The sequence below is a fragment of the Bacillus pinisoli genome (assembly GCF_023036475.1).
Lineage (GTDB): Bacteria > Bacillota > Bacilli > Bacillales > SA4 > Bacillus_BS > Bacillus_BS pinisoli.
On record NZ_JAJQKI010000001.1, the window covers coordinates 230,687 to 288,357 of the forward strand.

Genomic DNA, 57,671 nt, shown 5'->3' on the forward strand with positions numbered 1-57,671 from the left:
TTAATTATTAGAGAGTTCATGATCAAATCTTTTAATCAAAGCGCTGCTATTATATTTATGGATGGAATCGTTGATTCTCAGATGATTGAAGAAATTTTGTTAAAACCTCTGATGCAACATGAAAAAGAAGTGAATCAAAATGATATTTTACAATATATTAAAGATTATGTTTCTACAAGAAACATAAAATTCGCCAAGAACTTACATGAGTGCAGAGATCGAATTATTAATGGAGACACCATTTTATTAGTAGATGGCGTGGTCGAAGCCCTCATCTTTGACACACCCAAAATGGAGCACCGTAGTGTTGATAGACCTCAAAATGAATTGGTACTAAAGGGACCTAACGAGGGTTTCATTGAATCACTTGCCGTTAATAAAGCACTAATAAGAAAACAACTCCGTGAAGAAAAATTAGTAACAGAAAATATTAGACTAGATGATCGAGCCTTTAACCCTATTTCACTTATGTATATTTCTAACTTAGCAAATGAAGAAATTATCGCAGAGGTAAAAAAGAGGTTACATACTATTAGCCGTGATAGTATACAAAACATTGGAATTCTAGAGCAATTACTAGAAGATCGTCCATACTCATTAGTCCCTTCCATTTTATATACGGAAAGACCTGACCGGGCTGTATCTTTTTTATTAGAAGGACATGTTGTCTTACTAATGGATAATTCCCCCGCGTGTTTGATTGTACCCGTTACGTTTTGGTCCTTTTTTCACACCCAAGAGGATACGACACTTCGTCTCTGGTATGGAAATCTTATTCGGTTGATTCGTATATTTGCGTTTTTCGTCTCAATTATTATTCCATCATTTTATGTAGCTGCTACAACGTTTCATACAGAGATGATTCCGACTGATTTAGCTTTAGCTATAGCTGCCAAGAGGGAAACAAAAAATTCCATTAAGATGGGGACCATCCAAGTTGCCGTGAAAGTAGTAGGAAAAAATAAGTATTAAAAGGGTATATCAGTAGAAATATTTGATTCAAAAGCAACAAAGTGTTAGGAAAGAGGCAAACTTGTCAAATATGCACGTCATTTTAGATTCAACAACATCCCCCTATCAATACTACTCTGGTATGTTTTCCGGTTATACAGAAGGATTCTATTCTATTGATCAAATTAGAGTGGATGTACGGAAATTCATTCACCAACCTTCAGTCCAGTTTATTGATGAGAAGGTTATTAAGATCCATGCCAAAGAGAAATTTCTTATCTGTTCTAATGGACAAAGGATTCATTTTGATGTCATCTCATTTGATATTGGATCTCTAGGTGAAGAACTACCTCTTCCTAAAAATGGAGTATACGCAATTAGACAGAGCCCTATTTTGTGGCAAAATCTACTTAATATATGAACAAGAAGCCTTTACTAATTTTTCAACCACAAAAGAGATTTCTATCCCTTATAGCAACCGGTCAACATCAAGCCTTATTGTTGTACGGCTGTTTTCATTTTCACCATAGACTATCATGGAAAATAAGAAATTGGATTGACTGTCACTTTTTAAATCAGTAAAAATAATTGTTCATTATGATCCACAATATTGTAAGGTAACTTACTGTATTATAACTTTGTTTACTTTACACTAACCTTATCTTTCATCTTGAGGTGTCACAGTTGTTTATCATAAATCTATTCTTCTATAGTCTATGTATCATAATTGCAGTAAGGCTTGTCAATCACTATCAATTACAAAAGTTATTTATTTCAATTCCGTATTTAACAGTTTTGATAACTTTACCCATTACCTTTATTGTTTTTAAGCTCTTCCAGATAGAGTTAACTTTACCCGTTGTCATACAACGGTTTGCTATTACGATATTCTTATTTTCAATTGGAGTTCAAATTGCAACCATTCTTAATAAAAGATATGTAAAACGGATTATTTATTTATCAGTGATAACTATCATTAGTCTTTTTCTTTTAAATTTAATTGCCATTCCCTTTCCTGAATATCTTCAAGTAATTGTTGGACCTTCAATGTTTGCGTTCAATATATTCATGATTAATCATGTTGTTTCATTGGAATATCGGGACTTTTTATTATATTGGAACTCAATCCAAATGTTTTTCGTCTTTCTAACAACACCTGTTTTTCTTTTTCTTTCTAATAAAATTCTTATTAACAGGTATCCTGACGTTAAAGATCCTCCTATATTATTAAAAGAAAACTTATCTATAAAGCTAACAAACGAGAACATTGTTTCCATGATGATTTCAATTGTAATCGTTTTGATTACAATGAAACTCCCTGTTCTTAATCATCTATTTTTACATGATTTTGTGTTTGGTCTTATTACCGGGTTTTCCTTTGGTTTATTTCAAAAAAAATTCTTCTCGCAACATGAAAAAGTTACCCATTTACATCAGATGGGTAACCTTGGACTTTACATATTTATCATATCAACCATTAATCATGTTGCTTTTGTTCATCATACGTTATTAAATTTATCCATTCTACTAGTGGTTATCATTAAAACCATACTGGTTGCCATCATAAGTTTTCTACTTATTTATTATGCTTTTACCACTCTGTCTCATAAAGAAAAATTAGTCGCCTCTGTTGCTGGATGGACATTTATTCTAAATGCACCCGTTGTATGTATGCACGGTATGAGAACGGTTGTTACTACATACGGTCCTGCACCATACATGTTATTAATCATTCCACCCATTATTTTATGGGTCGTTAATTATTTTCACATTATAGTGTCTTATTTGTTTTGAGTTTTACTGTTAATTGCACTTTCTAACCCTTTTGCAATGATTTCTCTGTTTTTTGAGATACTGACGCTCAGATCGTTGGCACCAACACTCACCGACCTCATTTCATTCGTAATAGAAGATAATGCATTTTTATCTTCTGTTACTTTATGAATGGATTCATGAATGTGATTAAAAAGTTGTTCTGTTTCTTTAATCTTCTTAATCCCTATTGATGTTTTTTCATTCCCCGTCTCTGAAACACTGGCAATCATGTTTATCTCAGTTAAAATCATGTCAACTGAAGTTTTTGCCTTTTTTGTTGACTCTGTACTTATAACTGAAAGCTTCCTAATTTCTTTAGCGACCACATCAAATCCTCTACCGGCTTCCCCTGCTCTAGCTGCTTCAATAGAAGCATTGAGAGCTAAGAGATTTGTTTGAGATGAAATTCTCTCTAATGTTTTAATCATGTCGGTTAGCTCTTTCGATTGTTCAATTAAAGTCGAAACCTTAGCAAGCATTTCTGTGGATTCAGCTTGGATTAACTTCATTTCTTCGACTGTTTCGACAATAGATGTTCTTCCTTTCTCTGCAAAGCTCTCAGCTTCATTGACTTGATCACTTATCTTATTTGTTAACTGTGAAAGCTTTTCTGATAGCTTCACAATGGAGTGAGCAGATTCTAAGAATTGCTTCATCTGTCCTTTTTGAAGTTCCATCGTTTCTTTTGCATGGAGTACTTGTTCAATTTCTTGTGAGTTGGATTGCATGTCGACCTCTCCTACTTAAAAATTCAATTGTATTTGATCACATTTTAATAATTCTTTCGTTTCTAAATTCACCAAAACAGGCGTGATAACTTCTTCTGACCATTCCTTTAGTTCCATTCTACCCTTTTGATCTTCTATTATATTCTTTTCTATAAATGAGATCTCTTTTTTTTCTAATAGTTTTTTAGTTCTAACACAGTTTATACAACCATTTTATTGTAAACAATATATAGTTCAATTACTTTACCTTCTGTTTCGTACATCTTATCTGATGATCTTTCCATCTTTCAGTAAGCTAAATTACAATCTTAGTTTTAAAATATTATATAATAGGAAAGAGTCATAGCTTTGTAATAGACCGGAGTTATATAGATGGATGAATTATTTCTACTTTCTCAGATAAGCCTTTTAGATGAACTTCCAATGGAAGAGTTACAAATAATTGATGAAATGAGTGAAATGAGGCCCGAAAAAAAAGGAACACTTATTTTCTTCTTATTTTCTCTCCTGACAATCCCCTTGAGGCACTGTTTCTTTTAAAAAAAGGGCAGGTACGTTTATATAAGATTAATCAAAGTGGTAAGCAATTTACGGTAGATATATTAGTAGATGGTAATATTTTTGGTGAGACTTTATCTCTGTCCCTTACAGATGATGATACGTATGCTGAAGCAATGACCGATACGTATTTATGCATGATTAGTAAACAGGAATTTGAATCGTTTATTGAAAAGAATCCTAAAATTGCTATTAAACTTATTACTATTTTGTCAACTAGACTTAAAGAGCTTTACAGTCTTAGTGAAAAAATTGCACTTGGAGATGTACGGTATAGAATTATTTATTTGTTATTAAGGCTGAGCGAAAAAACAGGTAAACGGAAAAATGAATGGCAAACGATTGAAATGAGGTTAACTCATCAGGATGTAGCGAATATGGTTGGTTCTACCAGAGAAACTACTAGTGCCATTATGAGTAACTAAAAAAAGAAGGCTTGATTAAGAATACCTTACGCCTCGCTGTTCACGTAGATCGAATTAACGAAGTTATAAATGAATTATAGAAAAATAGAGTAGTCTGTAGAGTGAGTTGTTTAAAACTCACTCTACTTATATCTAAACCATTGAATATACTATTTTGGTAGTTTTGGTACCCAACCAGAAAATAAAGTGTCTTGCCAATATAAATCCGCTGTTCTTTGCACTGCCGCAGCATGGTTTGGATAAGGATGAATCACCTGAGAAATATCCCCCCATATCCAGTTATTCTGTTTGAACAACTTCACGTAACCAATTCTCCTTCACCCACTCTACATATCTTGAATCAATCTCAGGTAACATATGCTCTTGTAACTCCTCTGTCGAAAGAACAGAATCCCCACGGCTTATATTAGCTAACCTCTCTTAATCTTCTTTTGATAATTTCGTAGGATCTAATGCAATATTTCTTCCCCAATAGGTAGTATCATATTTTGTTAGCTGCGCTTCAGGCGAGAGTAAAAAATTAATCGTAGTCATGGCTCCCGCTTTGTTTTGGCTATTAAAAGGGATAGCTAAAAATGTGTGTTACCGATGCTACCTGATTCAAGTACAAATGATTTAGTTGTGTCTGGAAACACTCCATCTTTTATTTGACTTTCTGCTCTAGCTTCGTTATAGCCCATTGTCATCCACAGCTCTCCCTGGCTATAGAGGCGATCCAAATCTAAAAGAGTACTAGGGTATGTTATACCGTTTCTCCACAAATTGGGCTTAATTTCCTTTAAATACTTCCACATTGAATCTGTTGATGAAGAGATCATCCTACTAACATACAAAGTTTTTTCAAATACATTTCTCCTTTCAATCTGTTTAAATATGGTTGTGCTAATTGTATTTACTTTACTCTGAATCTCTTTTTATTTCTGTAAGCTCTCTCACAAAAACAGAAACATAAAAAAGACGCCTGCTATCTAAGACGTCTTTATTGATATTCAGCTTCTAATTTTACCCCGAGCCCCTCTGCCATGCGATTAACAAAGTTAAAATAAGAGGTGATTTGACAAACATCCAATATTTCTAAATCAGAACAGCCAGCATCCCTTAGTTTTTGGACATGTTCATCTTTTACACCATGAGGCTTAATGGTTAGTGCCACGGCATAATCTAAAATAGCTCTTACTTTCCCGTCTAAATCAACATTTTGATAATTTTCTTTCAACCCTTTTACTAGCCCTTCATCTTTTGTTAACAAATGGAGCGCCGCCCCATGATGTTGCATTCAGTAATGGCATTCATTGGTTGAAGAAACAACTGTCGCAATCATTTCACGGACTTTTCTACTAAGAGGCGATTGCCCAAACATTATGACTTTATAGTAATCCAGATGAGCAGTTAGAGATTTCGGATTTAATGATTGCACTTTTAAGATGTTTGCCATCTTTCCATGATACCGATCATATAACTCTCGGAGTTCTCCCTCTGAATCCTCGTAGCTTACCATTTTAATTCTAGCTTCCATTCATTCCCCTCCTCATATTTCCCCTTGTAAAAATCTAGTATTTTAACTTTATATCTTAGAAGCGAACATTGTCAAACAAACTATTACCTTAAATTTCCAAAATATGTTCCATTCCTCAAATCCATTGTTCATTAATTCCCCATAAATTATATCTAATCAATTATTGATTAAAGGAAGATATGTTTCGATATCCTTAACATTCTGTCTATTTAAATATGAAGCCACTATTATTTATTAACTCTTATTAATTACCATATATAGTTGTCTTACTCATTTTAATGATACTAGGACAAATATCACTTACCTATAAGAATCCCTTGAATATCATTGAATTAGGAGGTGTGTTATGAATCTAAAAGATGTAATAAATGATTATATAGGTCAGGAAGTACTAATTATTTTAAGTGCCCATCAGCTAAACCTAATGGGACAAACTTTCCGTCCAATATTTATTGGGCAACTTAAGAGCGTTACAGATGGTTTTGTTACTTTATCACCGGTTACAGTTAAAATGATGAATGCTCCTGAATATCAATTCCCTACTCCTTTACGATTTCCACTTGAACAGATCATTGTATTTACTCCTAACTTTAGTTCAAAGACAATATTTCCACTTTCATAAAAAAAGAATAAGGAGGGATTTACATTGGCTAAGCCTGATTCAGTAGATGTTAAGAAAAAGAGAGCGGATGCTATGTCGGTTCATTTTAAGAAAATTAAAGGTAAAAGAACTATCTTTTTACTTTCACAGTATCCTTTTATGTTAATAGGAACTGTGCAAAAAGTAATAGAGGATTATGTAGAAATCTATGCTGATACAAGTATTATTGACTCTTTTGAACAACGTACGTGGTTTGTTCATATTGATACTATTCAAACGTTCTACGATGAAGAGGATGGAGGACCTAAGATTCCAACACTTAACTAAGAAGGGGGGATATCATGATACGAGAATATGAAGTTGTAGCGATTTCAATTAGGATCGTATATAACAAATTTGGGGATCATGACCCAAATGGTAAGATGTATGTCTTAAAGGAAAATGTTAATATAATTAGACAGTTAGTAAAAGAAAACCCATATACCCCTATAGATTTGGTTCAGCCCTTAGCCATTCGGGCAAATGTAGGAGAGACAGTGATTATTCACTTTGAAAATCAATTAGACGTTAATGCTTCTATTCATTTCCAAGAGATTGAATATGATGTCCTTAAATACGATGGGGCTAACGTAGGAGTAAACCCAGACACCACTGTACCGCCTAAAGGAAGTATTAAATATCGATTTAAAGTAGACCGGGAAGGTATCTCTTACTTTTCAGATCTAGCTAATCCATTAGCAAAAGAAGGCAGTTCTAACCCTAGTGGTTTATGGGGGGCTTTAATAATTGAACCAAGAGGATCTACTTGGACAGATCCTGAGACTGGAGCTCCATTAAAGAGTGGAGTTTATGCTGATGTCCACAATCCCTTTGCCCCATCTTTTAGGGAGTATGTGTGGTTTTTTAATGATGAAGCTACTATAAAAGATATTACAGGTAATAATCCCATTAATCCACACACCGGAGAAGAAGATGAATCACTTCATGCTGTTAACTATCGAATGGAACCTATGCGAAATCGCTTGAAACTCATTGAAGAAGGTGTCGTCTGTCCAGACTGTGAAGGTGAAGAAGTTCATCATGATTCATGGGTATTCGGTGATCCATCTACACCTATTCTTCGTGGATATAAAGGAGATCCTGCTAGAATCCGGCTTGTTCACGGCGGTGTAAAAGAAACCCATGTCTTTCATTATCATGTTCATCAATGGTTAATGGATCCTGATAATGTTAATTCAGAAATAATTGATGCCCAATCCATCAGTCCGCAATCCCATTACACAATTGAACCTTTATATGGACTTGGTAGTTTATCAGGATCAATAGGAGATGGAATTATTCATTGTCACTTGTATCCACACTTTGGCGTGGGCATGTGGGGAATGAATCGAGTGTTTGACACCTTACAAGACGGCAGTCAAACTTATCCGGATGGAACTCCAATTAAAGCACTCAAACCCTTACCCGATCGAACTCCTCCACCAGCCCCAACAAAAGAAAAACCAGGGTTCCCTAACTTTATTCCAGGTAAGATTGGATTCAAGGCACCTCGTCCACCTCTAGGTATAGTTGGTGGAAGGGAAATGACACAACTCGAGCAAAATGCTGCTGTTCCTAACGCAAGACCTGGTGCCGTATTTACTGACTCTTGTCTAGGAAATCCAGTTGTAAAGGAATTTAATGTATCTGCAATTGAAGTTCCCATTATTTATAATAATGAGGGCTGGTATGACCCATATGGTCGTATTTACGTTTTAGATGAAGATATAGAGGATATAAGATCTGGTCGAAAGTCGATTGAACCTCTAGTGCTTCATGCGGAAGCTGGCACGTGTCTGAGAATCAATTTCACAAATAGATTACCATCTGTACTAAAAGGAACCCCTTTCCAGTTAACTGGTAGAACATATGAATGCGGGGTGCATGTACATTTCGTCAAATTTGACGTACTTGTTTCAGATGGCGCTAACGTCGGCTGGAATTATGATAGTAGTGTGTTACAGGGGGAAACCATCCGATATGAATGGTATGCAGATGTTGAACTAAAAGCCGTTTACTATCATGACCATTTGTTCGCATCCTCTCACCAACAGCATGGGATATTTGGAGGAGCAATTATTCACCCTCGTTTCTCTTCATTCTTAGACTCGACAACAGGTTTAGCTGTTGATCACGGTACGCAAATTACAGTAAGTAATCCATTACTTCCAGATTATCGAGATTTTACTCTTTTTGCACAAGATTTCGCAATGCTTTTTGATAAAAATAATAATCCGATAGAACCACCGACCTTCCCAGGGTCGCAAGATGACCCCGGAGTTTTTGCAATCAACTATCGAAATGCGCCTTTACCCTTCAGAGTTGGTCCAGGAAATGAGACTGCCTATTCGTACAGTTCCTTTGTTCATGGTGATCCGGAAACTCCACTATTAAAACTTTATGAAGGTGACCCAATGCGGATTCGATTAATGCAAGGTTCACATGAGGAGTCTCATAGTTTTAACATCCACGGTATACGTTGGAAGAAAGAACAAAAAGACTTAGATTCCCATTACGTTTCTCAGCAACACATTGGTATTTCTGAATCGTTTACACTGGAAACTTCTGTTCCGAGAAGTGGTGATTATTTGTATGCATTTGAAACAGTCGAAGATATTTGGTTAGGTACATGGGGGCTTATACGGGCGTTTAACGAACAAGTCCCAGAACTAATTCCACTATCAGACCGTCCAGCATTACCTGAACGTACTTCACCATTACCTGACAAAACCGGTAACTCTCCAGAAAAGGCAAAGCTAGATAATAAGAAATTTCCGTCAAAAAGTATAAAAAAATTCAATATAACAGCACTTCAAGTACCCATTCAATACAATAAATACGGAGACCATGATCCTAACGGCATCATTTTTGTGCTCACTGAGCATGTAGATGCAGTACTGTCTGGGAAACGGATTCCAGAGCCTTTAGTTATACGTGCTAATGTCGGAGATTTAGTGGAGGTTACGCTTACTAATCAAATAAGCCCAAATAAATTTCATGTCCAGGATGGAATGCACAAATATCCTGAAGTAAAGTTTACTCAGTATTATCCACCTTCTTTAAGAATTTCTCTCCATCCTCAGTTAATTCAATATGACGTCAAGTCTTCAAGCGGAGAGACTGTTGGCTATAATTTAGATCAAAGTATTGCTCCAGGAGAAGCAATTACGTATCAATGGTATATTGATGAAAATGTAGGATCTGTAAACCTATGGGATATGTGTGATGTACGAAATCATAAGCATCACGGAGCATTTGGTGCACTCGTAGTTGAAGCAAGAGGTTCAAGATATCTTGACCCAACTACTCATAAGACAATAAAAGCGGGAACTAGTGCCGTTATTACTAACCCATTTTTACCAAACTTCAGAGAATTTGTTTTATTAATGCATGATGGGATCCGCCTACTAAATAAGAATGATACTTTAATTGTTGATCCAAAGGTTGATGATGATGAGGAATTAGATACGTATGATCAGGGTTCTAAGGGCTTCAATTATCGTTCTGAGCGCTTATATAACCGCATGAATCAAGCGAAGATGCATGAACTGTTTAGCTCTAAAACTTTCGAGGACCCTGCTACTCCCGTCTTCGAAGCATATAAAGGAGATCCAGTGACCTTACGTTTACTCACGCCTTCTGAACGCAGAAGAACCCATACGTTTCATATGCATGGTCATAGATGGAGAACAGATCCTAATGATATTAATGCTGCGTTTTCATCTGTACATGGTCTTAACACGGTTGGTTCTAAATTAGATGCCTATCTAGAAGGGGGAGCAGGTGGCAAATATAAATATCCAGGTGATTACATCTATCGTGCTGGTAATATTATGTGGAGCTTGGAAAGTGGTATGTGGGGCATTTTGCGTGTCCACAATCAAATACAAGAAAACTTGAAACCTATAGCCAAGCTCAATTGATGTTTCACTATTAAATATTAATAAAGACAGTCGGCATCTTGATAACAATGCGAGTCGACTTTTGTTGACTCGCTCACTACTTACACTTCATACAGATTGTTTTCTCTTGTTTTTTTCTCTAAATTCCTTTCCTTGAACCTTACTAGTTATGAGGATGTCCTTCTCATTTTCCATTTAGAAACGATAAATACAATGGCGGGAATAATGATACCCACTGTAACCATATAAGGTGTACTCGCATATTTTGTGAAACCTTTAAGATAAATACTGCTCGGAATGATGAGTAAGGTTAACGGTATGATGAGAACTGCAAATGGAAAGGTTAGTGGTCGATAATCCTTCATGTTAAGTAATTGGCTTAAACCTAACATAAACGAATGACTGACGATGGACAATTTAAAGAAAATACTTATAAACCATATAATAGCAACAATGACTTCTACTCTTTCTAAAAAGTTCCCTATGCTTACTTGTTTCCCTAGTACATATATAGGGAACTCGTTTCTTTGCGAATAATCGGCCCCTAATACTAATAGGCAGAGTACGATAAAAACAAGGAGAATCATGGACCCTAATAGGACCCCATAAATAAAAGAAGATGTGATTTTCTTCTTATCGTTAATAAAAGGAGTGATCATAAGTAGCACAATCATCTCTGCAAAAGGAAAACCAATAAAGAAATAAACTCCAAATAAAATAGGTCCAAAACCATTTTCGTAAACAGGTAGAATATTAGTAGGTTCAACCTCGGGTAGTACGAAAATGGAAATGAGTGAAAATAACAAGAAAACCCAAGGCATAAAAATCTCTGCTGAACGTGCTGTGGTCTCAATTCCTAACTTTGTCGAATAGATAATAGCCACAAAAATGAACATATAATAAATCACTTCTATTGGTGTTCCGATTAAAATATGAGTGATTAAGAAATCTCCTATATCAAATAATAGAAAACAAGCTAAGATGATGTGAAAGGTGAAGGTTAAGATAGCTAGGAGCCCTCCACCCCATTTACCGAATGCAAAGAGACACATTTGAATGTAACTTTTTTCGGGATCAATTTTAGTTAAACTACTATAAAACCAAGCTAATAATACACCTATCCCCATCCCTATTATTCCAGATATCCACGCGTCTTGACTTGCCGCTCCTACTAAAATAGTTGGTATGAATAATACAGCACTTCCTACTATAAATAATGCCGTTAGTATCGTAAACTGGAGTGGACTAATTTGGACATTAGTTTCGTTCATTAGTACTTATCCTCCCTTTGAAAGCATTCTTTCCACTGATCGGCCTATCGGTTCAAATACTACCTTAATACCCTCAAGTGGGTTTATTACTTCAATCTCCATTAACTCCATAATAAAGAAGGAGGCAGAGATAACAATAAACACACTATAGATTGTCATTTCTTTCTTCATATCTTTACTTTTCATTTTCTTTAGCTCTAGATAAGAAACTAGAGCTATCACTACCATAAAGATTAAGATTTTAAGTATGACCATTTTCTACGACCCACTTTGAATATCGTTTATAAAAGATTCGTTTGTTGTACCTAATCGTCTAATATAACTTTTAACTTTAACAGTAATATCTAAATTGACAAACCCTTCTTCGTTCCATGTTTTTTCTAAACTTGCCCATAGCTTAGGATCTTTACGGTGGATGACTTCTCCAAAACCAAAGATATCGGTTTCCAATTCTTTAGCTTTAGAGATGGCAGACTCTATTTTATGTTTCTTGTTATCGCTAATCTTCTTCTCAAGTTCTTCTATCGTTTTTTCATCCAGTAAATCAACACTCGCTTGTACTTCTCCTACACCAACTTCAGTCGTAACGTACACCTGTATAGCCGGCTTTTCATCCTTTACTTTTGCTTCTACCTTTGTTTTCGTCTCTCTTATCTCAAAGGCAATATTCCCATCTCCCCAGTTAGAAACAACAACGGTCCCCATAACATTATCAGTAATATAATTATGTCCTTTACTTTCATCTTCATCTAACCAGCCTATTAACTTATCACCTCTAAACACTGAGAGGTGTTCAATATTAATTGATGCGGCTGATTCAATCATTTCAACGTTCTTTATGCTATTTCCAATTTCTTTATCACCTTCAATAACAACTCCTGTTAATACAGGATTGTCCCCTTTTGAGGTTATTTCACTGATTAATTTATCTAATTTTGTACCTAGGGTTGCGGCCCAATGGGAATGAGAAACATCAAGTGATGTAAATATTTTGTTAGCAGGATTTTTTTCAATCGCTGTTAAGATCTTTAGGGTATCTGTTGCTTTCCCATCCTTTGCAACGACAATATAAAAATCCGTTCTAAATTCATGATCTCTCGACATTAACTCTAACATTTTACCAATTCCAGTCTTTGCTGCTTCCTCACCTATAACGACCATTCTAAGATGTGCAAAATATAACCTATTAGCAGACTCCTTGGTTAATCTTCGAATTGCCTGAAAAATATTACTTCCTTTCGTTTCGTACGTGGTAACTGATAAACGACTAGATGCCGAATCACCCGAAATCTCACCAGGGTTTAATACTTGTACAGTAAGTAAGTATTCATCATCAACTATGTCAATTCCCATGGCACTAACAATAGCTAGGTCCGTCAGTTCATTTCTACTCCAACATCCGGTCATGCTTAACAATAATGTTAATAAAATTAGAATAGTAAATATTTTACTTTTCTTCATTTTGATCACCTTCTAGTTGTTTAGGAGGATTAATTGTCTCTCCGTCTGAGATATCGATCCTATTTATATCCTTTTGGTTTTCGAGTCTTGGACGAGTGTCCAAATTCTTTATTGATCGACGAATGACTGTATCTTTAAGGTCGCTTGTAATAATCGGACCAAAAGGAGCCATGTATGGGATTCCAAACGAGCGAAGGCTGGTCATGTGATGGACTAGTCCAACTAAACCAAGAATGATCCCAAACAAGCCAAACGTAGCCGCTAAAATCATAAATCCAAAGCGTAACATTCTAGTAGCGATACTCATGTTGAACTTCGGAATAACAAAGCTACAGATCGCTGTCAGCGATACAACAATGACCATGGTGGCAGAAATAAGCCCTGCTTCTACCGCGGATTGCCCTATGACGAGAGCTCCTACAATTGATATCGCAGAACCTATTGCCTTTGGCATACGTAGGCCAGCTTCTCTTAGAACTTCAAAGGTAAGTTCCATTATGATTGCTTCTACTACAGCTGGAAATGGTACTCCTTCTCTTTGGGCAGAAAGGCTTACAAGTAAGGCAGTTGGGAGCATTTCTTGATGAAACGTTGTAACAGCTATATAAGAAGATGGAATTAATATAGATAGTAAAAAGGCAGTGAATCTTAATATTCTTATCAAACTTGCAATATCCGCACGTTGGTAATAGTCCTCACTTGACTGCATGAAGTGAACAAACAGAGCCGGTACCATCAATACAAATGGAGTACCATCTACTAAGATAGCAACTCTTCCCTCCATTAACCCTCCAACCACAACATCTGGACGCTCTGTGTTATAAATAGTAGGAAACGGAGAGTAAGTTTCATCTTGAATTAATTCCTCTATATACCCACCTTCTAAAATAGTATCAATACTTATTTTAGAAAGACGATTCTTCACTTCTTTTACAATTTTTTCATCTACTATATCTTCCATATAGGCAATCGATATATCAGTTTTTGATCGTTTTCCTAGTTGAAGGTTTTCAAAAATTAAGCTTTTATCTCTAATTCGTCTTCTTATCAGCGCTGTATTAACACGAATCGTCTCAGTGAATCCTTCTTTTGGACCTCTTACGACTTGCTCGGTAGAAGGTTCTTCCACTCCACGACCTTCCCAGCCTTTTGTCCCTATTGCGTATCCTTTAGTCTCTCCATCCAATATGATGACACTGTCACCTGACAGGACCGTATCATAAACCTCCTCATACGTTTCAATACAAGAAAGCTCTCCAATCGTTAAGCTATACTTTTGTAAAATCTCATACAAAGATTCCTCTGATAAGTTGCTTTCATCTATATCAGCTTCTCTAATAGAGAAAAGTAATGGGTTTAATATAAACTCATGTACATAATGCTTATCAACAAGCCCGTCAATATAAATACAGGCCATCTTCGTTTTTTTCTCATTACCAATCGTAATTTCACGAACCATTACATCGGGACTCTTCCCTATATCTTCTTTTATCTTCTGGAGAGATAAGGTTAAGTTCTTTTGAATAGAAGATTGATCATCAGTAGGTTCTGAATTATTCAGTTTTTGGCTCTTTTTTACCCAGTCGGTTAGTTTTTTCATAACGTGTATCCTTTCATTAAGAATGGATAAACATGGTACAAGTTTGTATTAGTATGGCTGAATTAACCAGAACTCATTCTGCCAAATAAAAAAGGAAACCATCTTTTCAATCGATAGTTTCCTTGCTCATTTATTTAGTTATTTCTATTTAGTCAGCAGAACATACTTTGTTTCTTCCTGTCCTTTTTGCCTTATATAAATATTCATCAGCTTGTTCAATTAAACTATTAATATCACGATCTGTGTCTGGATAGGTTGCCACACCGATTGAAACGGTAATCGTAATAGATTGAGACGATGAAACGTTGAAAGTATGTTTTTCTACAGCTTTTCTAACTCTTTCTGCAATGTCCCTTGCTTGGGAATTTGGGCAGTCTGGAAGAATGATAGAAAATTCTTCCCCACCGTTTCTAGATACAGTATCAAAAGAACGAGTGGACTGAATTAACACTTTCCCAAGCTCCTTTAACACGATATCCCCGACTGGATGACCATACGTATCATTGATATGTTTAAAGTGATCTATATCAATTAGTAGGATTGATAACCTCTCTTCACGGTCAATCGCATTTTGCACATGAGTATTCCAAATTGCGTCAAACTGCCTGACATTGTTTAACCCAGTAAGGAAATCTCTTTCTGCTGATTCCTTTAGGAAACGGTAATTCTCATTAGAACGAGCTACATATTCGCTAATATAGAACATAATGACTCCGCCAAAAAGAGAGATGGCTCCGTAATAGGTTAAAACTGTCATCAGCTTTTCTGTATCCTTCACTAAAAAGGTAAAGGCTGAAAAAACAATAATAATGTTACTAGCAATAGAATAGATAAACTTCTTAACTATCGTTATGTTTAATCTTGAAATATAGGAACAAACCATTACAAGTAAAATAATCGTAATGACTGCTGTAATAGATGAGATATTAACACCGTTAATAAATATTCTGGCGATGATGATCATAATTCCCGCCGTCACTCCACTTACCCAGCCTCCATAGAGAATCGCGATAATCACAGCGAAATTACGTAAGTCCATAATGGTAGTATCGGTGACTTTTATTGAGAAGAAGATTAGGGTTATGCCTAATAATCCAAACAATACGCCTCCCAGGAATTGCCCTTTATATGTAGTATTCATTGGCTGGTTCCTAAAAAGTTGTCCAGTTATTGATAAGAATGATATAACAAATGCTAAATTTATTAGCAGGTCTGCGTACATAGCTAACTCCCCTTTACACAACCATTATATAAGAATATCGGGTCTTTTTTTAATGGTTATTTACACCATTTCTCCATCTAAATAGACTGTTCTCGTATAAGTTGTTACTCACGTGTTAATCCCAAGTGCTGCTGGATAACACGTGAGTAAAAGTCATATACAAAAACAGCCTTTAATTTAATTTAATTTATCAATAATGCTTTCTGCAATGTCCTTCCCATTCTTAATACAGGCTCCAATACCAACTCCATAATAAGAACACCCTGCTAATAGCACATTCGGGAAGAGTGCAGACATTTTATCATTTAGTGCAGATACAGTTTGATGATGACCTAAATGGTAATTCGGCATATTTTCATGCCAATGTGTAATCCTAAAGACCTTAGGTTGACTGTTAATACCAATGCTTTTCTGAATGTCTAGTAGAGCTTGCGACAGTATTTTATCTTCATTTAATGTTTTGAGGTTTTCATAGGAAGGATTTGAACTTTTATAAAATAACCTCACTAACAAATTACCTTCTTTGGATGTATGGCTCCATTTTCTACTAGTCCATGTACAAGCGTCACATTGTAGGTCATTAGTTGGGACAATAAATCCCGTACCATCTGCAGGTAATAGCTGATCTGGTAGATCAAATCCTAAATAAACACTTATTAATGAAGAGTTTTTTAGTTGCTTAAATTCGTCTGATAACTCCTTACTTTGCAGTATGGATTCTGTGACGTTGTGAGGTGTGGCAGCAATGACAAAATCAGCTTCAATAGAAGGGTGGTTAGCAAATTGTATTTCGTAACCATCATCTAGTTTGTTAATTTTAGTCGTTTTGACGCCCTTTACGATTTCAACTTCGTCTAATTCTTGTTCAAGCTGGTCAATCAGAGAAGATAGTCCGTTTTTAAAGGAGATAAATTTTGGCTTGGATGATTGAAATTTCTCCTTATTCATAGATAAACCCTCTATAATACTTCCATATTTGTTTTTATACTCTAACAAGTAAGGAAGAGTTGAGGCAAGCGTTAATGTATTTAAATCTCCAGAATAGACACCTGATAAAACCGGTGCAATTTGCTCTTCTACTAATTCTTTTCCTAAAAAATACTCTAAAAATTCTCCAACAGAGCTTTCTAACGTAAAATGTTCATTGGGTATTTCAACATCCTTTAAAGCTCTCTGTTTCCCCGCTTCAGACACCAATGTGCTACTAAGCAAAGATTCTTTACTCAAAGGAATTCCAAATACAGATTCAGGCGGTATGGCATGTAGCTGATCTTCTTTATAAATAAAGGAAATCCCTGTAGCGTTGTATGTCATTTCATCCTGAAATTCAAGATCCTGTAAAAATGGCAAGACACTCTCATGCCGGGCAACGATGGAATCGGCACCGGTTTCCATGACAAAACCATTTTCTTTTACCGTGCGTATTTTACCACCTAGATACTCGTTACTTTCAGCGAGAGTTAATTTCACATCTAAATTATTCTCTTTTTTATATTTTTGTAAGTAATGCATAGTTGATAGACCTGTTATTCCACCACCTATAACAACGATTGTTTTCATATATTCTCCTTCATAGTAAAAAAAATTTCACTATGAGTATTCTATCAAATAAGCTTAAGGGTTTCCAAATAAAGCTTTATGACGCAAATTAATAGATAGTACTCTCTTCCACACTAAAACTATTTTATTAAACGGTAGGAACTACCTCAAAACTTAAGTCTCCTTTAAATTCTTCTAGCATCTCTTGATCTGTTTCATTGGTCAACACTGTTCCAGCTCCTAAATCTGCAACCTTAGCAAATGTTACTTCATGAAACTTTGTATGATCGGCTAATACGTATACTTTTTGACCAAGTCGAACAGCTAGCTCCTTAACAGCAGCTTCTTCAGGGTCCGGCGTTGTAAAACCGTATATCGGGTGAATGCCATTGACTCCTATGAAGCTTTTATCAAACTGGTAGTTCTTTAAACCATCAACCGCCCCTCGCCCAATAAGAGCTTTTGTTTTACGTTTTATATATCCACCTGTTAAGAATGTATCTATATTTCTCTCTAATAATGCTTCTAAATGAGTAAGTCCATTTGTGACAATCTTAATGTCTTTTGCCGTAATATGCTTGATCATTTGGAACGTTGTGGTGCCTGCATCTAAAAATATACAATCTCCATCTTTTATAAGCCCTGCTGCATATTTGGCAACGGCCTCTTTTTCATGAAGGTTAATAGTTGATTTTTCATGAATGCTCAATTCCGCTCCCTTTTGTTTTAAAAGGGAAGCTCCTCCATGTACACGCTTTAGTTTCTTATTCTTCTCGAGCTGACTTAAATCTCTACGTATGGTAGATTCAGAAGAAGAAGTAGCCTCCACTAATTCATGAAGCTTAATCACTTCTTTTTCCTCCAAGAGTTCAAGAATAATGCGATGTCTTTCAGGCGTCAGCATCTGATCACTCCTATGATCTATAAAATGTTATTTATAATGTACCGTAAGCGTTTAAGCTTTTACAAACAATTTCAATTAAAACCTTTACTATTCATCTTTCAGCATACGCATCAATGATGGCAGGAATATATAAAGCCTGCCCTTCTATATTTTTGAAGACATAGTAAGGTTGGAGCACTTGTCTTGAGTATCCAGGATGTTGTTCATGGTAGGCAAGCTCCATTTCCTTAATCACAAATCTCTCCATATTTTTTTCTAAAGGTAAGCTAAAATCCTGCACATACAGGTGAAGCCAGTTCCCTTTTTGAAGTTCCTCCAATGCTTCTTTAGGTGTTCTTGTTGGATAATAGCTTTCTTCAATAATAGGTCTTCTTCTTCCCTCTATGGAGATGGCTCTCCCTTCTTGATCAAATGCAACTTTTAGCGGTTTATCTGCATATACTTTATATCCATTCACATACCGATAGTAAACCACCGTCCAATAACCGTTCTCATGTTGAATGGTAGTTGGAGTTGAAGAATCTTCCATGATTAAATCACCAAGTATCTCTTTTGCTTTTTGTTCAATATTTCTTTTATTTATTTGATTCATCTTTTCTGTTAGAGGATGTACACCAGCAAAATATATTCCTGAATATGAGGGATGGTACTCTAATACTTTATGGTATTGATGGAAGGATGCTAGCAGGTCTTTATGTTCTAATGCGTAGCTACTTTGCATATACACGGGGAGTTCTTGTGGAACTGTTGGAAACTCAGTATCCAGTTCTATATGATGAATAGTTATGTTAATATCTGTTTGTGAACTATGTTGTAAGACTCCAAATGCCATTGGTTCCAATTTTTCAGGTGCATCATCCACCCAGAACTGTCCCTCCATAGGGTAAACAAGATCTGATGGGTTTCCCCATTCTCTTGGTACATGACTCATACATGGGTTACAACGTAGTAAAGGTTTATACTCTTTTAACAATGAAGTTATCAGCTTTTTTGGGTGTTCATGTCCGACCTTTGTTTCTTCAAAGCATCCAGATAATACAAGTAATGCAAGCGTGATAGTAAAATAAGCTCTAATCTTCATTCTGACACCTCCCATTAATGAACGTATCAAAATCGTTTAATTAAATTGTATATTTTTACCACATTACCATCAAGCAGAATTTTTCAAGAGAAAGAGCATTGCCTACTGACAATGCCCTTAGTAGCTAGTATATGTTTACTTAACAATCCTTACAGTATCACCAGTTTTTAACCCCGAAGCATTTGCTTCATCTGTATCGATATGTAAATCGAGCGCGTACGTGTCTTTAACTCTTATTAAGACTTGATGGAAGGTCAAACTTCTTTCCCCCACCGTTTCAATGCTTACGTATTCTCCGTCAGTTACGTTGAATTGGGTTGCATCGTCTGAGGTCATATGTATATGACGCTCGGCAATAATAACCCCCTGTTCAATGGTAACTTCACCCTGTGGTCCGACAATCTTAATCCCCGGTGTTCCTTCAATATTTCCAGAAGAACGAATGGGTGCCTTCACCCCAAGTGAAAAGGAATCGGTTAAAGAAATCTCAAGCTGTGTTAAACTTCGGACTGGCCCCAGCACTCTCACACTAGGAAACTCTCCCTTTGGTCCAACTACTTTGACCGTCTCATTGGCTGCGAATTCACCTGGTTGGGAAAGTTCTTTTAAACTCGTTAACGTGTATCCTTCTCCAAAGAGTATTTCTACATGTTCTTGCATTAAGTGGATATGTCTATTTGAGACACCTACTGGAATATTCATCCTTTAATGACCTCTTTCTTTAGCTATATAAAAGTATCACACAAGTAGTATGTACGATATAAAAAACATTACTCTGATATAAGGTAGCTATTCTATGCAGTTTTGTCATTACTTTTCAAACCGAAAAAAGGTCTAAGTAAATGAGTAGGCTTTATTAAAAAATGATAGATAGAAATGATAAGTGAAAACGAAATGACCGATAATAGTAGGTATTTAACTACAATATTCATCTGAAGATTTATCATGTAATATCCCAAAATGACAATCACAGGCTGATGAATGATATAAAACGGCATAGTGGCTTCACTACAATACTTTAGAACAAAGTTATCTTTATTAAGAAATCGATCTCCTAAGTAAAAAACAAATAATAGCCAACTCAAACAATTTACAACCTTCACACTATGAAAAATGATAGTACCATGCTGTTGTTCAAAGAATAACCATACATAGGTAGCACTTGTTAACAAAGAGATAATACCAATAGGTATTCCGTACTTTCTCAAAAGTTTCCTAAAATCTGTTCTAACTAAGAAATAGTAACCAAATAGGAAGATAATGAAATAAAACAGAATGTCCCACCCACCTAAATTAACGAGATCGACAAATAACGAAAGAATAATTAGAGGAATGGCTAGCCATATAATATGTGTGATGTTAAACGGTCTGTTTTCGATTTTCGTATGTTTACCTAATAGTAAGATTGGAAGTAGGAGGGTAGTGAAAATGATGAGCAAAAATAAATACCAGAGATGAAGGCCAACAAATGCAAGGTTCCCGCTCCCCCCTATCGACAAGTATAGGCCATCAAAAGCATGAGGAATAAATTCCAAGAAACTTCCTTTAAACTGACCAAGTGTTAATCGCTCAATATAAACTTGAGGTGGGGATAGGAAAAAAACACCGAGAAGTAGTGGAATTCCTAACCGAATATACCTTTCTTTTATAAATACTACTCCTGATCTTTTCTTCAGAGAATGAAAGGTACTCATACCGGATATGACAAAAAACAAAGGCATAATCCATGTTCCGAGTAGTACGTTTAATGCAACGAAATATTGATCATCCAGTTCATTATTCTTCACATGCCATGGAAATGTATTAAAAAACATGGAACAATGAAATAAGAATACAAGAATGATAGCAAAGACCCTAATCCAATCTAAATCATAATAACGTTCAGCGCTTTGTCTATTTTCCATCAATCCATCTCCGTCCTATCCGACACCTATATATGTAAGTTTCTGGAATATATATAATTCTATTTTAAAGGATTGCCGCGTTTTTGAATACAAAAAAGCGAGCTATCTTTATAGATAACTCGCTTACGAATTAATTAAGCTAATTCCGCCTCATATTTCTTCGCAACAACATCCCAGTTAATGATGTTAAAGAAGCTTGAAATATAATCTGGTCTTCTGTTTTGATAATTTAAGTAGTACGCATGCTCCCACACATCTAAACCAAGAACAGCTACTTTTCCTTCCATGACAGGGTTATCTTGGTTAGGAGTACTTGTTACTTCTAATGCTCCATTTTCATTCACTACAAGCCATGCCCAACCAGAACCGAAGCGAGTGGTTGCTGCTTTTGCAAACTCCTCTTTAAAGCTGTCGAAGCTTCCGAAGCTGCTTACAATTGCATCAGCAAGTTTACCAGCTGGAGCTACTTCATTTGAACCTGGTGCGATTACTTCCCAGAATAATGTATGGTTTAAATGACCACCACCATTATTTCTAACAGCCGTACGAACTGCTTCAGGAACAGCGTCAAGGTTCTTTAACAGGTTCTCTAGAGACTTATCTTGTAATTCCGCTTTTCCTTCTAAAGCTGCATTTAAGTTATTTACGTAGGTTTGATGATGTTTTCCGTAATGAATTTCCATTGTTGCTTGATCAATATGTGGCTCTAGTGCATCAAATGCATAGCCTAATGTAGGTAATGAGTATGTCATAACTAAAATCCTCCAAAATTTTATGTATTTTATACTTTATATACTATAAGGTATAATAAGTATATAACCAGAATACCTAAAATCAATGAATCTTTCAATTATTTTGCTCAGGCTTTTTCTATTACATCCTATTACTTTCAACTTTTTATACTTTACTATATAATTAATTTAAGATTTTGATTGCTAATGTTGGGTAGTGCAGCGAGGTATTGCACTATTTTTTATTTTTCATATATGTGTCTTTTATTGAATGAGGTGATCCCATTGATCAAAACAAAAAAGAATACGAGAGATATCATTCTAGATTTACTAAAAAAAGAGGTTAGCCTGACCGTTAACCAACTTACTAGTCACTTAAATATCACACATATGGCAGTAAGAAAGCACCTTGATTTGTTAGAAAAAGAGGGATTCATAACATCTTCTGAAATGAAACAGCCGATGGGCCGCCCGCTCCAATTGTATTCATTAACCGATAAAGGGGAACAATCTTTTCCAAGAAACTATGAAGGGCTAACTGTTGAATTCCTTAACGATATTAAAGACATGTATGGTGAAGACACCGTTTCTCTATTATTCAAAAAAAGAGAAGAGCGTCTCACAGAAGAGTATAAACGTCGATTAAATCAACCTAGTTTTCAAGAAAATGTAACTGAGATTGTTAACATCCAAAATGAAAAAGGATATATGGCACAGCTACATCAATTAAATGAAAATTCCTTTGAACTGGTTGAATATAATTGTCCTATCTTTTCAGTAGCAAAAGACTTTAAAGTGGCTTGTAAATGTGAAACCAACTTATTTAAAACCGTCTTAAACACTGACCACGTACAAAGAATTAATTGTAAAACAGACGGTGACGACCATTGCAGGTTTATCATTAACCAATAATAGATAGTAAAACAGAAAAATCGAGGTGGATCACCTCGATTTTTTTTGTTTATGTCTGTATACTGCCCTCCGCACTCGTTGCTCGATCAAGTAAATATTGGTTTATGCGTGAGTTTGGAGGATTTATGCGTCAAATTTTTATTTTATGCGCTATTTTCAAAATTTATGCGTCAAATTTCATGATTTATGCGTCAATTTCAAAATATATGCGTCTGCCTTAAAACTGGCGCAAAAAAAGACGAGCATCCCTGCTCGTCCCTAAACTTGCACTTCGTTCTTTAATTCGCTAACGCGTTGAGCCACTTGCTCCTCTGTTAATTGATGCTCAGCCACATAACGGTTTCTTGGATGTACGCGACATTCATGTGTACAACCTCTTAAATACTTATGCTCGTTTTCTTCTGACGTAATAATCTTCTTGTTGCACGCTGGATTTGCACAGTTCACATATCGTTCACATGGCTCACCAGTAAAGTGGTCTTTACCGACAATTACATGTTCAGTACGGTTTACAGGTACACTAATTCGTTCATCAAATACATAACACTGACCATCCCATAATTTCCCTTGTACTTCTGGGTCTTTACCGTACGTTACGATACCCCCATGTAACTGGGATACATCCTCAAAGCCTTCTTTAACAAGCCAGCCTGAGAACTTCTCACAACGAATTCCACCCGTACAGTATGTGAGGATCTTTTTCCCTTCTAGTACGTCTTTATTTTCCCTGATCCAATCTGGAAGTTCACGGAAGTTCTGAATTTCCGGCTTAATTGCTCCACGGAAATGTCCTAAGTCGTATTCATAGTCATTTCTCGCATCAATAACAACCGTATCTGGATCTTGCATGGCTTCGAAAAATGCAACTGGCTCTAAATATTTACCTGTTGTTTGAAGTGGATTTACATCGTCTTCTAAACGAAGGGTAACCAGTTCTTTTCTATGTCTAACGTGCATCTTTTTAAAGGCATGGGTATCCGCTTCATCAATCTTAAATACCATTTCAGCAAATCTTGGATCAGCTTTCATTGCATCCATATATTGCTCGGTTTGTTCAAACGTACCTGAAACAGTACCATTAATTCCTTCTTCTGCCACAAGAATTCTTCCCTTTAAGCCAAGTGACTTACAGAACTCTAAGTGTTTAGCTGCAAACTCTTCATAGTTAGAAATGTGAACATACATGTAATATAGTAAAACTCTATATGAATTTGTCATTTTATACACTCCTATCAAGCTATCTTTTTAGCGAAATTACATTATACTTACACAAATAAAAAAAGTTGTCAGCACAACTTTTTTAATGAGAATATATGTCTTTTTTTAAACTAAATAGTATAAAAAAGATATTATTATTAGAACATAATTACGATAAAAAAGCAATCAACGGACGCCTTCTTCCATCCGTTTACAACTACTTCCAAATCATGACATGTATTCTTCTAACTCTTTTTCAATTTGAAGTCTAATCTTATCCATACATTCTTCCACTGTTTTAGCAAACACCCGTTTTCCATTAACAATGGCATATGGACTTTTGGCGCACATTCCACAGAAGGATAAACAGGTGTTCATTATAACAGAAACCTCTGGGTATTCTGATTCTAAGATACTCTCAACATCAACTTGTGTAATAAAACTTGCATCACATATTTCGACTACCACTATGCCCATCCTATTTCTCCTTTCTGTATTATGGCCGCTTAATTCCTAAACAAGTTTCTTTATCTAGCGGGAGGACCAAACTTTCCCTCATGAAAATCACGATACGCTTGCTTAATCTCTTCCATTGTATTCATCACAAACGGTCCATAAGGGACAATTTCTTCTTTTATAGGTACTCCTGAGTATACTAAAAGTTTGGACCTTCTGCTATTGGATTTTATTTTCAGTTCACTAAAACGCCTTTCATTTCCTTCCTCATTAAAGGTAAGGGTTGCGACACCATGTTTTGTCAAAGGAACAGAGCTTTCACCAAGTTCTACATCACCTGAAAGAACATATAAAAAAGCATTATGGTTTTCGGGTAAAAGAAGCGTATACTCTGTATCTTTGCCAAGTGTTAGCTCAGATAAAGTGATCGGCACGACGGATTCTAACGGCCCTTTAACACCTGCAATATCTCCAGAAAAAACTTTAATGGCCCCTCCTTCAAAGGCTACGACAGGAGCATCTTCTGAATAGACATTCTGATAACTGGCTTCCGTTTTCCGTAAACTCTTAGGAAGATTTAACCATAGCTGAAGAGTGTGCGCAATATCATCTCCAACTCCTTCTTCAGCATGTCTTGCTGCCCATCCGGCGTTCATATATTGAACATCTCCAGGCTCTAGTATATCTCGACCACCTGCATTATCAATATGCTCTAATCTTCCATCGACGACGTATGTCACCGTTTGAAACCCACGATGAGGATGATCAGAAAACGTTCCTCGCTTAAACCAATCCTCTGCCATCAAAATAAATGGATCAAAATCATACCAACAATCAACTGGAAGAACCCACCCTTTTTGAATAGATGGAAACCCAACTTCCTGATATTGAACATACCAATGCTCTTTTACATCACGTAGAAATAGGTCACTCATGTTCATAATCCCCCTCTTCCTTTAGTTGCTATAGCAACAATAAACCGGTTTTTATTATGTTCATTCCTACTATGAAGTCATCTACATTTTATACATAAAGGTTTAAAAATATAGGCTTATTACATCATAAAGGCAAAAATTAAGCAATCGTTTTGCACTTCCCCTATCTAATCTAATGAAACTGTGGTGACGGTACTCCTCACTTGGTGTTACTATTATAGTAGTAAAGTAGAAATCCAAAGCAGGTGATTCCATGTTTAAGGAATTAGACACTCAATACAAAAACGATATCCTCGAAACTATTATAGACAGTGCTTATGAATGGATCGTGGTGGTAAACACTGATGGTCATATTGTTTATATTAATAAAAACTATTGTAATTTTATCGGTGTAAGCCGAGAACAATCCATTGGTAAACATGTAACAGAAGTTATTGAAAATACAAGGATGCATGTTGTTGCTAAGACAGGTAAAGAAGAAATTGCTGATCTTCAACTTATTAAAGGCAACTATATGATTGCAAATCGCATTCCCATCTTCTCAAATAAACAGCTCGTCGGTGCTCTAGGAACTGTTATTTTCCGTGACACAAGCGAGTGGAATAAAATGACCAGTCATATTAAAAGTTTAATGCCGCAGCTACAAAATTACTTACAAGAATGGCAAGAAAGTACTGGAGCAAAATATACGCTTCAGGATATTAAATCGATTTCCAAAGACATGCTTGATTTAAAAGAAAAAGTTAAAAGTGTAGCTTCAAGTAATATATCCGTATTAATTCGTGGTGAAAGTGGAACAGGGAAAGAATTATTCGCTCATAGCATTCATCAGCTAAGTTCTAGAAGCCATAAGCCGTTTATTAAAATTAATTGCGGTGCGATTCCCGAGCACTTACTTGAATCTGAATTATTTGGGTATGAAGAAGGATCCTTTACCGGTGCAAAAAAAGGCGGTAAGAAAGGAAAGTTTTTATTAGCCGATGGTGGAACTGTGTTTCTAGATGAAGTTGGAGACATGCCTATCCATATGCAGGTCAAGTTATTACGTGTTCTACAAGAAAAGGAACTTGAACCAGTTGGAGCGACTAAACCAGTCCCTGTAAACATTCGTATTATAGCGGCTACAAATCGCCCCCTTGAAAAAATGATAGAAGATAAACGTTTTCGAGAAGATTTGTTTTACCGTATTAATGTAATACCTTTTCACATCCCCCCATTGCGTGATCGTGTGGAGGATATTCTGCATTTAGCTTATCACTTCCTTGATAAACTAACGAAACGTTCTGGTAAGCGAATGACAAAGATTGATGAGCATGTACAGCAATTATTCACTCAACATACATGGCCCGGTAATATTAGAGAGTTGGAAAATGTTTTAGAAGCTGCGATTCACCTTTCCAATGGTGAAGTCATTACTACCTCTGCTCTCCCCCAATATTTAGTTAACGACCCTAAGCTATTGGTTGGCCAGCGACCATTAAAAGAAATACTAGAGGAAACTGAAAAAAGAATTATTGAGAAAACACTAGAAAAATTTCAACAAGATCGGCTTGAAGCAGCAAAGGCTTTAGGTATTAGCAAATCTAGCATGTATGAAAAAATAAAAAAATTTGGACTAGAATGATAACCCTTACAAAAATTCCAGGTATTCGGAATGAATTCCGGATTCCTGGAATTTTTATTTTTATTTATAATACAAGGCTTAAAGCCTAAGGACAAAACTATCATTCCAGATTTCCGGAAACCTATTACTAGTTTTATACTTACAAAAGTGAATAAAATGTGAACGCGACAACATTTTGTTTTATTGGCACGATTCTTGCTTATTAATATGGTGAGTCTTATATTCAGAAAGGAGGATTTTCATGAAACCAGTATTTACATCATTCATTGAGGCAGTAAAGGATATCAAAGACGGTTCTACACTCATGGTAGGTGGCTTTGGACTTGTCGGGATTCCGGAAAACTTAATACTCGCTTTAGTTGAAACTGGGGTAAAAGATTTAACGGTCATTTCAAACAATTGCGGAGTAGATGATTGGGGCCTTGGTTTACTATTGAAAAATAAACAGATCAAGAAAATGATTGGTTCTTATGTTGGAGAAAATAAAGAATTTGAAAGACAGGTTCTTTCAGGTGAAATTGAAGTAGAATTAATTCCACAAGGTACTTTAGCCGAGAGAATTCGAGCAGGCGGAGCAGGAATCCCTGCATTCTACACACCAGCCGGAGTAGGTACACCGATTGCAGAGGGAAAAGAAGTACGGGTGTTCTCAGGGAAAGAATACATCCTCGAGGAAGCTTTACATGCTGATTTCAGTTTAATCAGAGCACATAAAGGCGATAAAATGGGCAACCTTCTCTACAATAAGACAGCGAGAAACTTTAATCCAATGATTGCAGCTGCTGGCAGCGTTACCATTGCTGAAGTTGAAGAGCTTGTTGAAATTGGTGAAATTAACCCTAACGATGTGCATACACCTAGCATTTATGTTCAAAGACTTATAGTTGGAAAACAAGAAAAACGAATTGAAAGATTAACAGTTTCGTAGAAAGGAGAACTAACACATGACACAGCAAAGTAAACAAGAGATTCGCGAGAAAATTGCAAGGCGTGCGGAGCAAGAAATTGAAAGCGGTTACTTCGTTAACCTCGGAATCGGCATCCCTACCCTAGTAGCCAACTTCATTAGTAGTGATAAACAAGTAGTTCTCCAATCAGAAAACGGACTACTCGGAATCGGACCTTTTCCTACTAAAGATGAGGTAGATCCAGATTTAATCAACGCTGGTAAGGAAACAGTAACGGCAATTAAAGGTGCTTCCTATTTTGATAGCGCCGAGTCTTTTGCCATGATCCGTGGTGGTCATGTGGATATTGCCATCCTTGGTGGCATGGAAGTCTCAAAGAACGGTGACCTAGCAAACTGGATGATCCCTGGAAAAATGATAAAAGGCATGGGCGGAGCAATGGATCTCGTACATGGAGCAAAGAAAATCATTGTCATTATGGACCATGTTAGTAAAAATGGCAGTCCAAAAATTGTCAATCAGTGTAGCCTTCCTTTAACCGGAAAATCGGTGGTTAACCGAATTATCACTGACCGAGCTGTTATTGATGTGACAGAGCAAGGCTTAAAACTCATTGAGGTCTTTGAAGGATACACCATTGAAGACATTCAACAAAGTACTGAGCCTGAGCTCATTATTGATGAAGTAAAATTTTATTAATAGAACTTGTTTTCAAGTTAAACTTAGCTCTTAACTGTAACTTATCAAAGTGTAAAGAGTCTTAAGGATAAAGCTTCACCAAAAAGAAAAATAGATGAAACGGGGGAAAACAAATGTTAAGTATGATTGGCCTTATTGGAGGATTAGCTCTCCTCATTTATTTAACAATGAAAGGAATGAACTTGCTCGTCGCAGGTCCATTGTGTGCTCTTATTGTAGCAGTCTTTAGTGGATTACCATTATTCCCACAATTAGCGGAAGAAGGTGCAGCTAACTTAGTTGGTAACTATATGACTGGATTTTCAGGGTTTGTTGCTGCCTGGTATTTAATGTTCTTATTAGGTTCTATCTTCGGTAAAGTTATGGAAGATAGCGGTGCAGCAGATAGCGTTTCTAAATTTATCGTTGAAAAACTAGGTATGAAGTATGCTGTATTAGCTATTGTATTAGCGTGTGCTGTATTAACATATGGAGGAGTTAGCTTATTCGTGGTAGCTTTCTCTGTCTATCCAATGGCATTAAGTTTATTTAAGCAAGCGAATCTACCTCGTCGATTCATTCCAGCTGCATTAGCATTTGGATCCGTTACTTTTACGATGACATCTGCTGGGTCTCCAGAGATTCAGAACTGGATTCCGATTCAATTTTTAAACACTTCTCCATATGCAGGTTGGGAAGTTAGTTTAATTGTCGCAGTATTTATGGCTGTGTTCGGATACTGGTGGTTAAAGCGTATGATCTCGAAGGCTGTTGCTAAAGGTGAAACATTCGTTGATCGAAAAGGTGACCCAGTTGCTGAAAATAGAGCATTACCAAATCCAATTGTTGGACTTATTCCATTATTAGTAGTTTTAATTATCTCGTTTATTTTCCATGATTCATTAAAAACATCTGCTTTAATTGTTGCTCTTTTAGGTGGAGTTCTTGCTACTTATCTATTAAATCGTAAATATTTCAAATCTTTCTGGTCTGCTGTATCAGAAGGAACAATGGGTGCGTTAGTTGCAATCGCTAACACTGCAGCTGTTGTAGGCTTTGGAGCTGTTGCCAAAGTAACACCTGCTTTCACAGTGGCTGTAGAAGCGATGACTAGTATTCCTGGAAGTCCTCTAATCGGAGGAGCTATTGCAGTAAGTGTTATCGCTGGTCTTACTGGTTCTGCATCAGGTGGTCAGGCTATCGCTCTTCCATTATTAGCGCCACACTATTTAGACTTAGGGGTAAACACAGAAGCACTTCATAGAACAGTCGCTATTTCTTCTGGTGCTCTAGACTCTCTACCACATAACGGCTATGTTGTAACTACGGTTCGTGCAATCTGTGGCGAAACTCACCAAGCTGCTTACGGTGCTGTTGGAGCATTAACAGTAATTGTACCAGCTATTGGGGTAGTATTAGCCATTATCCTATTCTCATTTGGTCTAGGATTATAATCCTTACAAACTAGTTTTATGGTTACTTTGAATAAATTAGATGATACAAGAAAGGAAGGTTCTGTGACATGGTTGAAAACAAAGTTATTTTCATAACAGGCGCTGGAAGAGGAATTGGACTAGAAATTGGAAAAACATTTGCCAAAAATGGAGCAAAAGTCGTCCTTTCTGATTTAGATGAAGGTGCAGTAACTGAAGCGGCTTCCACTTTACAAGAAAGTGGCTATGCCGTTATCGGTATTAAATGTAACGTAACAGATGAAGACGAAATGAAACACGCCCTCGCTAAAACGGTAGAACACTTCGGTAGACTTGATTGTTTAATCAACAATGCTGGACTGCAACATGTATCTACAATTGAAGACTTCCCGACAGAGAAGTTTGAACAATTAATATCTATCATGTTAACAGCTCCATTTAAAGCGATTAAACAAGCATTTCCAATTATGAAACAACAACAGTTTGGCCGTATTATTAATATGGCGTCTATTAACGGACTAGTTGGATTTGCAGGAAAAGCTGCCTATAATAGCGCAAAGCATGGCGTCATCGGTCTTACAAAGGTTGCTGCTTTAGAAGGTGCAGAACATGGAATAACAGTGAATGCTGTTTGCCCTGGTTATGTGGATACTCCTTTAGTACGTAACCAATTAAGTGACCTAGCAAAGACACGAAACGTACCGTTAGAACGTGTGCTTGAAGAGGTAATTTATCCATTAGTGCCACAAAAAAGATTGCTTTCTGTTGATGAAATTGCCAATTATGTAATGTTCTTATGTAGTGATCTCGCAAAAGGAATCACAGGTCAAGCATGTGTTATTGATGGCGGATATACAGCTCAATAAACTTTATTAGTCATTTAAGGCGTAGAGGGATCCTCTTCGCCTTTTCCTTTATCCAAAACTGCTTGTTCATGAATAAATTTGCTTGGCCACTCGTATTTAGATTGGTTTGAAAAAGCAACATTTAAGGGCTTTATTCATACAATTCTGTTAGGGGTGATAAAATGCCAAGAGTAAAATATACCGATAGTGATATTGATTTAGTGGCAAGAATGATGAGGGCGGAAGCTGAAGGTGAAGGAAGACTAGGAATGCTAATGGTTGGAAATGTTATTGTCAACCGACTAAAAGCAAATTGTGGAGATTTTGAAGGCTTACGAACAATCCGACAAGTCATTTATCAAGTTCAAGGTGGAAACTATTCGTTTGAAGCCGTACAAAAAGGAAATGTCTTTTATAACAGAGCAAGAGATGTTGAGAAAAAGTTAGCTAAACAAACGTTGGATTACTGGAGAGAACATCCGTCTAAATATTCCCTGTGGTATTTTAATCCGTATGGCGCATGTCCACCAACATGGTATGACCAACCACAGTCTGGACAATACAAACAACATTGTTATTATGAACCAAAGGCGAATACATGTGAGGGCGCATATAGTTGGTAAAAAATCGTTAATCCATAAAAAGTCCTTTTCCACAATAAAGGTAAAATCCCAAGGTAACTTAACGAAGAGTTCCTTGGGATTTTCATGTTTAAGTGGGTAGTATATAGTCACCCAAGCATGACTACCCTTCTTGTTGATATACTGAACCATTACTTGTAAAATCAAGTAGACAACCATTGTAAGTACATATTAAGTGAGGGATAAAAGGAGGACTTTATAAGATGAGAACGATGAAACTAGGAACTAGCAGTTTGGAAGTCCCGGTTCTCTCAGTTGGATGTATGCGACTAACTTCTTTAAACGAAAGGGATGCAGAACAATATATCCAACACGCGCTGGAATTAGGTGCAAATTTCTTCGATCATGCAGATATTTATGATAGTGGGAAATGTGAAGAGTTATTTGCTAAGGCTATACATATGAATGACGATGTCCGAGAAAAGGTTATTCTCCAATCCAAATGTGGAATACGAAAAGGGATGTTTGACTTCTCGAAAGAACATATTTTACACTCTGTTGACAACATTTTAAGTCGATTACAAACAGATTATTTAGACGTATTGTTACTGCATCGTCCAGACACCTTAGTAGAGCCTGAAGAAGTGGCTGAAGCCTTTGACCTCCTAGAAAAATCAGGTAAGGTTCGTCATTTTGGTGTATCTAATCAAAATCCGATGCAGATTCAGTTACTTCAAAAGTATGTAAAGCAGCCGATTGTAGCCAATCAGCTTCAACTGAGTATTACTAACTCGAACATGATTTCAAATGGCTTTAATGTAAATATGGAAAACGACGCAGCGGTGAATAGAGATGGTAGCGTATTAGACTTCTGTAGACTACACGATATCACGATTCAACCATGGTCACCGTTCCAATACGGATTCTTTGAAGGAGTTTTTCTTGGAAATGAAAAATTCCCTGAACTGAACCAAAAAATCGATGAGATCGCCAATAAGTATGAGGTAAGTAATATTACTATTGCAGTCGCTTGGCTATTAAGACATCCTGCAAACATGCAACCAGTTATTGGTACCATGAATCGGGAGAGACTAAATGATTGTGTGAAGGCAACTGGAATAAACCTAACCCGTGAGGAATGGTACAGTATTTACCGTGCAGCAGGAAACGTGCTGCCTTAATTGGAAGCATTTTTCTCACAAATTAAATAAGGTAGAATTCTTCTGGAAAAGTGAAGAATTCTACCTTATTTTTATTTAGTATAGTAAAGCTTTATTTAGTCGTACATGAATTACGCTCGATTATAGTAAATGGAACTATAATCCTCTTAGCTGGTTCCTGTGGATTCATAATTTTTTCAATTAAACATTTTGCCGCTTGAAAACCAAGCTGATAAATATTGACATCAACCGTCGTTAGTGGTGGTCTGGAAATCTCAGATAATAACAGATTATTAAAACTAATAATGGATAAATGATCAGGAACTTTTATTTTCATCTCTGCTAATGTATTAAACATCCCTAGTGCCATTAAATCATCGGCAACTACTAGTGCGCTAGGTCGTTTTTTTAACGACATTAGTTCTTTAACTGCTTCTTGTCCACCTTCTCTTAAGAATTCTTCGTGGACAATATACTCTTTATTAAATGGTACGTCTGCAGCTGCCAAGGCGTCCTCGTAACCTCGTAATCGATCAACGGTTACAAGGAGACTTAAACTCCCACCAACGAACCCTATTTGTCTATGCCCTAACTTCAGTAAGAAATCAGTAACAGATTTACCTGCATTATAGTTGTCATTATCAACATGAGTAATGGCATCAGTATTTACATGAGGCTTTCCAACCATGGTAAATGGAAACTTCCTATCAATTAAAAAGTTTGTTACTTTATCATTTACTCGTGAATACAGGAGAATCAATCCATCTACTCTTCCACCCTGCACCATTCTTACAACCTCATTATAAATTTGATCTTCTGTCTCGCCTGTAGAGATCAGAATCGCATATTCTTTATCATGAGCAACCTTACTTATCCCTCTGATTACTTCGGGGAAGAATGGATTTTGGAAAACTTTTTCGGTTGAATTAGGTAAAACCAACCCAATAGCTTGCACAGATTTATTGATTAAGCTTCTTGCATTAAAATTTGGGTGATAGCCCAACTCGTCCATCACTATTTTTACACGCTCTTTTGTCTTATGACTAATTCTTGGATTATCAGCAATCACTCGTGAAACGGTGGATGGAGATACCTTCGCTAATTTTGCCACATCTTTTATTGTTACAGTCATAGTTTAACACCTCCTTAAATACGATGAAACTGTTTAACCTTTTCCCATAAGTACGCAGTTTTATTATAACGATATCCATAAAAATCGTATAGGAATTTTAAAACTAGATGTTACACAGTACAACAAATTAGAAGAGGTACAGGCTGGAGAACTGAAAAAGACGGCTCGATTCTAAATCAAGCCGTTTTTTATTATCCTTTTTTACTACTTTTAGAGAGCACGATGCAAACGATATACCTTAGCTTCATATGGTCTTAATAACTCACTTGATTCTTCTTCAGGATGATAATTAGATAGTAGCAGTTCTGCATTACTCAGATTCAGGTCAACCTTTGTTGGCTTGCCAAATAAATTACAGCACACTAGTATTTGCTCATCTTCAAGTGTTCTTGTATATGCATAGACCTGCTCATGATCCTCTAGTATGAGATCGTATGCTCCATAAATTAAAACATCGTTTTCTTTTCTTAACTGTATGAGGCTCTTAAAATAATTTAAAATAGAGTTCGCATCATCTTTTTGTGATGCCACATTAATCTCTTTATAGTTAGGGTTCATTCCAATCCACGGTGTCCCAGTTGAAAATCCAGCATTTAACGTCTGGTCCCATTGCATTGGTGTACGGCTATTGTCCCGCCCACGTTCCCAAATGACCTTCATAACCTCTTCATGCGATTTCCCTTTATCTGTCTCTATGCGATAGTAATTAATCATTCCAACATCATTGTAATCTTCAATATTTTCAAATTTTACATTTGTCATTCCTAATTCTTGTCCTTGATAGATAAATGGAGTACCTTGCATTAAAAAATACATAGTAGCCAAGCTCTTTGCGCTTTCACTCCAGTATTCTTTATCATTTCCCCATGTTGAAACACTACGAGGTTGATCATGATTCTCTAAGAATAAAGCATTCCAGCCATTATTCTCTAAACCCTTTTGCCACTTTGTTAATGTACTTTTTAAGGTATCTAAATCAATTCCACCGGTCTCTCCCTTATCCCACAAACCTAAGTGCTCGAATTGAAAGATCATGTCAAACTTTCCGTTTTCCTCTCCAACCCATTCGTCAGCTTGTTCAATACTTACTCCATTTGCTTCCCCGACTGTCATGATGTCATATTTAGAGAACGTCTCATCTTTTAACTCGGCTAAAAAGTCTTGAATTCCTTCTCTATTCATATGCCCTTCAAAAGAAGGTACAAAATCAAGTTTTTTTGGATTTGGTAAGTCAGGCAGTCCAGGTGTTTTCTTTATGTGGCTAATAGCGTCAACTCGGAAGCCATCAATACCTTTGTCTAACCACCAGTTAATCATGGAATATAACGCTTCTCTGACATCAGGATTTTCCCAATTTAGATCAGGTTGTTTGGTTGAGAAGATGTGCATAAAATACTGTTCGGTGTCTGGATCATATTTCCAGGCGGAACCTGAAAAGATACTTTCCCAATTATTTGGCTCTTTTCCATTCTTTCCGTCTCTCCAAATATACCAATCTCTTTTTGAGTTTTCTTTTGAAGATTTAGATTCTATAAACCAAGGGTGTTCATCTGATGTATGATTGATTACTAAATCAATAATCAGCTTCATTCCACGTTTATGAACCTCTTCTAAAAGAAGATCAAAATCTTCCATTGTACCAAATTCATCCATAATGTCCTGATAATCAGAAATATCATAACCATTATCATCATTTGGTGATTTATACATAGGACAAATCCATATAACGTCAATACCTAGATCCTTAATATAATCTAACTTCTGGATCATCCCACGAAGATCTCCAATGCCGTCACCATTACTATCCATAAAACTCCGAGGATAAACTTGATAGGCTACTGCTTCTTTCCACCATGTTCTCTTCATTCTTGCACCTCTTATCCTGCTTTTAATAAGCTAGTCATGTTGTTAAAAATTATTAAAGGAAAATCAATTTTGACTTCCCTTTAATAAGTAAAACCAAAAACTTATACCCACCACATGTCGGAAGGTTTTTCTTCAATAAGGACTGCTTTGAGATTTTTTACTGCTCTATTAAAACCTTCTTCAATTGACATAATAGGATCTTCGTGCTCAATACTAACGACATAATCATACCCATAGGTACGTAACGCACTCATCATATCAGACCATTCCTGAATACTATGTCCACATCCTACAGATCTAAACGTCCAGGCACGGGTTTGCACGTTTCCGTAAGGCTGCATATCCGTCAGTCCATACATATTTACATTGTCCTGGTCAATAAATGTATCTTTGGCATGGAAGTGGTGAATGGCGTTTGCTTTTCCAAGAATTTTAATAGCAGCTACCGGATCGATTCCTTGCCACCATAAATGGCTTGGATCAAGATTAGCTCCAATTGCTTCACACGTCTCTTCTCTAAGCTTTAGTAAAGTATAAGGTGTGTGAACTAGAAATCCACCGTGTAATTCTAAGCCTATTTTCACATTATGATCTTGTGCTAACTTACCCACTTCTCTCCAATATGGAATCAGCTTTTCTTCCCATTGCCATTTAAGTACATCTCCATACTCAGTAGGCCACGGAGTTACTGGCCAGTTCGGATATTTTGCGTCTTCATGGTCTCCTGCTGTACCAGAGAAACAATTAACAACTGGAACGTTCATTAAACTAGCCAGTTTAATTGTTTTTACTAAAACTTCATGTGATTGATTTGCAAATTCCTTTTCAGGTGAGATCGGATTCCCATGGCAACTAAATGCACTGATGACAAGGCCTCTTGAATGAACTTTTTCTAAATACTCTGCACGTTTCTCTTCGTCTTCAAGTAATAAATCAAGGTCACAATGAGCATTTCCAGGATAGTTTCCGGTCCCTATTTCAACTGCTTGCAATCCTGCATCTTTTACATAATCAAGCATCTCATCAAAGTTTTTTTGTGAGAACAAAACAGTAAAAACTCCGAGCTTCATCACTTATTCCTCCTTTAGCCTAATGCTTCTTCCTTGTTCACTACTTTTATAAATTGCATCTATTATTTTCGTCACATGAATGGCTTCATCCGCTGTAACGATCGGCTTTTCTAAGCCTAAACAACTGTTTATAAAATTACGGGCTTGCGGAAGTCCAGGGTCATCCTCACCAGTTAACCAGTCTGGAGTACTGTTTAACAGCATACCATTCTTAGCTTGATTCAGATGGAAAGGAAATACATCAATCCCACCAAATTCTCCAGATATACTAACAGCTTCAACGTCTTCTTTTATATTTGCCGCCCACGAAGTTTCAAAGAATAATGATGCCCCGTTTTCAAATTTAATATAAGCGGTAACATGGTCATCTACATCAAACGTGTTATGATCGAAGTCTCCCCATAGGTTCACTTGATTTGGCATTTTACTTAAGCGGTTATATGAAGTACCTATTATTTCAACAGGTTCTGGGTTACCCATTAGCCATAAGGATAAATCAAGAAAATGACAGCCATAGTCTATTAAGCTACCGCCACCCTGTAAAGCTTTATTCGTAAACACGCCCCATCCTGGTACTTTTCTTCTTCGTAATGCCTGGACTCTTGATACAAACGGCTCACCTATTTCTCCTTGAAGAAGTAGCTTCTTTGCAGCTTGTGGCTCTTTCATAAAACGATAATGATAACCGATTGTTAAGATTTTCCCATTCCGTTCAGCAGCTTCTTTCATGAGAAGAGCTTCTTCTGTATTCATTGCCATTGGCTTTTCGCATAGGACATGAAGTCCTGCATTTAAGGCGTTAATGGCCATTTCAGCATGAAAGCGGTTCGGTGTACAGATTGTGACCGCATCTACATCATTAAACATATCTTGATAATCACTATATATTTTGGGGATACCAAATTGCTCGGCAACCATACTTGCTCTTTGCTCATCTACATCACTGATTGCTGTGATGGTTACTTGATCAGCTAACTTTAAGTATGCAGGTATATGCCTACCTTGGGCTATTCCTCCAGTACCAATAATCCCCATTCGTAGCTTGTTCATGTATTTCACCTCAATTACGATAAGGGTACAATTTTTTTGGTTTCGTTTGACTCAAGCGCAGCGAGTACGACTTGAAGAGATTTCAGCCCTTCCTCTCCACTCACTGGCACCTCTTTATTTTCTCGGATAGCATCAACAAATAAGTCTATTACTTGTGAACTAGTTTGACCTCCGGATTCATTTGTTTGAATGCCACCTAATTCATATTTTACGACTTCGCCATTCTTATATTGGACAATCAATGATGCCATTGGATCATCCTCTAGACGCACTATCGCTTTTTCTCCATAAATAATGGTTGAATTATCTTCCTTTGAGACATAGGACCAGCTGGCAGCTAATGTACCGATGATGCCATTTTTTGTTTTGAGAATGCAAACAGAAGTATCATCAACATCTGTATTTTCTTTAGCACTTGTCTCAATAAAGGAGCCCACTTCAACAAATTCCTCACCTAGTAAATATCTTAATAGATCCGTTTTGTGTACGCCTAAATCTCCCATTGCCCCAATAAAAGCTTCCTCTTTCTTAAAGAACCAACTTTCTTTTCCATCCGCGCTCCATCCTTCAGGTCCACCATGACCAAATGCCGTACGGAAGCTATAAATTTTCCCGATTTCTCCTGATTCAATGAGATTTCTTGCTTTTTGGTGGGAAGCAACAAATCTCTGGTTATGGGCAATCATCAGTTTTTTATTGTTAGCTTTTGAAGCGGCAATCATATCCTCTGCCTCTTCCTTTGAAGTAGCCATTGGCTTCTCACATAAAACATGCTTCCCAGCGTTTAATGCAGCAATGGAAATTGGTGCATGTAAATAATTAGGAGTGCACACACTTACTACATCGATTGACTCATCTTTTAATAGTTCTTGATAAACTGTATAAGCTTTTGCTTGATATTGTGCAGCAGATTCGTCAACACGCTCTTTAACAATGTCACAAACTGCCACAATTTCTACGTGCTTATTATTCGCATACTCAGGTAGATGACGATGCTTGGCAATACTTCCACATCCGATTACAGCTACTTTTAACGTTGTCATGTAAATTCCTCCTAATTAAGCTCTTTTTTAGGTTCTTTTCTAAAAGTTTGTTGCTTTCTCAAGCTTATTTCGCTTTTATTTCTTGTAAAGGTTTTGCATTTCCATATACAGGTTTTGGTAATGCAGTTGGCTTAGCCCATTGAACAGCATTTGTAATAACTCGCTGAACTTCTTTGTTATAATAAGTAGGGTATGTTTCATGTCCAGGTCGGAAATAAAAAATCTTGCCTTTGCCACGGTGGAAAGTACATCCACTTCTAAACACTTCTCCACCTTCAAACCAGCTCACAAACACTAGGTGATCTGGTGCTGGAATGTCAAAATGCTCTCCATACATTTCTTCCTTTTCTAACTCAATATATTCTCCAATTCCTTCTGCAATAGGATGTCCTGGATCAACAACCCATAAGCGTTCGGTTTCATCTGCTTCACGCCATTTTAAATCACAAGTCGTTCCCATTAAGGTTTTAAAGATTTTCGAGAAATGTCCTGAATGGAGTACAATTAACCCCATTCCATCCAATACTCGTTGTTTTACCTTCTCAACTATTTCATCACTCACCTCGTCATGTGCAAGATGGCCCCACCATACAAGCACATCCGTGTCTGTAAGTACATCATCTGTTAGTCCATGAGAAGGATCATCTAGAGTGGCAGTTCTCACAGTAAAATCTTCACTTAAAAATGAAGCCAGTGCACCATGTATACCTTGTGGATATACCTCTTTCACTAGCGGATTTTTTTGCTCATGGCGATTTTCATTCCACACTGTAACTTTTAACATAAAAATAACCTCCATCTATGTTTATCTCTACATTATTGCTAAAATAATCGATTGCATTACTTATTTTTGAGTTAGCAAACGTTTATTAAGTACAACATTTTTACAAGTAAGCGACAGTCATAATAATAATAATAATAATAATGAACTGTATTAAAGATTGTCTAAAAACAGTCACTTATATCCTTCGCAATCTCATTTTTGCAAACGATTGCACTTTTAGGTACAAAGTAACCTTCAATAGATGTAAACTATTATTTAGTATAATAAATTTAATGAGCTAATGAAATCGTTTTTATTATCTAGAACAAAAGTAGGAGAGTGAATTTTCACTCACTCTCCTTTTTAGCTTGATCTCTGTATCAAAAATTTTAACTATATTTGCATAGACTCCAGCAAATCTAATAACTGCTCAAGTTCTGATTGAACATTACATTCATAAATTCTCAAGAAACACTCTAATAATATCTGCCCCACCAATGAATGTACCAATTGCACTACCTAAGTTTGTAAGAAGCACAATGAGTAAAACTCTTGACACTTTATTCTTCCAAAAGCCCTTTACCGTGTAGACGTCTTCTGATAATTTCACAAAGTCCGTCACCTTTGGCCTACGGAAATAAACATGGACGAGTCCAGAGAATACACCAGCAGCCATTAGAGGATTTAGCGAACTGATTGGCGCAATAATAAAAGCCGTCAGGACTGCAAGCGGATGTGCAAGGGCAATAGCTGCTCCCAGGGCAGCAAACGTTCCGTTCCATAAAATCCAGCTAAGCGTTTGTTGAAAACCGGCTGAGGGATTTTCATACAAGGTATACCCTATTAAAGCAATAATAATGGCGGGTATAATCCACCCTACCCATTTGGGCTTTTTCTTTTTGTTTGGGACTTTATTTAAGCTCTTTAAATCATGCTCCTTGTTAATTTCCTTCTTAATTCCCGGCACATGCGCTGCACCTACTATGGCGACAATCTTTTCCCCAGGGGCATCTTTAATTTTTTGTGATAAATATTGATCGCGTTCATCAATTAATGTCTTTTTTAATCCTGGAAAAGCTTGTGTGAACTCTTGCAAAATGGACTGAAGCATGTCTTCTTTCTTAAGTTTTTCTAACTCTTCCTCTGTAATCTCTTCTTTATTGAAGATACTACCTACTAGAGCTGATAGTAGCTTTGCCTTCCCCATAAAGCCTAAACCGTTCCAAATTCTCGAAAACGTAACTTGGATATTACGGTCTGCTAAAACAAGTTCTGCTCCTACTTCTTTCGCAGAATCAATACCTTGGATCATTTCCTGTCCTGCTTTTATACCAAGCTGGCTTGCAATTCGTTTTTGAAAAGAAGAAATAACAAGATTCATCAGCAACAGAGTCGTTTTTCGTTTTTTAATAACATCAAACAAGTCCATTTCCTTCCACTTGTTTTCATCAGTAAGAGATTGATATCTTTGTTGATCCAACTCTATACAAACTGTGTCAGGTCTTTCACTCTCGATAACTTCCTTTACTTCTTCAGCACTATATCTTGAAACATGGGCAGTTCCTATGAGAATAATTTCTTTTTCATTTATGGTTAATCTTGTAATGGTATCGGTTGACATACGCATGGGTTCTCCTCAAAAGTTTTGGTTACAACTACATTGTACCATTAAAATCCAAAGTATCTCCGTAATAAATAGGAAATCCACTTACATTGTGGGTGATGACTGATATTTTCAATCAGTCCTTTTACAATCGCACGACTCATACTAGACACTTCTAACTCTTTCTTTAATAAAAGAAGGGATTCTTTTTCAATATTCTCCTCATCCATCTCAGGAATCACTTTGTCTATTAATTCATGGAGCTGCTCTGTCGTCACATTTTCTTGAAGAGGTTTCTTAAACATAGAAAACAATTCCTCCGTGATAAATGGAATGGAGGTCTGCTTCGCTAATAAATTTGTTTTTTCAACTAATGATCGTGACAGTAAATCTAGGTCCATCGGAACTTTCTGAAATAGAAAAAGTTCACTATACATTCGTGAAAATGTTTTTACACAATATAATAAATCGTATTTAATAAATTGAACTTGGTTGCCAAATATCTTTTCAATCATTGTTAAAATTAACTTTTCAGTTAAAGCATCATAGTAATGCATTTTCATTAAGAGTTCTTCACTAAAAGAATAAGCTTGTTCTTTTAACAAAATGTTCACAAAATCCGAATGTTTAAGGAAAGATTCAAACGTAACATAGTAATACTTATATAAAGGATTTTCAACATGCTCTAGCTCACTGACTACTAAGTCAATATCAGCGATAATCTTTTCCATAAAATGATCAATCAAAGCCAAAACCAATGCATCTTTTGACTTAAATGATAGATAAAACGCGCCTTTAGAAATATTGCTGTGCTCTGTTATTTGCTGGACTGATGTCCCTTCAATTCCTTGTTTTGCAAAGAGTTCTAGTGCTTTTTCCATTATCAGTTGTTTTTTCATCTATCGCATTCTCCTAGTATACTTCTGTTGACAATTGACCGATTAGTCATTAGTATAAATAATTGAATTTAACAAGTCAAACAAGGGTAGGTGTCACAGTGAAAGGGTTAGTCAATTTTGTACTAAAAAACAAACTTGCAGTTTGGTTACTGACCATTATTATTACAGTTTCAGGTATATACTCAGGAACCCAAATGAAAATGGAGACCATCCCCAACATCTCCATTCCATACTTAATGGTTATGGATGTTTATCCAGGTGCCACTCCTGAACAGGTGATGGAAGATGTATCCATTCCTATAGAAAAGGCCATTGAAAATTTAGATGGTGTGAAATCGGTCTATTCAAATTCTTATTCTAACATGTCCAGCATTCAAGTTGAATATGAGTACGGTTTAGATATGTCAGAAGCGAAACGTGAATTAGAAGATGCTCTAGATGCAGTTACATTACCAGAAGGTGCACGTGAGCCAAGTATCACGGCAATTAGCATGAACATGATGCCGATTGCTGCATTAAGTATTAGTAGTACAAATGCAGATATCGTTGAACTAACCTCTACGGTAGAGGAATCTGTTCTTCCTGAAATCGAAAAAATTGAAGGTGTTGCCTCCGCAACCATCACAGGACAGCATATTGAAGAAGTACAACTTACTTATGACGAAGCAAAAATGACCGAGCTCGGTTTAACCGAAGATACAGTCAAACAAATGATCCAAGCAAGTGACCTAGCAGTATCATTAGGACTCTTTGAATTTGAAGAAGGAGAAGAGGCCGTTTCCGTTGACGGAAAGTTCATGACTGCTAATGAACTAAAGGAAATGCTGATCCCTATCACTCCTTCTGAAGCAAACCCTTCACCATTTGTGAAGCTTGGAGACATTGCTTCCATTGAAGTAGTGGGAAAAGTACAATCCATCTCACGTACAAACGGAGAAAATGCAATTGCTATTCAAATTGTTAAAGGTCAACAAGCAAACACAGTAACTGTCGTGAATGATGTGAAAGACTTAATTAAAGAACTTAGAGAAGATTTTGATGGAATCGTCATCGATGTATCTCTAGACCAAGCAGAACCTATCGAAAAGTCGGTCTCAACAATGGTTGAAAAAGCTCTATTTGGTGGTTTAATCGCAGTATTAATCATTCTATTATTCTTACGTGACTTTAAATCTACTATCATTTCAATCATATCAATTCCGGTCTCTATCTTTATGGCATTTCTTCTATTACATTGGATGGAGATTACGTTAAATATTATGACACTTGGTGCGGTTACCGTTGCGATTGGACGTGTCATCGATGATTCCATTGTCGTAGTTGAAAATATTTATCGACGATTACATCTAAAAGAGGAAAAATTAACAGGTCGTGCTCTAATTAGAGAAGCAACGATCGAAATGTTTAAACCAATCCTTTCTTCTACATTAGTAACTGTAGCAGTATTCGCACCATTAATTTTTGTTGGTGGTATGGTTGGTGAGCTATTCACACCATTTGCTTTAACGATGACGTTTGCACTAGGTGCTTCATTACTAGTCGCGATTACCATCGTACCAGCTTTAGCACATTTCTTATTTAAGAAAAAACTATATAGTGAAAAGACGGAAAGCAGTCATAAAGAAGATGGAAGCTTATCTAATTTGTACAAAAAAGTTCTGGATTGGACCTTGAATCATAAGATTATCACTTCACTTATTTCAGTTATCCTACTAGTTGGAAGCTTAGCACTGACTCCACTGATTGGCTTTAGCTTTATGGGTAGTGAAGAAGATAAGGTGATGTATTTGACTTACACACCTGCTGCTGGCGAGTTAAAAGAAGAAACACTAGCAAATGTTGAAGTGGTTGAAGAAAAAATGCTAAAACGTGATGATATCAATATTGTCCAACTTTCTATTTCAGAAGAAGCGGATCAAATGACTGCCATGATGGGTGGTGGAGCAGGTGGCGGATTAATGTATCTGATCTTTGACCCTGATATGGAAAACTTCCAAGAAGTACGTGCAGAAATTGAAGAGTATGTCACAAATCTTGGTCAATCCGGTGAATGGAAGAGCCAAAACTTCGGTGGCGGCGGCAATATGTCTTCAAATGAAGTTAGCTACAGCTTTTATAGTGAAAATTTAGATCAATTAAATGAAGCAGTTAAAATGGTTGAAGATGTGATGAAAGACAACGAGGGAATTGAAGATGTTACCTCAAGTGCAGAGGAAGCGTATGTGGAACATACATTCAAGGTGGAGCAAGATAAGCTCTTACCATATGGTTTAACAACGGGACAAATTGTCATGATGTTAAGTCCGGACCGGACAGAGAATGTACTAACAACAGTTGAAAAAGACGGAAATGAACTTGAGGTCATCATTCAACAAGAACAGGCAGAACAACCGAAATCGGTTGATGATATATTAGCTAAAGAAGTGCCTACTGCTTTAGGTACCACGATTCCTCTATCTGAAATTGTCACAGTGGAGAAAGGTACAACACTGAACACATTAGCAAGAAGTGAAGGTCAATATTATGCTTCTGTTTCAGGAACAGTTATTGAAGATGATATTTCAAAAGCAACAACCGAACTAGATAAAGCCATTGATGAATTAGATCTACCATCTGGTGTGAAGGTCGATGTTGCAGGTGTCGCAGCAGACATGAACGAGACCTTTACTCAGCTCGGGCTTGCGATGCTCGCAGCCATTGCGATTGTTTACTTTATCTTAGTTGTCACATTTGGTGAAGGTACGGCACCGTTTGCTATTCTATTCTCTTTACCATTTGCCGTAATTGGATCATTTGTTGGTCTATTAATTGCTGGGGAAACTATTTCAGTTCCGGTTATGATGGGTCTACTCATGTTAATTGGTATTGTTGTAACAAACGCTATCGTACTTGTAGATCGAATTATTCATATGGAACACGAAGGTATGAATTTACGAGAAGCTATTTTAGAAGCTGGGGCCACTCGACTACGTCCAATCCTAATGACTGCTATCGCTACAATTGGTGCATTAATTCCATTAGCGGTTGGTTCTGGTGGTGGCGGTTTAATCTCGAAGGGACTTGGTATTACCGTTATTGGTGGTTTAACAAGTTCAACCTTATTAACCTTGATCATCGTACCTCTAGTTTATGAAGTATTGTCAAAGATGCTGAAGAAAAATCGTAAAGAAATTCAGGAAAACTAAATGGAAAAGCCCGGTAAGAATCAATCTTATCGGGCCATTTTCTTGATTGAACGAAAAAAATATTCGCCTAGTAGAAGCATAGAAGCATGTATTGGTATCAGAAGGTACAGGTCTTTGTTACTTGACGGTCTTATTAGCTTCCATTTATATAGAAATCGATCTAACAAGTGCAAAAGTAATAGGCAAATGATTTTTAATGGGTTCCGAAAATAAATGGTACTTATAGTTCCTATGGTGCCTACTATTAATGTATAAATAGGTACCAAAATAAAGTGCTCCCAATATTGATCACGTAAGATACCTATTCGGAATCGATACTTATTTAAAAGTGCCAAACTAAAATAAAGTATATTCGTATAATTGATCCAATAACTTAAGAACACGGAGACTTTTAGTTTTAATGGATGGCCTTGCTCTATATCTCTCCACCATTTTTTTACTTGATTAAAATAAAGAGGCATTGTTGTAATAGTTAACAAAGTACTCCAAGTAAAGTTTCGAAATACTCCCCAACTAATGAACAACCTTTCTATCACTCCATATATAAGTGCAACTAGGATTCTTCCCTTCCAACCCACCTTAAATAATACAATTAACGTGCTAGCAATTGGAATAAATAATGACTGAGATAATAAAGCACCAAAAACTGAATCAATCCATTTAACTTTAAACACCTTCGGATAATAAAAATACATTTTTAAGACATTTAGTACAAAGTACTCAAAAATATAAGCTATTCCAATACTAACATTCAATACAAGAAATGTTTTATTACCTTTCTTTACAAAAGCTAAAAGTAGAAAAAAACCATGAATGATTGTTAGTACAATAAATGGAATAGTTTTTTTCTTCATGTATGATTCCTCTCTTAGAGATATGCTGTCTTTGAGTTGATTTGAAAAATTGAATATTACTGTCATGGTATTTTACATCTAGAGAGCTAGCTAATCTAAACGTATATTAACGAGCTCTTATTCACATAAAGCGAGATCAACTTAGAAAAGAATATGCCTAAAAAATGCGGTCCTGGAAGGATCGCATTTTTTTACATATTCATACTAGAAAATATGAGCTAGATCCTTTGCTCTTGCTATAGCATTTGCTTTAATTTCGTCCGATTTATCTGGCATAGCGGCATGCCCTTCTACAAATAAGCCCTCAAAAGATGGAACCCCGAAGAATTGCATAATGATATGTAAGTATCGGTGACCCATTTCTAGTTGTGCTGCTGGTCCTTCCGAGTAAATTCCACCTCTAGCTTGAATATGAAGGGCCTTCCTGTCAGTTAAAAGCCCAACTGGACCTTGTTCTGTATATTTAAATGTCTTACCTGCAACTGCCACTGAATCTATATAAGCCTTTAGAACAGGTGGGAATAAAAAGTTCCATAGAGGTGTCACAAATACATACTTGTCTGCAGCAATAAATTGTTCACATAGCTCAGATAGTCTTCCTACCTTGCCCTTTTCTTCTTCAGAAAGCTGTTCAAATGCTTGACCTGAACGCAGCTTCCCCCATCCACTAAAAACATCAACATCAATCTCCGGAATATACTCTTTATAAAGATCAACATTGATAATCTTATGGTCTGGATTCTTCTCCTTATATGTATCCATAAACGCTTTTCCCACAGCCATACTATATGATTGAGTGTCATCATGAGGATGTGCTGTTATATATAATACTGTAGTCATGGGCAGATCAACCCTTTCGCTATAGATTGTGTAGTTTAGTTTTATCTATAACGATTGCTTTCATACTGATTTAATTTGATTGCTTTAGGTATAAAAAACATAATAAAAGAACGCCAAAAGGCGTCCTCTAAATTGTCTATTCTTTACTCTCACTAAAAAAAGGGTTACCGCTAATGTTTAATCTCATTTCATCTGTTAGCTTAAATGGTTCAGATCCATAACTATTTTCAGAGGTCTCGGTGTTTTGAATACTTCCGTCATAATGAAGTGGTTTATTTTCCATATGTAAATCTTCACCTCCGTTTTCCTATCTTCCCCTATATTGTACTAATTATTTTGACCTATTAATAGGTAATATTTGAAAAAATGAACATATTATAAGTTCTTTACGAGTGATGAGTAATTATGCATGTATTGATTTAGATAAGAGCGATTGTTATAGTTACGATTATATTATTCTTACATAAACTCAGTGATTTATAGGGGGAACCTTGAAAAGTTATGGAGAAACACAATGAAAATAAACTAATTTTACTATTAGAAATTCTAATTGTCTCTACTAGGCTTGGGTTATCTTCATTTGGAGGACCTACCGCACACTTAGGGTATTTTCATGATGAATACATTAGAAGAAGAAAATGGCTCGATGAGAAAGCATATGCCGATTTGGTAGCCTTGTGTCAATTTCTCCCCGGTCCAGCTAGTAGCCAAGTTGGAATTGGCATTGGTGTCATACGTGCTGGAGTTCTTGGTGGGATTGTCTCATTTATCGGTTTTACGTTACCGTCTGTTATAGCTCTCATTGTCTTTGCCGCAATACTAAATCATATTGAATTTTCGAAAGCTGGATGGATTCATGGGTTAAAAATTGTTGCAGTGGTAGTCGTTACAAACGCAATTCTAGGTATGGCAAAAAACCTAACTCCTGATGTTTCAAGAAAAACAATTGCTTTAATCGCAGTTGTTTTATCATTATTATGGCAAACTACTTTCACCCAAATTGCCATCATCCTATTAGCCGGTATAATAGGTTTTGCCTTATACCGTAACCACAACAAGCTGGAAGAACATATTGAAATGAACTTCCCCATTTCACATCGCTTTGCAGCCATTTGTTTAGCTCTCTTTTTCGGGCTACTGATCCTATTACCGATTTTAAGAGGAATAACCGATTACAGCTGGGTAGCCATGTTTGATAGTTTTTATCGCTCAGGATCTCTTGTATTTGGAGGCGGGCATGTGGTGTTACCTCTTCTTGAACGAGAATTTGTACCAACTGGCTCGTTGAATGAAGAGCAATTTCTCGCTGGTTATGGCGCTGCTCAGGCCGTTCCAGGACCCTTATTCACATTCGCCGCATATATTGGAGCCGTCATTAACGGCTGGCAAGGTGGATTGCTTGCGACAGTTGCTATCTTTCTACCTGCGTTTCTACTCATTTTTGGAGCGCTTCCTTTTTGGAATACAATTCGTCGCAATCCAACTATTAAAGGAGCACTAATGGGTATAAACGCAGCGGTAGTAGGAATTTTAATCGCAGCTCTTTATCATCCGATTTGGACCAGTTCTATTTTAACTGCATTTGACTTCGCCTTTGCGGCCATCTTATTTAGTATGTTAGTTTTCTGGAAGCTACCTCCATGGGTGATTGTTGTAATTGGTGCTGTTGGCGGGTATTTGATATCTCTTTTATAGATCCTATTGTTATGTACTTACTTTTGAAAAAAAAATCGGACTTACTCTTACTAGTTTTCATATAGACATTTCGTCTTTTAAAAAGCAAGCGAATAGACTAGGACGTTGGTTCGCTTGCTTGTTTTCCAACAAACAACCAACAATCCAAGATCTATTGATTATTGATTGAAAGAAGTAACTTGAAAATTCCCATTATTATACTCTAATATAGACACACTACAATTTTTTATATCAGTCGTTAAGTCCAAATCCTTTGAAAACTTTTCTAGAATATGTCTAATTGTTACACCATGAGTAACAAGAAGTATATTTCCGCCACCTTTGTTTTCTTCTACAAGGGCTTGAAGACCTTTTTCCACACGTGTCCAGATTTCAGTATAATTTTCTGCATGATGAAGAGGATCGGATTTTTTTATTAGGTTTGATAGTTCTTCAATGTTGTGGTGTTTGAATACTTCTTTCATGCTATGAAACCCGTTGTCCTTAGCCAGCTTATTCCACACTACATCATTCTTTTCCCCTTCAAAACTTCCAAAAAAGGTTTCCCTAAATTCTTTTCTTCTTTGGATTGACAAGTTATCACGATATTGGTTTTGCTGTAGGACTACTTCGGCTGTTTCCACCGTTCTTCCTGAGTCACTGGTATACACTCGGTCAAAACGAACATCCTCAAGTTTTTTTCCCGCTTCTATTGCAACTTGCTTACCTTCTTCTGTTAAAGGACTGTCAGCCCATCCTTGCATTCTCTGGTATCTATTCAGATACGTTTCACCATGCCTCATGACATATAACGTAAATTTGTTTTCCATGTAGACCACCTAACTCTTTATCAAGCTAACGTTCTAATTGGAACTCATTATATCTCTTCACGTAATAAAAGCCAACAGTAAATCTGCTGACTTTTATTACTTTTTTTACTATTTTCCACTCACTTTTATCCTTGTAAAAACTTTACACAAACCGGATATGGGATTGATAGACTTGAGTCAGTAAGTGTTAATTTTCCAGTAGTTTCATCACGTTTATATAACACAAGATTGCTTGTTTCTTGATTCGCTACCACAACATATTGTTCAGTTGGGTCGAGCGTAAAGTCTCTTGGCCAATCTCCTTCAGTGGAAGTATGCTCAACAAATGTTAATTCTCCTGTATCTTGTTCTACTTTAAAAGTTGCAATACTGTTATGACCCCGATTCGAAACATAAACAAAATGACCATCCGAAGAAAGGTGAATAGCTGCCCCTTGGTTATTCTCTGTAAAATTTGAAGGAATGGTTGAAATTGATTGAAGCTCAGTAAACTTACCCTCCGCCGAATTATAAGAAAGAGCGATAACTTCTGAACTTAATTCTGTCATGACATAAGCGAACTTTCCGTTAGGATGGAACTCAAGATGTCTCGGTCCACTTCCCGGTTGAACAGTTAAGCTTTGAACTTCAACTAAAGATCTATTCTTTATTTCATATGTAAGAATTTGATCGATTCCAAGATCTACGACAACTACATATTTTCCATCCGGTGTATATCCTGAGTAGTGTGTATGTGGTTTTTCTTGTCTCTCTTTGTTTGGACCTGAACCTACTAGCTGGCTCGAGGAAACAAGGGATTGTATACTTCCATCCGTAGCATCAATCGTGTATAAATCAACAGTGCCTTTATGATAATTGGCTGTCACCACATTTTGGTTAGCAAGGTCAACACTAACATGACAAGGTGATGCCCCAGTGTCAACAAGGCTGTTTAGAAACTCTAATTCACCCGTTTGGGCATGGATGGAATACGCAGCTGCTCCACCTTTGTCTCCCTCTTTCACTACAGAAAATAAATACTGATTGTCATGACTAACCGTTACATACGTTGGATTTTCAAGCTCTGCTACTAGCTTTGCATCACTAAGTTGCGCTTTTTCTGTATCTAGAATAAATGAGTAGATTCCTTTACTCTCACCTTTTGTGTATGTACCAACGTACCCTCTAATTTGTTGTTTCATCTTCCTCACCCTCACTTTTATTGTAATGATACTTATCTATTATAATTTTTATAGTAGACTAAAAAAATTTCATTAGCAAATACATAGTGACACTCTTAGTCTGTCATGCCAGGAGTTGATTATGAAGTGACCTATGTTGTTCGTGTGAAAGAAAACGATGAGCTTTATTAATAATATATAAAGTCTAGAAGGAGTAAAATCTTCTATCATGTTAAGTTATGATGGGAATTTTACAGCATAAGATATAGTAAGGACTGATATGATCCCCCAATATCATATACAGACAAAGAAAACTCATGGATGGTTAGTCCATGAGTTTTCTTAATCTAACTGGATGTTAACATTTTCATCTAGGTATTTTGTATAGCTGTAGCCGTTGATAATAAACTTAGTAGGAATAACTGCTTCTTCTGAATTCTCCTTGAATATCTCTACTTCATATCTTAATGTGTAGTATCTTGGAGGTTCAGTTCTTGAATGATAGTAATTATACTCACTTGGTTTATATTGTTTCCCCTCTCTATCTATTAACACTTCATCTGTTGAAAGATAATTAGCGTAGATAAAGTCGCTTTCATTATCCGTCTTAAACTCAAAATGCAAGGATTCATACACTCTGTCTTGTGGTGGTGCATCAGTAAGAATTAATTTAGTCTGATCGCCCATTTTTATTTCCTCAAAAGTAATAGAGGTTCCTAGATATTCAACGGTTTGAGGAAACGTTCCTTTCGCATCAAAAGGAAAGGAAACATGATCATTTACATGATAATAGATAGAGCTAAAGTGAACGTTCATTTCTTTTGATTGTTCAAAATAAAGAGTATCGAAGCTTTTTAAGAAAGAATCATTATGAATAGGCATGGAATGAAAATAATGAGCTGGTGATTTCTTATCCCCTATTTCCAGGTAATCAATATTAATATTTTGAAGGTATCTATTTCTATCATCTGTTCGATATTTGTATTGAAGCATGGTCACAGTTGGCGCAAAATAAACTTTTTCGAGTGTAACTGGAATTCCGTCTATATTAATTTCCTTATCTATGACCTGCTCGATGGATGCCTGTTTCGCGACAGGAATATCAAAACTCCATTCGACTTCAACTTGTTCTAATTGATTGAAGTGAAAGATATTATCATTTGGATTTTCCTTCATTTCAGTTAACTTTGAAATTTCTAGTTTAATAGTTCCACTTTCCTCTTTAAGTGGTAATAGGGAAAGTACTCCGTTGTACACATTATCCCCCTTTTTTTCTGATGTTTCTAATTCAAATCCAAACCTATTCATAGGATCAGCTTGATTATTTAATATGCTGTTCTCATTTAAAACTGTTACTCCCTCATACATATTTATCGCATATTGTTTAGGGTCCTCGTTCGTATCTTCTATTTCGTAATAAATAAGTGTTTGATATTCATCTGCAATCGCCGTCTTAATTTTTATCTTGATCCCATTTTTTTCAGCTTCAAGATTCAACGGTTCTCCTACACCACTTTTTAAGTAATTTAGTATCTCTTCATTTTCTAATTGGTTCCACCCTAACCAAGTATAATAGAGGTATGAGAAGCCATTTGTCACAAAACCTATCAATATAGCTACAGCTAAACATGCAGCTACAACTGACTTGGCGATAAATTTCTTCTTTTTTACCTGTTCTCTTTCCTTTTCGAATTCCTCTAGTCGTTCCTTTATATCCGTCATAAAAGTAGGAGGCATCACGATTAAATCTAACTCTTCTAAGAGGCTTAGAAAAGCATTCTGAAAGGAGTACAACATGTTGTTACAAGCTTTACAGTGATATAAATGTATCTCTAGATCTACCTGGTCTTCTCTATTCAACGTCATGTCTACGTAATCAACAAACCGATTTTGATAGGTTCTACATTCTTCGTTTGGAGAACTTTCTTCTTTTTCATCTTGAAGTACTTCAATACCTGTGTATAAATTGGACTTTATAGTTTCAACGGGCATTTGAAGGATATAAGACATTTCATCATGTGATCGTTGTAAAACATATTTTAGTAGAATGGAATCTTTATAGACATCATCTAATTGGTTCAATTTCGTAACTTCTTTATCTTCCACAGCACCTGAAAGAGGGTTCGAAGATTTCTTGCATTCTTCGAAGAAAGTAGATGCAATCCGGTTTTCAAGAGGAACATCCTTTTTTAATTGACGACTTTCTCTGTATATGTTAACGATCACTCGATAAAAAACTTCTCGTATCTCACTAGAATCTTCAAGATAGAACAAGGCAAACTTATAGAATATGTCCTTCTTTGTCTCGAACCAATCCAAAATTGGCTTTATGTCACTTTCTATACTTTTCTCAATGATCGTTGGATTCGCTCTGGCTAATTCCACGACTACCTCTCCCCGTCTTTTGGATATACTGTATTACCTTTTACAGATATTCAACAAATGTATGGAATTTCCTTTTATCACTTTAGTTGGCAACGACTGAGTCTGCCCCGCTAAAGTCCTATGATTTGGACCAAGGATAGCCACTCTACCACTATTGCCCTTTCAGCCTCAAACGTCATTTCTAAGAATGGAGCTACTAAGCATCCTTTACGCATATTTTTAATAGCTTGGTCTTTCCACCTATACCTTATGAGCGTAACTGAATAGTATACAGTATCTTACAGTAGGAGGTGTGAACATGGCCGAATTTTTTGCTGCTAGACTAAGAGGTAGAAATGAAGTTCCTCCCGTCGATTCAGATGCATTTGGTGTTGCCAAGTTTGCGGCAGATCGTCGGGGAACCAGATTGAAATTTTTATTAAAAGTTGAAAATATTGAAAACTTCATTCAAGCTCATATTCACTTCGGAGCACCAGATGAAAATGGACCAGTTCTTGCATTTTTATTTGGAGCTGATTTAGACACACTTGCAGAACAAGAAGGAATTACAACAAGGAGAGGCGTCGTGACAGGTACGATCACCGACGATGATATTGTAGCTAACAACGTTGGTGTCCGGAATGTTAGTGACCTGTTGGACCTAATGAGAGAAGGTTTGACTTACGTAAACGCACATACGGAACAAAACTTAGGTGGAGAAATACGAGGTCAGATATTTCCATTGGTAGATCGTAGGTAAGAAAAAAATGGGGATAAGCATCTAATACTTATCCCATTTTACATATTGAATCCTTGTATAAAAACGACCTTTTCGAAAAAAATAAGCGATAACGAATACAGCAGGGAGGATCATAAGTTGACTACTAGCGATGGCCGTAATATTACACTAACTGCTACTGAACAAGGTGAGTTATGGAGGAATTATATAGGAGAAACCTTAACGAACTGCGTGTACACACACTACCTTGAGAATGTGGAAGATCAACGAATCAAAGAATTGGTTGAAAAAGCTCAGACCATTGCAGAAAAACATATTTCAAAATTAAAGAAAATATTCTCTCAAGAACAATTTCCAACACCTATTGGATTTACGGAAAATGATGTGACTAAAGGGGCACCTAGATTATTCTCAGATAAATTTTATCTATTTTATTTAAAAGAACTTTCTAGAATCAATCTGATTTTATTAGCTAATGCATTGACGGTATCCTTTAGGGAGGATATTAGAAAATATTTCGATGAATGTATTGATGACATAAGCGAACTATATCAAGATGCGGTTAACGCTATGCTAGCCAAAGGTCTTATTATTCGCGCACCGTTCATCCCTATTCCTAAGACGTCAGAATATGTTGAGAATAAAGATTTCTTACATAAGGCTGTCGGCAAACAGCGCCCAATGGCATCCACCGAAATTACGGCCATGTATGTAGGCTTAGATTCCAACCAGCTAGGAAAATCTATTATGATGGGATTTAGTCAAGTAGTCACTAGCAAGGACATTAAACAATACATGATTCGCGGCAGAGATATTTCACAGAAGAACATTACGATCTTACAGGACTTACTGACTAAAGATAATCTACCTTCCCCACAACTTTGGGATCCGGAAGTGTTAGAGTCAAGAGAGGCTCCCTTTTCTGAAAAGTTAATGTTGTTTCATGTTTCCTTGGCAAACGGTGGGAGCTTAATTAACTACGGACTTTCTCTTGCAGGTACGTATCGCTACGATATCAGTTCAGATATCGCAAGGCTTGTCGCCGAAGTTGGAAAATTCTCAGATGACGGGGCTAAGCTCCTGATTAAAAAGGGATGGTTTGAGCAACCACCTTTAGCAGCTGATCGAGATGAGCTGGTGAAATAGCCCTCATTAAACCACCTATTTAGGTGGTTTTGTTATTTGTAAGCATATACCTTACATTGACACTAAGTAATCCATTTTCTATAATAAATTGTATGTATAGCAACTAATTTTACTAGGGTGAGGGATTGGCTTGAAGTTATCGTTTCATGATTATATTAGTATTAAGTTACATAAGACCGACCTAAACCTTACAAGCTTTATAAAGGCAAAGCTCGAGCCCTTTAATCTAGCTCCTGAACAAAATTTGATCATGATGCTGCTCTGGGAGAAAGATGGGCTAACTCAGAACCAATTAGTGGAGAGTTTAAACAAGGACAAAACTAATATTGCCAGAATGGCTTCGAATCTTGAAAGCAAAGGGTTTATTCAACGATTAAATTGCCCTAATGATCGTCGCTCTGTACGTTTATTTCTTACAGAAAAGGGTAAAGAGTTAGGAGAACAAATCATTCCGATTGCTGAGGAGTTTAATGATATTGTGTGTAGTGGTTTCACCAAAGAAGAACTACTTCAGTTAGAAAACCTCCTTGGTAGAATGAACAAAAATGTAGAAAAGCTTTTATAAGCTTTTTCTTTTGTTTATTTAGTTGCTACAACAACCTTTACGCTATATTGATATAAATAGGCTATTTACTATTTACTATTTATATTTTATATAAAAAAATCAAATTGGAGGTTTACATCATATGTACGATATCATAGTTTTAGGTGGCGGCCCTGCTGGAACAAGTGCTGCTATATTTGCAGCAAAAGCAGGTAAACAAACAATCGTATTTGAAAATGGAAAGAGCATGACTAATCGTGCTTGGGTAGAAAATCATTATGGTGTTAGTGAAATTGCTGGCCCTGACCTGATTGAAACTGGTAAAAAGCAAGCAACTAAGTTTGGCGCAGAATTTAAAGAGGAAACTGTTGTAGGTGTAACTTCTCTTGATAATGGATTTTCTGTGAAAACAGAAAACGGAACGTATGAGACGAAGCATGTCCTATTTGCAACCGGAGCACTTACTGACCTAGCTGAAAAAGTTGGGATAAACGTGGTAGCTGGTACGGAGCCTAGAATCAAATCTATTATTGAAGTAGACCCAAATGGTAAAACAAATATAGACGGCATCTGGGCTGCTGGAACTGTTGCTGGGGTGAGTGTCCATACAATCATTACGGCTGGGAATGGTGCTTCCGTTGCCATTAATATTATTAGCGAATTAAATGGCGAACGTTACGTTGACCATGATGTATTAAAATAGAATATGTAAAACGCAGGGGGTCTAAGTTGAAAAACTCCCTGCTTTTTTGTTTTAAATAGGTGTCTGGTCGTTTTTGAAAAGCTTTTTTAGACGTATTTTTCTTGCGAGTTCGAGCTATTTACTTGCTGGTTTCCTGGTTTTTCTTGCGACTTGGACCTGGTTTCTTGCGGCTTTATTTTTTTCTTGCGAGTTCGAGCTATTTACTTGCTGGTTTCCTCGTTTTTCTTGCGACTTGGCCCTAGTTTCTTGCGACTTCGCATTTTTCTTGCGAGTTCGAGCTATTTACTTGCTGGTTTCCTGGTTTTTCTTGCGACTTGGACCTGGATTCTTGCGGCATTGTGCTTTTCTTGCGAGTTCGAGCTATTTACTTGCTGGTTTCCTGGTTTTTCTTGCGACTTGGACCTGGTTTCTTGCGACTTTGTTTTTTCTTGCGAGTTCAACCTATTTTCTTGCTGGTTCAACAATTTTTCTTGCGACTTGGCCCTAGTTTCTTGCGACTTCGAATTTTTCTTGCGAGTACAATCTATTTACTTGCTGGTTTCCTGGTTTTTCTTGCGACTTGAGACTCTTTTCTTGCGACTTTGACTATGTAACCATGCAAAATTAAACTCATCAACCTCTCCTTATACAGTCAAAAAATAAAGCCCTAAATCAAAACTACCTGATTTAGGGCTTCTATCATTATTTAGTCTCATTTTACTTAATCATTTTTTCTTCCAACTGGAGCAGTAATTGTTCGAACCCGATGTAGGACATGGATTCAATTCGGTGTATATGTCCTTCAAATTTAATCAATTTAGTAACTGGGTTTGGTACAACTACACAATGTAGCCCTGCTTTAAGTGCTGCAACTAAGCCATTCTTTGAATCTTCAAACACTACAGTATCATTTGCCTTTACGTTAAGTCCTTCAATTGCTTGAAAATATAGTTCAGGATCTGGCTTGACCATTTTCACATCATCTGACGTTCTGATAATGTCAAAGTAACCCTTGATTTCAAATTTATTAAGAAAACTTTCTACCCATTTTCGACTGGAGCTTGAAGCTAACCCAATTTTCAACCCCTTCTGTTTGGCTATCTTCAAATAGTCTAAAACACCATCTCTTAGCTGCAGTTTCTCCATTTCATTTTCATACAAAGCATGTACTTTTTGGTTAATGAGGTGACGATCAATGGGCTGTGAAGTTAGGCCAGACATTCTTTCAAACAACACATCGTCTGTTGTTC

At 36.5% G+C, this 57,671-nt stretch carries 54 protein-coding genes (2 of these 54 running past the window's edge); 21 read left to right on the forward strand and 33 right to left on the reverse strand.

Features of this window, described 5'->3' with window-relative positions; genetic code table 11:
* The 3 genes from LT143_RS01205 to LT143_RS01215 all read left to right on the forward strand — a co-directional run.
* Positions 1-972 carry the 3' portion of a spore germination protein gene (locus LT143_RS01205; RefSeq protein WP_246938716.1) on the forward strand. The gene continues 138 nt to the left of window position 1, outside the view, so 972 of the gene's 1,110 nt are visible here — the last part of the coding sequence; the start codon falls outside the window, past its left edge; it ends in the stop codon at positions 970-972.
* 22 nt (positions 973-994) lie between these two features.
* The gene (locus tag LT143_RS01210; protein WP_246938717.1) at positions 995-1,372 is read left to right on the forward strand and encodes a hypothetical protein; all 378 of its coding nucleotides are present in this window, start codon (positions 995-997) and stop codon (positions 1,370-1,372) included.
* Positions 1,373-1,635: 263 nt separating this feature from the next.
* On the forward strand, positions 1,636-2,745 hold the full coding sequence (locus tag LT143_RS01215; protein ID WP_246938718.1) for a hypothetical protein: 1,110 nt from the start codon (positions 1,636-1,638) through the stop codon (positions 2,743-2,745).
* Here the strand turns inward: LT143_RS01215 and LT143_RS01220 are convergent.
* Both LT143_RS01220 and LT143_RS20670 read right to left on the reverse strand, forming a co-directional pair.
* The gene (locus LT143_RS01220) at positions 2,733-3,494 is read right to left on the reverse strand and encodes a methyl-accepting chemotaxis protein (RefSeq protein ID WP_246938719.1); all 762 of its coding nucleotides are present in this window, start codon (positions 3,492-3,494) and stop codon (positions 2,733-2,735) included. The two genes, LT143_RS01215 and LT143_RS01220, sit on opposite strands and share 13 nt — an antisense overlap.
* Positions 3,495-3,509: 15 nt before the next feature.
* Positions 3,510-3,698 (reverse strand): glutaredoxin family protein, encoded by a 189-nt coding sequence (locus tag LT143_RS20670; RefSeq protein WP_418909788.1) that lies wholly within the window; start codon positions 3,696-3,698, stop codon positions 3,510-3,512.
* Positions 3,699-4,021: 323 nt separating this feature from the next.
* On the opposite strand from LT143_RS20670, the gene LT143_RS01225 reads away from it, so the two are divergent.
* A complete protein-coding gene (locus tag LT143_RS01225) occupies positions 4,022-4,477 on the forward strand; it encodes a Crp/Fnr family transcriptional regulator (protein WP_246939131.1) in 456 nt (151 codons plus the stop codon).
* A 979-nt stretch (positions 4,478-5,456) separates the two neighbouring features.
* Here LT143_RS01225 and LT143_RS20675 read toward each other — a convergent pair.
* Both LT143_RS20675 and LT143_RS20680 read right to left on the reverse strand, forming a co-directional pair.
* Positions 5,457-5,726 carry a carboxymuconolactone decarboxylase family protein gene (locus LT143_RS20675; RefSeq protein WP_246938720.1) on the reverse strand — a complete coding sequence of 90 codons (270 nt, stop codon included), beginning with the start codon at positions 5,724-5,726 and terminating at the stop codon, positions 5,457-5,459.
* A 27-nt stretch (positions 5,727-5,753) separates the two neighbouring features.
* Entirely contained in the window at positions 5,754-5,993 is a 240-nt protein-coding gene (locus LT143_RS20680) for a carboxymuconolactone decarboxylase family protein (protein WP_246938721.1), read from the reverse strand.
* A 346-nt stretch (positions 5,994-6,339) separates the two neighbouring features.
* Here LT143_RS20680 and LT143_RS01240 point away from each other — a divergent pair, with 346 nt between their 5' ends.
* Genes LT143_RS01240 through LT143_RS01250 form a run of 3 tightly spaced genes read left to right on the forward strand, consistent with a single transcriptional unit; the run spans position 6,340 to position 10,556 of the window.
* Positions 6,340-6,615, forward strand: coding sequence for a hypothetical protein (locus LT143_RS01240; RefSeq protein WP_246938722.1), 276 nt, complete (start codon positions 6,340-6,342; stop codon positions 6,613-6,615).
* 24 nt (positions 6,616-6,639) lie between these two features.
* On the forward strand, positions 6,640-6,921 hold the full coding sequence (locus LT143_RS01245; protein ID WP_246938724.1) for a hypothetical protein: 282 nt from the start codon (positions 6,640-6,642) through the stop codon (positions 6,919-6,921).
* Positions 6,922-6,935: 14 nt separating this feature from the next.
* Positions 6,936-10,556: a multicopper oxidase domain-containing protein gene (locus LT143_RS01250; protein WP_246938726.1), complete on the forward strand. Its 3,621-nt coding sequence runs from the start codon at positions 6,936-6,938 to the stop codon at positions 10,554-10,556.
* A 146-nt stretch (positions 10,557-10,702) separates the two neighbouring features.
* Here the strand turns inward: LT143_RS01250 and LT143_RS01255 are convergent, their stop codons facing one another.
* The 11 genes from LT143_RS01255 to LT143_RS01305 all read right to left on the reverse strand — a co-directional run bounded on the left by LT143_RS01255 (position 10,703) and on the right by LT143_RS01305 (position 22,269).
* On the reverse strand, positions 10,703-11,806 hold the full coding sequence (locus LT143_RS01255; RefSeq protein ID WP_246938728.1) for a GerAB/ArcD/ProY family transporter: 1,104 nt from the start codon (positions 11,804-11,806) through the stop codon (positions 10,703-10,705).
* A gap of 6 nt (positions 11,807-11,812) precedes the next feature.
* On the reverse strand, positions 11,813-12,061 hold the full coding sequence (locus LT143_RS01260; protein ID WP_246938730.1) for a hypothetical protein: 249 nt from the start codon (positions 12,059-12,061) through the stop codon (positions 11,813-11,815).
* 3 nt (positions 12,062-12,064) lie between these two features.
* Positions 12,065-13,267 (reverse strand): Ger(x)C family spore germination protein, encoded by a 1,203-nt coding sequence (locus tag LT143_RS01265; RefSeq protein ID WP_246938732.1) that lies wholly within the window; start codon positions 13,265-13,267, stop codon positions 12,065-12,067.
* On the reverse strand, positions 13,254-14,867 hold the full coding sequence (locus LT143_RS01270) for a spore germination protein (protein ID WP_246938734.1): 1,614 nt from the start codon (positions 14,865-14,867) through the stop codon (positions 13,254-13,256). Before LT143_RS01270 ends, LT143_RS01265 begins: the two co-directional genes overlap by 14 nt.
* 148 nt (positions 14,868-15,015) lie before the next feature.
* Positions 15,016-16,008 (reverse strand): GGDEF domain-containing protein, encoded by a 993-nt coding sequence (locus tag LT143_RS01275; protein WP_246938736.1) that lies wholly within the window; start codon positions 16,006-16,008, stop codon positions 15,016-15,018.
* 258 nt (positions 16,009-16,266) lie between these two features.
* Complete coding sequence (locus tag LT143_RS01280) at positions 16,267-17,649, reverse strand: protoporphyrinogen oxidase (RefSeq protein ID WP_246938738.1); 1,383 nt, start codon at positions 17,647-17,649, stop codon at positions 16,267-16,269.
* A gap of 127 nt (positions 17,650-17,776) precedes the next feature.
* Positions 17,777-18,532 carry a DeoR/GlpR family DNA-binding transcription regulator gene (locus LT143_RS01285; protein ID WP_246938740.1) on the reverse strand — a complete coding sequence of 252 codons (756 nt, stop codon included), beginning with the start codon at positions 18,530-18,532 and terminating at the stop codon, positions 17,777-17,779.
* 91 nt (positions 18,533-18,623) lie between these two features.
* Positions 18,624-19,613 carry a hypothetical protein gene (locus tag LT143_RS01290; RefSeq protein ID WP_246938742.1) on the reverse strand — a complete coding sequence of 330 codons (990 nt, stop codon included), beginning with the start codon at positions 19,611-19,613 and terminating at the stop codon, positions 18,624-18,626.
* 135 nt (positions 19,614-19,748) lie between these two features.
* Positions 19,749-20,315 carry a phosphate propanoyltransferase gene (gene pduL, locus LT143_RS01295; protein WP_246938744.1) on the reverse strand — a complete coding sequence of 189 codons (567 nt, stop codon included), beginning with the start codon at positions 20,313-20,315 and terminating at the stop codon, positions 19,749-19,751.
* A gap of 92 nt (positions 20,316-20,407) precedes the next feature.
* A complete protein-coding gene (locus LT143_RS01300) occupies positions 20,408-21,517 on the reverse strand; it encodes an acyltransferase family protein (protein WP_246938746.1) in 1,110 nt (369 codons plus the stop codon).
* Between the two features lie 134 nt (positions 21,518-21,651).
* Positions 21,652-22,269 (reverse strand): superoxide dismutase, encoded by a 618-nt coding sequence (locus LT143_RS01305; RefSeq protein WP_246938748.1) that lies wholly within the window; start codon positions 22,267-22,269, stop codon positions 21,652-21,654.
* Between the two features lie 264 nt (positions 22,270-22,533).
* On the opposite strand from LT143_RS01305, the gene LT143_RS01310 reads away from it, so the two are divergent.
* Positions 22,534-23,160 carry a helix-turn-helix transcriptional regulator gene (locus tag LT143_RS01310; protein WP_272495648.1) on the forward strand — a complete coding sequence of 209 codons (627 nt, stop codon included), beginning with the start codon at positions 22,534-22,536 and terminating at the stop codon, positions 23,158-23,160.
* A 258-nt stretch (positions 23,161-23,418) separates the two neighbouring features.
* Here the strand turns inward: LT143_RS01310 and trhO are convergent, their stop codons facing one another.
* The 3 genes from trhO to LT143_RS01325 all read right to left on the reverse strand — a co-directional run bounded on the left by trhO (position 23,419) and on the right by LT143_RS01325 (position 25,748).
* Positions 23,419-24,378: an oxygen-dependent tRNA uridine(34) hydroxylase TrhO gene (gene trhO / locus LT143_RS01315; RefSeq protein WP_246938749.1), complete on the reverse strand. Its 960-nt coding sequence runs from the start codon at positions 24,376-24,378 to the stop codon at positions 23,419-23,421.
* 207 nt (positions 24,379-24,585) lie between these two features.
* Complete coding sequence (locus LT143_RS01320; RefSeq protein WP_246938751.1) at positions 24,586-24,834, reverse strand: YuzB family protein; 249 nt, start codon at positions 24,832-24,834, stop codon at positions 24,586-24,588.
* Between the two features lie 50 nt (positions 24,835-24,884).
* Positions 24,885-25,748, reverse strand: a complete 864-nt coding sequence (locus tag LT143_RS01325; RefSeq protein WP_246938753.1) for a pirin family protein — start codon at positions 25,746-25,748, stop codon at positions 24,885-24,887.
* Between the two features lie 253 nt (positions 25,749-26,001).
* On the opposite strand from LT143_RS01325, the gene LT143_RS01330 reads away from it, so the two are divergent.
* From LT143_RS01330 to LT143_RS01360, 7 genes are all read left to right on the forward strand, one after another.
* Entirely contained in the window at positions 26,002-27,372 is a 1,371-nt protein-coding gene (locus tag LT143_RS01330; protein ID WP_246938755.1) for a sigma-54 interaction domain-containing protein, read from the forward strand.
* 241 nt (positions 27,373-27,613) lie between these two features.
* On the forward strand, positions 27,614-28,300 hold the full coding sequence (locus LT143_RS01335; protein WP_246938757.1) for a CoA transferase subunit A: 687 nt from the start codon (positions 27,614-27,616) through the stop codon (positions 28,298-28,300).
* Positions 28,301-28,316: 16 nt separating this feature from the next.
* Entirely contained in the window at positions 28,317-28,979 is a 663-nt protein-coding gene (locus LT143_RS01340; protein WP_246938759.1) for a CoA transferase subunit B, read from the forward strand.
* Positions 28,980-29,092: 113 nt separating this feature from the next.
* Positions 29,093-30,412 (forward strand): GntP family permease, encoded by a 1,320-nt coding sequence (locus LT143_RS01345; protein ID WP_246938761.1) that lies wholly within the window; start codon positions 29,093-29,095, stop codon positions 30,410-30,412.
* Between the two features lie 68 nt (positions 30,413-30,480).
* A complete protein-coding gene (locus LT143_RS01350) occupies positions 30,481-31,257 on the forward strand; it encodes a 3-hydroxybutyrate dehydrogenase (protein WP_246938763.1) in 777 nt (258 codons plus the stop codon).
* 161 nt (positions 31,258-31,418) lie between these two features.
* Entirely contained in the window at positions 31,419-31,859 is a 441-nt protein-coding gene (locus LT143_RS01355) for a cell wall hydrolase (RefSeq protein WP_246938765.1), read from the forward strand.
* Positions 31,860-32,080: 221 nt separating this feature from the next.
* Positions 32,081-32,998, forward strand: a complete 918-nt coding sequence (locus LT143_RS01360; RefSeq protein ID WP_246938767.1) for an aldo/keto reductase — start codon at positions 32,081-32,083, stop codon at positions 32,996-32,998.
* 91 nt (positions 32,999-33,089) lie between these two features.
* Here LT143_RS01360 and LT143_RS01365 read toward each other — a convergent pair whose 3' ends face one another.
* The 8 genes from LT143_RS01365 to LT143_RS01400 all read right to left on the reverse strand — a co-directional run bounded on the left by LT143_RS01365 (position 33,090) and on the right by LT143_RS01400 (position 42,403).
* A complete protein-coding gene (locus LT143_RS01365; protein ID WP_246938769.1) occupies positions 33,090-34,109 on the reverse strand; it encodes a LacI family DNA-binding transcriptional regulator in 1,020 nt (339 codons plus the stop codon).
* Between the two features lie 210 nt (positions 34,110-34,319).
* Positions 34,320-35,975 carry a glycoside hydrolase family 13 protein gene (locus LT143_RS01370; RefSeq protein ID WP_246938770.1) on the reverse strand — a complete coding sequence of 552 codons (1,656 nt, stop codon included), beginning with the start codon at positions 35,973-35,975 and terminating at the stop codon, positions 34,320-34,322.
* Positions 35,976-36,076: 101 nt separating this feature from the next.
* Positions 36,077-37,045 (reverse strand): sugar phosphate isomerase/epimerase family protein, encoded by a 969-nt coding sequence (locus LT143_RS01375; protein ID WP_246938771.1) that lies wholly within the window; start codon positions 37,043-37,045, stop codon positions 36,077-36,079.
* 3 nt (positions 37,046-37,048) lie between these two features.
* Positions 37,049-38,095, reverse strand: a complete 1,047-nt coding sequence (locus tag LT143_RS01380; protein WP_246938772.1) for a Gfo/Idh/MocA family protein — start codon at positions 38,093-38,095, stop codon at positions 37,049-37,051.
* A 14-nt stretch (positions 38,096-38,109) separates the two neighbouring features.
* Positions 38,110-39,138 carry a Gfo/Idh/MocA family protein gene (locus LT143_RS01385; protein WP_246938773.1) on the reverse strand — a complete coding sequence of 343 codons (1,029 nt, stop codon included), beginning with the start codon at positions 39,136-39,138 and terminating at the stop codon, positions 38,110-38,112.
* A gap of 64 nt (positions 39,139-39,202) precedes the next feature.
* On the reverse strand, positions 39,203-39,922 hold the full coding sequence (locus LT143_RS01390) for a ThuA domain-containing protein (RefSeq protein ID WP_246938774.1): 720 nt from the start codon (positions 39,920-39,922) through the stop codon (positions 39,203-39,205).
* Between the two features lie 433 nt (positions 39,923-40,355).
* Positions 40,356-41,522: a TraB/GumN family protein gene (locus LT143_RS01395; protein ID WP_246938775.1), complete on the reverse strand. Its 1,167-nt coding sequence runs from the start codon at positions 41,520-41,522 to the stop codon at positions 40,356-40,358.
* Between the two features lie 47 nt (positions 41,523-41,569).
* A complete protein-coding gene (locus tag LT143_RS01400; protein ID WP_246938777.1) occupies positions 41,570-42,403 on the reverse strand; it encodes a TetR/AcrR family transcriptional regulator in 834 nt (277 codons plus the stop codon).
* Positions 42,404-42,501: 98 nt separating this feature from the next.
* Between LT143_RS01400 and LT143_RS01405 the strand changes: the two genes are divergently transcribed.
* Positions 42,502-45,588, forward strand: coding sequence for an efflux RND transporter permease subunit (locus LT143_RS01405; protein WP_246939135.1), 3,087 nt, complete (start codon positions 42,502-42,504; stop codon positions 45,586-45,588).
* Between the two features lie 26 nt (positions 45,589-45,614).
* Here the strand turns inward: LT143_RS01405 and LT143_RS01410 are convergent, their stop codons facing one another.
* The 3 genes from LT143_RS01410 to LT143_RS01420 form a co-directional block, all read right to left on the reverse strand.
* A complete protein-coding gene (locus tag LT143_RS01410; protein ID WP_246938779.1) occupies positions 45,615-46,442 on the reverse strand; it encodes a hypothetical protein in 828 nt (275 codons plus the stop codon).
* Positions 46,443-46,646: 204 nt separating this feature from the next.
* Positions 46,647-47,282, reverse strand: coding sequence for an FMN-dependent NADH-azoreductase (locus tag LT143_RS01415; RefSeq protein ID WP_246938781.1), 636 nt, complete (start codon positions 47,280-47,282; stop codon positions 46,647-46,649).
* A 136-nt stretch (positions 47,283-47,418) separates the two neighbouring features.
* The gene (locus LT143_RS01420; RefSeq protein ID WP_246938783.1) at positions 47,419-47,565 is read right to left on the reverse strand and encodes a hypothetical protein; all 147 of its coding nucleotides are present in this window, start codon (positions 47,563-47,565) and stop codon (positions 47,419-47,421) included.
* 218 nt (positions 47,566-47,783) lie between these two features.
* Here LT143_RS01420 and LT143_RS01425 point away from each other — a divergent pair, with 218 nt between their 5' ends.
* Positions 47,784-48,977, forward strand: a complete 1,194-nt coding sequence (locus LT143_RS01425) for a chromate transporter (RefSeq protein WP_246938784.1) — start codon at positions 47,784-47,786, stop codon at positions 48,975-48,977.
* A 158-nt stretch (positions 48,978-49,135) separates the two neighbouring features.
* Here LT143_RS01425 and LT143_RS01430 read toward each other — a convergent pair whose 3' ends face one another.
* The 3 genes from LT143_RS01430 to LT143_RS01440 all read right to left on the reverse strand — a co-directional run bounded on the left by LT143_RS01430 (position 49,136) and on the right by LT143_RS01440 (position 53,331).
* Positions 49,136-49,786, reverse strand: coding sequence for a histidine phosphatase family protein (locus LT143_RS01430; protein ID WP_246938787.1), 651 nt, complete (start codon positions 49,784-49,786; stop codon positions 49,136-49,138).
* Between the two features lie 125 nt (positions 49,787-49,911).
* On the reverse strand, positions 49,912-50,967 hold the full coding sequence (locus tag LT143_RS01435) for a lactonase family protein (protein WP_246938789.1): 1,056 nt from the start codon (positions 50,965-50,967) through the stop codon (positions 49,912-49,914).
* 321 nt (positions 50,968-51,288) lie between these two features.
* Entirely contained in the window at positions 51,289-53,331 is a 2,043-nt protein-coding gene (locus LT143_RS01440; protein WP_246938790.1) for a DUF4179 domain-containing protein, read from the reverse strand.
* A gap of 298 nt (positions 53,332-53,629) precedes the next feature.
* Here LT143_RS01440 and LT143_RS01445 point away from each other — a divergent pair, with 298 nt between their 5' ends.
* The 4 genes from LT143_RS01445 to LT143_RS01460 all read left to right on the forward strand — a co-directional run bounded on the left by LT143_RS01445 (position 53,630) and on the right by LT143_RS01460 (position 56,442).
* Positions 53,630-54,070: a CHRD domain-containing protein gene (locus LT143_RS01445; protein ID WP_246938792.1), complete on the forward strand. Its 441-nt coding sequence runs from the start codon at positions 53,630-53,632 to the stop codon at positions 54,068-54,070.
* Between the two features lie 117 nt (positions 54,071-54,187).
* Positions 54,188-55,195, forward strand: coding sequence for a DUF3231 family protein (locus LT143_RS01450; protein ID WP_246938794.1), 1,008 nt, complete (start codon positions 54,188-54,190; stop codon positions 55,193-55,195).
* 130 nt (positions 55,196-55,325) lie between these two features.
* Positions 55,326-55,760: a MarR family winged helix-turn-helix transcriptional regulator gene (locus LT143_RS01455; RefSeq protein WP_246938795.1), complete on the forward strand. Its 435-nt coding sequence runs from the start codon at positions 55,326-55,328 to the stop codon at positions 55,758-55,760.
* Between the two features lie 121 nt (positions 55,761-55,881).
* Positions 55,882-56,442: an NAD(P)/FAD-dependent oxidoreductase gene (locus LT143_RS01460; RefSeq protein WP_246938796.1), complete on the forward strand. Its 561-nt coding sequence runs from the start codon at positions 55,882-55,884 to the stop codon at positions 56,440-56,442.
* A 696-nt stretch (positions 56,443-57,138) separates the two neighbouring features.
* On the opposite strand, the gene LT143_RS01465 is transcribed toward LT143_RS01460, so the two are convergent.
* On the reverse strand, positions 57,139-57,671 hold the 3' portion of the coding sequence (locus tag LT143_RS01465) for an HAD family hydrolase (protein WP_246938797.1). The gene runs 133 nt beyond the window's last position; the window shows 533 of its 666 coding nt (coding positions 134-666); the start codon falls outside the window, past its right edge — the gene reads right to left on this strand; it ends in the stop codon at positions 57,139-57,141.

Bases quoted from the DNA above. Each gene is read 5' to 3' on its own strand.
- LT143_RS01385 (WP_246938773.1), bottom strand. From the start codon at position 39,138: ATGACAACGTTAAAAGTAGCTGTAATCGGATGTGGAAGTATTGCCAAG.
- LT143_RS01335 (WP_246938757.1), top strand. From the start codon at position 27,614: ATGAAACCAGTATTTACATCATTCATTGAGGCAGTAAAGGATATCAAA.
- LT143_RS01395 (WP_246938775.1), bottom strand. From the start codon at position 41,522: ATGTCAACCGATACCATTACAAGATTAACCATAAATGAAAAAGAAATT.
- LT143_RS01435 (WP_246938789.1), bottom strand. From the start codon at position 50,967: ATGAAACAACAAATTAGAGGGTACGTTGGTACATACACAAAAGGTGAG.
- LT143_RS01375 (WP_246938771.1), bottom strand. From the start codon at position 37,045: ATGAAGCTCGGAGTTTTTACTGTTTTGTTCTCACAAAAAAACTTTGAT.
- LT143_RS01380 (WP_246938772.1), bottom strand. From the start codon at position 38,095: ATGAACAAGCTACGAATGGGGATTATTGGTACTGGAGGAATAGCCCAA.
- LT143_RS01360 (WP_246938767.1), top strand. From the start codon at position 32,081: ATGAGAACGATGAAACTAGGAACTAGCAGTTTGGAAGTCCCGGTTCTC.
- LT143_RS01390 (WP_246938774.1), bottom strand. From the start codon at position 39,922: ATGTTAAAAGTTACAGTGTGGAATGAAAATCGCCATGAGCAAAAAAAT.
- LT143_RS01415 (WP_246938781.1), bottom strand. From the start codon at position 47,282: ATGACTACAGTATTATATATAACAGCACATCCTCATGATGACACTCAA.
- LT143_RS01325 (WP_246938753.1), bottom strand. From the start codon at position 25,748: ATGAGTGACCTATTTCTACGTGATGTAAAAGAGCATTGGTATGTTCAA.
- LT143_RS01330 (WP_246938755.1), top strand. From the start codon at position 26,002: ATGTTTAAGGAATTAGACACTCAATACAAAAACGATATCCTCGAAACT.
- LT143_RS01410 (WP_246938779.1), bottom strand. From the start codon at position 46,442: ATGAAGAAAAAAACTATTCCATTTATTGTACTAACAATCATTCATGGT.
- LT143_RS01355 (WP_246938765.1), top strand. From the start codon at position 31,419: ATGCCAAGAGTAAAATATACCGATAGTGATATTGATTTAGTGGCAAGA.
- LT143_RS01290 (WP_246938742.1), bottom strand. From the start codon at position 19,613: ATGAAGATTAGAGCTTATTTTACTATCACGCTTGCATTACTTGTATTA.
- LT143_RS01350 (WP_246938763.1), top strand. From the start codon at position 30,481: ATGGTTGAAAACAAAGTTATTTTCATAACAGGCGCTGGAAGAGGAATT.
- LT143_RS01420 (WP_246938783.1), bottom strand. From the start codon at position 47,565: ATGGAAAATAAACCACTTCATTATGACGGAAGTATTCAAAACACCGAG.
- pduL (WP_246938744.1), bottom strand. From the start codon at position 20,315: ATGAATATTCCAGTAGGTGTCTCAAATAGACATATCCACTTAATGCAA.
- LT143_RS01275 (WP_246938736.1), bottom strand. From the start codon at position 16,008: ATGAATACTACATATAAAGGGCAATTCCTGGGAGGCGTATTGTTTGGA.
- LT143_RS01280 (WP_246938738.1), bottom strand. From the start codon at position 17,649: ATGAAAACAATCGTTGTTATAGGTGGTGGAATAACAGGTCTATCAACT.
- LT143_RS01345 (WP_246938761.1), top strand. From the start codon at position 29,093: ATGTTAAGTATGATTGGCCTTATTGGAGGATTAGCTCTCCTCATTTAT.
- LT143_RS01445 (WP_246938792.1), top strand. From the start codon at position 53,630: ATGGCCGAATTTTTTGCTGCTAGACTAAGAGGTAGAAATGAAGTTCCT.
- LT143_RS01240 (WP_246938722.1), top strand. From the start codon at position 6,340: ATGAATCTAAAAGATGTAATAAATGATTATATAGGTCAGGAAGTACTA.
- LT143_RS01400 (WP_246938777.1), bottom strand. From the start codon at position 42,403: ATGAAAAAACAACTGATAATGGAAAAAGCACTAGAACTCTTTGCAAAA.
- LT143_RS01300 (WP_246938746.1), bottom strand. From the start codon at position 21,517: ATGGAAAATAGACAAAGCGCTGAACGTTATTATGATTTAGATTGGATT.
- LT143_RS01430 (WP_246938787.1), bottom strand. From the start codon at position 49,786: ATGGAAAACAAATTTACGTTATATGTCATGAGGCATGGTGAAACGTAT.
- LT143_RS20680 (WP_246938721.1), bottom strand. From the start codon at position 5,993: ATGGAAGCTAGAATTAAAATGGTAAGCTACGAGGATTCAGAGGGAGAA.
- LT143_RS01270 (WP_246938734.1), bottom strand. From the start codon at position 14,867: ATGAAAAAACTAACCGACTGGGTAAAAAAGAGCCAAAAACTGAATAAT.
- LT143_RS01285 (WP_246938740.1), bottom strand. From the start codon at position 18,532: ATGCTGACGCCTGAAAGACATCGCATTATTCTTGAACTCTTGGAGGAA.
- LT143_RS01425 (WP_246938784.1), top strand. From the start codon at position 47,784: ATGGAGAAACACAATGAAAATAAACTAATTTTACTATTAGAAATTCTA.
- LT143_RS01460 (WP_246938796.1), top strand. From the start codon at position 55,882: ATGTACGATATCATAGTTTTAGGTGGCGGCCCTGCTGGAACAAGTGCT.
- LT143_RS01220 (WP_246938719.1), bottom strand. From the start codon at position 3,494: ATGCAATCCAACTCACAAGAAATTGAACAAGTACTCCATGCAAAAGAA.
- trhO (WP_246938749.1), bottom strand. From the start codon at position 24,378: ATGACAAATTCATATAGAGTTTTACTATATTACATGTATGTTCACATT.
- LT143_RS01260 (WP_246938730.1), bottom strand. From the start codon at position 12,061: ATGGTCATACTTAAAATCTTAATCTTTATGGTAGTGATAGCTCTAGTT.
- LT143_RS01250 (WP_246938726.1), top strand. From the start codon at position 6,936: ATGATACGAGAATATGAAGTTGTAGCGATTTCAATTAGGATCGTATAT.
- LT143_RS01305 (WP_246938748.1), bottom strand. From the start codon at position 22,269: ATGACATACTCATTACCTACATTAGGCTATGCATTTGATGCACTAGAG.
- LT143_RS01340 (WP_246938759.1), top strand. From the start codon at position 28,317: ATGACACAGCAAAGTAAACAAGAGATTCGCGAGAAAATTGCAAGGCGT.
- LT143_RS01265 (WP_246938732.1), bottom strand. From the start codon at position 13,267: ATGAAGAAAAGTAAAATATTTACTATTCTAATTTTATTAACATTATTG.
- LT143_RS01370 (WP_246938770.1), bottom strand. From the start codon at position 35,975: ATGAAGAGAACATGGTGGAAAGAAGCAGTAGCCTATCAAGTTTATCCT.
- LT143_RS01320 (WP_246938751.1), bottom strand. From the start codon at position 24,834: ATGGGCATAGTGGTAGTCGAAATATGTGATGCAAGTTTTATTACACAA.
- LT143_RS01365 (WP_246938769.1), bottom strand. From the start codon at position 34,109: ATGACTGTAACAATAAAAGATGTGGCAAAATTAGCGAAGGTATCTCCA.
- LT143_RS01255 (WP_246938728.1), bottom strand. From the start codon at position 11,806: ATGAACGAAACTAATGTCCAAATTAGTCCACTCCAGTTTACGATACTA.